At 69.2% G+C, this 47,551-nt stretch carries 50 protein-coding genes and 4 tRNA genes (1 of these 54 only partly in view); 41 read left to right on the top strand and 13 right to left on the bottom strand.

Annotated features, from left to right (window positions below):
* Positions 1-367 carry the final stretch of an alpha/beta hydrolase family protein gene (locus NS283_RS04450; protein ID WP_058595673.1) on the top strand. Its footprint begins 884 nt before the window's first position, so only the last 367 of its 1,251 coding nucleotides appear in the window; its start codon lies beyond the left edge, outside the window; the stop codon is at positions 365-367.
* Positions 368-393: 26 nt separating this feature from the next.
* Here the strand turns inward: NS283_RS04450 and NS283_RS04455 are convergent, their stop codons facing one another.
* Together NS283_RS04455 and NS283_RS04460 are read right to left on the bottom strand one after the other, a co-directional pair.
* Positions 394-846, bottom strand: coding sequence for a SufE family protein (locus tag NS283_RS04455; protein ID WP_193751227.1), 453 nt, complete (start codon positions 844-846; stop codon positions 394-396).
* Between the two features lie 34 nt (positions 847-880).
* The gene (locus tag NS283_RS04460; RefSeq protein ID WP_058595675.1) at positions 881-1,783 is read right to left on the bottom strand and encodes a sulfurtransferase; all 903 of its coding nucleotides are present in this window, start codon (positions 1,781-1,783) and stop codon (positions 881-883) included.
* Positions 1,784-1,903: 120 nt separating this feature from the next.
* On the opposite strand from NS283_RS04460, the gene zapE reads away from it, so the two are divergent.
* The 4 genes from zapE (at position 1,904) to NS283_RS04480 (ending at position 5,556) form a co-directional block, all read left to right on the top strand.
* Positions 1,904-2,941 carry a cell division protein ZapE gene (zapE, locus tag NS283_RS04465; protein WP_058595676.1) on the top strand — a complete coding sequence of 346 codons (1,038 nt, stop codon included), beginning with the start codon at positions 1,904-1,906 and terminating at the stop codon, positions 2,939-2,941.
* Positions 2,942-3,110: 169 nt separating this feature from the next.
* Positions 3,111-4,385, top strand: coding sequence for an ammonium transporter (locus NS283_RS04470; RefSeq protein WP_058595677.1), 1,275 nt, complete (start codon positions 3,111-3,113; stop codon positions 4,383-4,385).
* Positions 4,386-4,508: 123 nt separating this feature from the next.
* Positions 4,509-5,018, top strand: coding sequence for a type II toxin-antitoxin system PemK/MazF family toxin (locus NS283_RS04475; RefSeq protein ID WP_081317254.1), 510 nt, complete (start codon positions 4,509-4,511; stop codon positions 5,016-5,018).
* Between the two features lie 22 nt (positions 5,019-5,040).
* The gene (locus NS283_RS04480; protein WP_058595678.1) at positions 5,041-5,556 is read left to right on the top strand and encodes an ASCH domain-containing protein; all 516 of its coding nucleotides are present in this window, start codon (positions 5,041-5,043) and stop codon (positions 5,554-5,556) included.
* A 50-nt stretch (positions 5,557-5,606) separates the two neighbouring features.
* On the opposite strand, the gene NS283_RS04485 is transcribed toward NS283_RS04480, so the two are convergent.
* Positions 5,607-5,682, bottom strand: a tRNA-Val gene (locus NS283_RS04485).
* A 152-nt stretch (positions 5,683-5,834) separates the two neighbouring features.
* Here NS283_RS04485 and NS283_RS04490 point away from each other — a divergent pair.
* The 3 genes from NS283_RS04490 (at position 5,835) to NS283_RS04500 (ending at position 6,144) form a co-directional block, all read left to right on the top strand.
* Positions 5,835-5,906 (top strand) — tRNA-Gly (locus NS283_RS04490).
* 65 nt (positions 5,907-5,971) lie between these two features.
* Positions 5,972-6,042: transfer RNA gene (locus tag NS283_RS04495), tRNA-Cys, on the top strand.
* 27 nt (positions 6,043-6,069) lie between these two features.
* Positions 6,070-6,144: transfer RNA gene (locus NS283_RS04500), tRNA-Val, on the top strand.
* A 150-nt stretch (positions 6,145-6,294) separates the two neighbouring features.
* On the opposite strand, the gene NS283_RS04505 is transcribed toward NS283_RS04500, so the two are convergent.
* Complete coding sequence (locus NS283_RS04505) at positions 6,295-6,603, bottom strand: hypothetical protein (protein ID WP_058595679.1); 309 nt, start codon at positions 6,601-6,603, stop codon at positions 6,295-6,297.
* A gap of 151 nt (positions 6,604-6,754) precedes the next feature.
* On the opposite strand from NS283_RS04505, the gene NS283_RS04510 reads away from it, so the two are divergent.
* The 5 genes from NS283_RS04510 (at position 6,755) to NS283_RS04530 (ending at position 9,175) form a co-directional block, all read left to right on the top strand.
* Positions 6,755-7,129, top strand: a complete 375-nt coding sequence (locus NS283_RS04510) for a hypothetical protein (protein WP_153001243.1) — start codon at positions 6,755-6,757, stop codon at positions 7,127-7,129.
* 185 nt (positions 7,130-7,314) lie between these two features.
* A complete protein-coding gene (locus tag NS283_RS04515) occupies positions 7,315-7,686 on the top strand; it encodes a hypothetical protein (RefSeq protein ID WP_058595681.1) in 372 nt (123 codons plus the stop codon).
* A gap of 65 nt (positions 7,687-7,751) precedes the next feature.
* Positions 7,752-8,165, top strand: a complete 414-nt coding sequence (locus NS283_RS04520; protein ID WP_058595682.1) for a PPOX class F420-dependent oxidoreductase — start codon at positions 7,752-7,754, stop codon at positions 8,163-8,165.
* A 194-nt stretch (positions 8,166-8,359) separates the two neighbouring features.
* Positions 8,360-8,743 carry a DUF7882 family protein gene (locus NS283_RS04525; protein ID WP_058595683.1) on the top strand — a complete coding sequence of 128 codons (384 nt, stop codon included), beginning with the start codon at positions 8,360-8,362 and terminating at the stop codon, positions 8,741-8,743.
* A 39-nt stretch (positions 8,744-8,782) separates the two neighbouring features.
* Positions 8,783-9,175, top strand: coding sequence for a PPOX class F420-dependent oxidoreductase (locus NS283_RS04530; RefSeq protein ID WP_058595684.1), 393 nt, complete (start codon positions 8,783-8,785; stop codon positions 9,173-9,175).
* 3 nt (positions 9,176-9,178) lie between these two features.
* Here NS283_RS04530 and NS283_RS04535 read toward each other — a convergent pair whose 3' ends face one another.
* On the bottom strand, positions 9,179-10,330 hold the full coding sequence (locus NS283_RS04535; protein WP_081317255.1) for an SLC13 family permease: 1,152 nt from the start codon (positions 10,328-10,330) through the stop codon (positions 9,179-9,181).
* Between the two features lie 82 nt (positions 10,331-10,412).
* Here NS283_RS04535 and thrS point away from each other — a divergent pair, with 82 nt between their 5' ends.
* Together thrS and NS283_RS04545 are read left to right on the top strand one after the other, a co-directional pair.
* The gene (thrS, locus tag NS283_RS04540; RefSeq protein ID WP_058595685.1) at positions 10,413-12,413 is read left to right on the top strand and encodes a threonine--tRNA ligase; all 2,001 of its coding nucleotides are present in this window, start codon (positions 10,413-10,415) and stop codon (positions 12,411-12,413) included.
* Positions 12,410-12,976, top strand: coding sequence for an HIT family protein (locus NS283_RS04545; RefSeq protein ID WP_058595686.1), 567 nt, complete (start codon positions 12,410-12,412; stop codon positions 12,974-12,976). The genes thrS and NS283_RS04545 overlap by 4 nt, the downstream gene beginning before the upstream one ends.
* 206 nt (positions 12,977-13,182) lie before the next feature.
* Here the strand turns inward: NS283_RS04545 and pdxY are convergent, their stop codons facing one another.
* Together pdxY and NS283_RS04555 are read right to left on the bottom strand one after the other, a co-directional pair.
* The gene (gene pdxY, locus NS283_RS04550) at positions 13,183-14,037 is read right to left on the bottom strand and encodes a pyridoxal kinase PdxY (RefSeq protein ID WP_058595687.1); all 855 of its coding nucleotides are present in this window, start codon (positions 14,035-14,037) and stop codon (positions 13,183-13,185) included.
* A complete protein-coding gene (locus NS283_RS04555) occupies positions 14,034-15,374 on the bottom strand; it encodes an aminotransferase class I/II-fold pyridoxal phosphate-dependent enzyme (protein ID WP_058595688.1) in 1,341 nt (446 codons plus the stop codon). Before NS283_RS04555 ends, pdxY begins: the two co-directional genes overlap by 4 nt.
* A gap of 118 nt (positions 15,375-15,492) precedes the next feature.
* On the opposite strand from NS283_RS04555, the gene pdxS reads away from it, so the two are divergent.
* From pdxS to NS283_RS04605, 10 genes are all read left to right on the top strand, one after another.
* Positions 15,493-16,377, top strand: a complete 885-nt coding sequence (gene pdxS / locus NS283_RS04560; protein ID WP_058595689.1) for a pyridoxal 5'-phosphate synthase lyase subunit PdxS — start codon at positions 15,493-15,495, stop codon at positions 16,375-16,377.
* Positions 16,367-16,987 carry a pyridoxal 5'-phosphate synthase glutaminase subunit PdxT gene (pdxT, locus tag NS283_RS04565; RefSeq protein ID WP_058595690.1) on the top strand — a complete coding sequence of 207 codons (621 nt, stop codon included), beginning with the start codon at positions 16,367-16,369 and terminating at the stop codon, positions 16,985-16,987. Before pdxS ends, pdxT begins: the two co-directional genes overlap by 11 nt.
* A 10-nt stretch (positions 16,988-16,997) precedes the next feature.
* Positions 16,998-17,756, top strand: a complete 759-nt coding sequence (locus NS283_RS04570) for a YebC/PmpR family DNA-binding transcriptional regulator (RefSeq protein ID WP_058595691.1) — start codon at positions 16,998-17,000, stop codon at positions 17,754-17,756.
* 48 nt (positions 17,757-17,804) lie between these two features.
* Positions 17,805-18,407 carry a crossover junction endodeoxyribonuclease RuvC gene (ruvC, locus tag NS283_RS04575; RefSeq protein ID WP_058595692.1) on the top strand — a complete coding sequence of 201 codons (603 nt, stop codon included), beginning with the start codon at positions 17,805-17,807 and terminating at the stop codon, positions 18,405-18,407.
* Between the two features lie 9 nt (positions 18,408-18,416).
* Positions 18,417-19,037, top strand: a complete 621-nt coding sequence (gene ruvA, locus NS283_RS04580; protein WP_058595693.1) for a Holliday junction branch migration protein RuvA — start codon at positions 18,417-18,419, stop codon at positions 19,035-19,037.
* Positions 19,030-20,073 (top strand): Holliday junction branch migration DNA helicase RuvB, encoded by a 1,044-nt coding sequence (gene ruvB / locus NS283_RS04585; RefSeq protein ID WP_058595694.1) that lies wholly within the window; start codon positions 19,030-19,032, stop codon positions 20,071-20,073. The genes ruvA and ruvB overlap by 8 nt, the downstream gene beginning before the upstream one ends.
* A gap of 94 nt (positions 20,074-20,167) precedes the next feature.
* Positions 20,168-20,629 (top strand): preprotein translocase subunit YajC, encoded by a 462-nt coding sequence (locus NS283_RS04590; protein ID WP_058595695.1) that lies wholly within the window; start codon positions 20,168-20,170, stop codon positions 20,627-20,629.
* A 48-nt stretch (positions 20,630-20,677) separates the two neighbouring features.
* Positions 20,678-22,384, top strand: a complete 1,707-nt coding sequence (gene secD, locus NS283_RS04595; protein ID WP_058595696.1) for a protein translocase subunit SecD — start codon at positions 20,678-20,680, stop codon at positions 22,382-22,384.
* On the top strand, positions 22,384-23,370 hold the full coding sequence (gene secF, locus NS283_RS04600; RefSeq protein WP_058595697.1) for a protein translocase subunit SecF: 987 nt from the start codon (positions 22,384-22,386) through the stop codon (positions 23,368-23,370). The genes secD and secF overlap by 1 nt, the downstream gene beginning before the upstream one ends.
* 65 nt (positions 23,371-23,435) lie before the next feature.
* Positions 23,436-25,691, top strand: a complete 2,256-nt coding sequence (locus NS283_RS04605; protein WP_058595698.1) for a RelA/SpoT family protein — start codon at positions 23,436-23,438, stop codon at positions 25,689-25,691.
* On the opposite strand, the gene NS283_RS04610 is transcribed toward NS283_RS04605, so the two are convergent.
* From NS283_RS04610 to NS283_RS04620, 3 genes are all read right to left on the bottom strand, one after another.
* A complete protein-coding gene (locus NS283_RS04610) occupies positions 25,670-26,308 on the bottom strand; it encodes a hypothetical protein (RefSeq protein WP_058595699.1) in 639 nt (212 codons plus the stop codon). The two genes, NS283_RS04605 and NS283_RS04610, sit on opposite strands and share 22 nt — an antisense overlap.
* A gap of 63 nt (positions 26,309-26,371) precedes the next feature.
* Positions 26,372-27,913: a DUF349 domain-containing protein gene (locus tag NS283_RS04615; protein ID WP_081317256.1), complete on the bottom strand. Its 1,542-nt coding sequence runs from the start codon at positions 27,911-27,913 to the stop codon at positions 26,372-26,374.
* Positions 27,914-27,998: 85 nt separating this feature from the next.
* A complete protein-coding gene (locus NS283_RS04620) occupies positions 27,999-28,295 on the bottom strand; it encodes a hypothetical protein (protein ID WP_058595700.1) in 297 nt (98 codons plus the stop codon).
* 158 nt (positions 28,296-28,453) lie between these two features.
* Here NS283_RS04620 and NS283_RS04625 point away from each other — a divergent pair, with 158 nt between their 5' ends.
* The 11 genes from NS283_RS04625 (at position 28,454) to aroB (ending at position 40,533) form a co-directional block, all read left to right on the top strand.
* Positions 28,454-29,800 carry a replication-associated recombination protein A gene (locus NS283_RS04625; RefSeq protein WP_058595729.1) on the top strand — a complete coding sequence of 449 codons (1,347 nt, stop codon included), beginning with the start codon at positions 28,454-28,456 and terminating at the stop codon, positions 29,798-29,800.
* A gap of 54 nt (positions 29,801-29,854) precedes the next feature.
* A complete protein-coding gene (locus tag NS283_RS04630; RefSeq protein WP_058595730.1) occupies positions 29,855-30,583 on the top strand; it encodes a DUF1361 domain-containing protein in 729 nt (242 codons plus the stop codon).
* Positions 30,584-30,738: 155 nt separating this feature from the next.
* Positions 30,739-31,368, top strand: coding sequence for a 30S ribosomal protein S4 (rpsD, locus tag NS283_RS04635; protein ID WP_058595701.1), 630 nt, complete (start codon positions 30,739-30,741; stop codon positions 31,366-31,368).
* Between the two features lie 347 nt (positions 31,369-31,715).
* Complete coding sequence (locus NS283_RS04640) at positions 31,716-31,982, top strand: hypothetical protein (RefSeq protein ID WP_058595731.1); 267 nt, start codon at positions 31,716-31,718, stop codon at positions 31,980-31,982.
* 61 nt (positions 31,983-32,043) lie between these two features.
* Positions 32,044-34,713 carry an alanine--tRNA ligase gene (gene alaS / locus NS283_RS04645; RefSeq protein ID WP_058595702.1) on the top strand — a complete coding sequence of 890 codons (2,670 nt, stop codon included), beginning with the start codon at positions 32,044-32,046 and terminating at the stop codon, positions 34,711-34,713.
* Complete coding sequence (ruvX, locus tag NS283_RS04650) at positions 34,710-35,183, top strand: Holliday junction resolvase RuvX (RefSeq protein ID WP_058595703.1); 474 nt, start codon at positions 34,710-34,712, stop codon at positions 35,181-35,183. The genes alaS and ruvX overlap by 4 nt, the downstream gene beginning before the upstream one ends.
* Before the next feature lies 1 nt (position 35,184).
* Positions 35,185-36,846: an endolytic transglycosylase MltG gene (gene mltG, locus NS283_RS04655; protein WP_058595704.1), complete on the top strand. Its 1,662-nt coding sequence runs from the start codon at positions 35,185-35,187 to the stop codon at positions 36,844-36,846.
* Positions 36,840-37,676: a shikimate dehydrogenase family protein gene (locus NS283_RS04660; protein ID WP_058595705.1), complete on the top strand. Its 837-nt coding sequence runs from the start codon at positions 36,840-36,842 to the stop codon at positions 37,674-37,676. Before mltG ends, NS283_RS04660 begins: the two co-directional genes overlap by 7 nt.
* Before the next feature lie 4 nt (positions 37,677-37,680).
* Positions 37,681-38,907, top strand: a complete 1,227-nt coding sequence (gene aroC, locus NS283_RS04665) for a chorismate synthase (protein WP_058595706.1) — start codon at positions 37,681-37,683, stop codon at positions 38,905-38,907.
* A complete protein-coding gene (locus NS283_RS04670) occupies positions 38,894-39,460 on the top strand; it encodes a shikimate kinase (RefSeq protein WP_058595707.1) in 567 nt (188 codons plus the stop codon). The genes aroC and NS283_RS04670 overlap by 14 nt, the downstream gene beginning before the upstream one ends.
* On the top strand, positions 39,457-40,533 hold the full coding sequence (gene aroB / locus NS283_RS04675; RefSeq protein ID WP_058595708.1) for a 3-dehydroquinate synthase: 1,077 nt from the start codon (positions 39,457-39,459) through the stop codon (positions 40,531-40,533). Before NS283_RS04670 ends, aroB begins: the two co-directional genes overlap by 4 nt.
* Before the next feature lie 196 nt (positions 40,534-40,729).
* Here the strand turns inward: aroB and NS283_RS04680 are convergent, their stop codons facing one another.
* The 3 genes from NS283_RS04680 to NS283_RS04690 all read right to left on the bottom strand — a co-directional run bounded on the left by NS283_RS04680 (position 40,730) and on the right by NS283_RS04690 (position 43,857).
* Positions 40,730-42,049: an MFS transporter gene (locus NS283_RS04680; RefSeq protein ID WP_058595709.1), complete on the bottom strand. Its 1,320-nt coding sequence runs from the start codon at positions 42,047-42,049 to the stop codon at positions 40,730-40,732.
* A 12-nt stretch (positions 42,050-42,061) separates the two neighbouring features.
* Complete coding sequence (locus NS283_RS04685; RefSeq protein WP_058595710.1) at positions 42,062-42,955, bottom strand: shikimate dehydrogenase; 894 nt, start codon at positions 42,953-42,955, stop codon at positions 42,062-42,064.
* A gap of 269 nt (positions 42,956-43,224) precedes the next feature.
* Entirely contained in the window at positions 43,225-43,857 is a 633-nt protein-coding gene (locus NS283_RS04690; protein WP_058595711.1) for a TetR/AcrR family transcriptional regulator, read from the bottom strand.
* 50 nt (positions 43,858-43,907) lie between these two features.
* Here NS283_RS04690 and NS283_RS04695 point away from each other — a divergent pair, with 50 nt between their 5' ends.
* The 5 genes from NS283_RS04695 to NS283_RS19065 form a co-directional block, all read left to right on the top strand.
* Positions 43,908-45,719, top strand: a complete 1,812-nt coding sequence (locus NS283_RS04695; protein WP_058595712.1) for a bifunctional sugar phosphate isomerase/epimerase/4-hydroxyphenylpyruvate dioxygenase family protein — start codon at positions 43,908-43,910, stop codon at positions 45,717-45,719.
* A 13-nt stretch (positions 45,720-45,732) separates the two neighbouring features.
* Positions 45,733-46,191 carry a type II 3-dehydroquinate dehydratase gene (gene aroQ / locus NS283_RS04700; protein WP_058595713.1) on the top strand — a complete coding sequence of 153 codons (459 nt, stop codon included), beginning with the start codon at positions 45,733-45,735 and terminating at the stop codon, positions 46,189-46,191.
* 138 nt (positions 46,192-46,329) lie between these two features.
* On the top strand, positions 46,330-46,890 hold the full coding sequence (gene efp / locus NS283_RS04705) for an elongation factor P (RefSeq protein WP_013586614.1): 561 nt from the start codon (positions 46,330-46,332) through the stop codon (positions 46,888-46,890).
* A gap of 2 nt (positions 46,891-46,892) precedes the next feature.
* Positions 46,893-47,303, top strand: coding sequence for a transcription antitermination factor NusB (gene nusB / locus NS283_RS04710; protein ID WP_058595714.1), 411 nt, complete (start codon positions 46,893-46,895; stop codon positions 47,301-47,303).
* A gap of 41 nt (positions 47,304-47,344) precedes the next feature.
* On the top strand, positions 47,345-47,551 hold a 207-nt coding region (locus NS283_RS19065; protein WP_206542538.1), incomplete at its 3' end, for a hypothetical protein.

The raw sequence follows: 47,551 nt of genomic DNA on the forward strand, positions 1-47,551 counted from the left end.
CACGGTCCTGCGCTATCAGAGCCGCCTCCTCAAGCTGCCCCGCCCGGTCCTCGGTCTCACCGAGCGCATCCTCGACTCCGCCTGGGGTGCCCGTCTGGTGCGCGGCGAGGCCATCCCCCTCGACCGCCTCGACCGTGTCGCCCACGCGGACGAGCTGCGGCATCCGGTCCTGATCCTCCACAGCGACGACGACGGTTTCGTGCCCAGCGACGCTTCGCACGCCCTCGCGGAGGCTCGCCCCGACCTCGTCACGATGGAGACGTTCGAGGTGGCCCGCCACACGAAGCTCTGGAACTACGACGAGACACGCTTCACCCGCGTGATCCAGGACTGGGTACGACGACAGGGACTCGCGTCGGCAGAGTGAGGGATGCCGCCGCTGGGGCGTCCTGTTCAGGCGCCTGTTGAAGCGCCGCGCTTGGCGGCGACCTGACGCTTTGCGCGCATGAGCATGCCCGTCATGCCCGCGATCCGCAGCGGGCTGACCGCTCGGGTGAGGCCGATGCTCTGCGGGAAATCGTCGGGAACGGCGAGCACCTCGTCGGCCGACAGTCCGGTCAGACCCTGAGCGAGGATGCTCGCGAAGCCCCGCGTGGTGGGAGCCTCGGCGGGCGCGGTCGCGTGCATCGCGACGCGGTCGGCGTCGTCGACCGTGACGATGATGTACACCGGCGACTGGCACTCGGCCACCCGCTCCTGCAGCTCGGGGTGATCGGCGTACTCGGCCGGCACCGCGGGGAGCTCCTGCGAGAACTCCAGCAGGAGCTGCAACCGGTCGGGCTCGTCGAGCTCGAGGAACTCGTCGCGGATCTCGGCCAGGCGGGCGGGGAGGGTGTTCTCGGACATCTCCGTCATCCTCCCACGCCCGCGAACGCCGGGCTCAGCGCGAGGGCACCTCGCCGGGCTCCGATCCCGAGACGATCGGCACACGCACGGCGCTGCCCCACTCGGTCCACGAGCCGTCGTAGTTGCGGACGTCCTCGAAGCCGAGGAGGTGCTTCAGCACGAACCAGGTGTGGCTCGAGCGCTCGCCGATGCGGCAGTACGCCACGATCTTGTCGCCGTCCTTCAGGCCCGCGCCGTCGCGGTAGATGGCATCCAGCTCTTCGCGCGACTTGAAGCCGCCGTCTTCGGCGACGGCCTTGGCCCACGGCACGCTCTGGGCGCTCGGGATGTGACCCGCGCGGAGAGCCCCCTCTTCGGGGTACGCCGGAGCGGAGGTGCGCTCGCCCGAGTACTCCTCGGGGGAGCGCACATCGATGAGCGGGTTGCCGAGGTGCGCGAGCACGTCGTCCTTGTAGGCGCGGATCAATGCGTCGTCGCGCTCGACGATCGGGTACTCGACCGGCTCGCGGGTGGTCGGCTCGGTCGTGAGAGGGCGACCCTCGGCGATCCACTTGTCGCGGCCGCCGTCGAGGAGACGAACGTCCTCGTGCCCGAAGAGCGAGAACACCCACAGGGCGTACGCGGCCCACCAGTTGTTCTTGTCGCCGTAGATGACGACCGTGTCGTCGCGCGCGATGCCCTTCTTGCTCAGCAGCTTCGCGAAGCCCTCGCCGTCGAGGTAGTCGCGCACGACGGGATCGTTGAGCTCGGTGTGCCAGTCGACCTTGACCGCACCGGGGATGTGCCCGGTCTCGTAGAGGAGCACGTCCTCATCGGACTCGACGACGACCAGACCCGGTTGCCCGAGCCGCTGCTCGAGCCACTCGCCGGTCACGAGACGGCCGGGCTCGGCGTAGTCGGCGAACTTGGGGGAGCTGGTGTCGAACTCGACGGTCACGGGAGATCTCCTCGGTCGGGGCAGGGGGTGCGGCGGCATAGGGTGGACACCGCACCATCGACCCTAGATCCGCGGCATGGGGCACGCACCCATCCCGTAAGACTCGGACACAGGACGGCCATGACCTCCACTCCCGCCACGACCGGCCTCATCCACCTGACGGAGCGCGAGCCCGCCGTCACCGGTGCCGAGATGGTGAACGCCCTCGTCCCGCCGCCGCAGTTCGACGGCGCGACCTTCGAGTCGTATCGGGCCGACGATGCCTACCCCTCGCAGCAGGAAGCCAAAGAACTCCTTCAGGCGTTCGCCGGAAAGCAGTCGAGCCCGGCGAAGAAGGGCGGGTTCTTCCGTCGCGCCGAGAAGGTCGCGCCGGTCAAGCCCGGGGTCTACCTCGACGGCGGCTTCGGCGTCGGCAAGACGCACCTGCTCGCGTCGATCTACCACGCGATGCCGGCCCGCCGGAAGTACTTCGGATCGTTCATCGAATACACCGCGCTCGTCGGCGTGCTCGGCTACGCCAAGGCCGTGGAACTGTTCCGCGGGAGCGATCTGCTCTGCATCGACGAGTTCGAGCTCGACGACCCGGGCGACACGATGGTCATGACGCGGCTGCTCGGGGAGCTCGTGGCATCCGGAACCCGGTTGGCCGCGACGTCGAACACCCCGCCCAACGCTCTCGGCGAGGGACGCTTCGCGGCGCAGGACTTCCTGCGTGAGATCCAGTCGATGGCGGACAGCTTCAGGACCATCCGCATCGACGGGACCGACTTCCGTCAGCGTGCGATCGACGGCGAAGCGAAGGTGCTCGGCGACGATGAATACCGGCAGGCGATGGATGCCGCGGCCTCGACCGGAGTGGTATCCGATGACGCGTTCTCCGACCTCGTCGGACACCTCGCCCGGGTGCACCCGTCGCGTTTCATCCGTCTGATCGACGGCGTCGACACGATCGGGCTGCGCGACGTGCAGGTCCTGCACGACCAGTCCGCCGCCCTGCGCCTGGTCGCGTTCATCGATCGCGCGTACGACGCGCAGATCCCGATCCGCGCGACCGGCGTCCCGCTGAACACGGTCTTCAGCGACGAGATGCTCGCGGGCGGGTATCGCAAGAAGTACTTGCGCGCGACGTCGCGGCTCGTCGCCCTTACACACTCTTGATCCAGCGTCCTCATCTGCGCCTCTCGGCCGCGCGAAACGCGATGTTTACGTGAGGCCGATCTCCGTAACGTCCCCGTAACACCTCTCGAACGGAGATGGAAACCGGGGCTGGGAACACTGGGGGGACCCGACGCTACACCTGCGTCCCTGCAGAGAGGTTTCCTCCGAGATGGATCAAGGCAACACCGCATTCATCCTGCTAGCAGCCGCCCTCGTGCTGCTCATGACGCCAGGACTCGCATTCTTCTACGGCGGTCTCGTCAAGGCGAAGAGCGTCATCAGCATGATGATGATGAGCTTCGGCGCGATGGGCCTGATCGGCGTGCTGTGGGTGCTCTACGGCTACGCGATCGCGTTCCCGGCGACCGACGCCGGCGTCACCCAGCTTCCCTGGATGATCGACTGGAACGAGTTCGGTCTCGCCAGTGTCCTCGAGACGCCTGAGGGCGCCGCGTACCCGCCGCTGGCCTTCGTCGCCTTCCAGGCCACCTTCGCCATCATCACCGTCGCCCTGGTCTCGGGCGCCATCGCCGATCGCGCCAAGTTCGGCGCCTGGATGATCTTCGCCTTCGTGTGGTCGACGGTGGTCTACTTCCCCGTCGCCAGCTGGGTCTTCAACTTCGGTCTCGCCGAGGACGGCTCGTTCTCGTACGGCGGCTGGATCACCCACGGTATGCAGGACGTGTTCGGCGTCGGTGCGATCGACTTCGCCGGTGGTACCGCGGTCCACATCAACGCCGGTGCCGCGGCTCTCGCCCTCGCGCTCGTCCTCGGCAAGCGCGTCGGCTTCCAGAAGGGCGCCCACGTCCCCCACAACCCGCCGTTCGTGCTCCTCGGTGCGGGCCTCCTGTGGTTCGGCTGGTTCGGCTTCAACGCGGGCTCCGAGCTCGCCGCTGACGGCACCGCAGCCCTCGCCTTCGTCAACACGATCGCCGCCCCCGCTGCAGCCCTGCTCAGCTGGCTGATCGTCGAGAAGATCAAGGACGGCAAGCCCACCTCCGTGGGTGCCGCCTCGGGCGCCGTCGCCGGTCTCGTCGCCATCACCCCGGCGTGCGCCGCACTGACGCCGATCTGGGCCATCGTGCTGGGTCTCGTCGCCGGTGCCGTCTGCGCCCTGGCGATCGAGCTGAAGTTCAAGCTCGGCTTCGACGACTCGCTCGACGTGGTCGGCATCCACCTCGTCGGCGGTCTGCTCGGAACGCTGTACCTCGGCATTTTCGCCAACACCACCGGCCTCATCTACAGCGGCTCGCTGAACCAGCTGCTGGTGCAGGCGATCGCCGCCCTCGCAGTCCTGGTGTACTCGTTCGTTCTCGCCTTCGTCATCGGCTTCGCGATCGAGAAGACGATCGGCTTCCGCGTCAAGAACGAGGACGAGATCGCCGGTATCGACACCGTGGTTCACGGTGAAGAGGGCTACGTCCTGACCGACGCTCGCGCCTGAGCCTCCTCACCCCGGACGGGGCGTCACCGATTCGTCGGTGGCGCCCCGTCTCTCGTTTTCGCCCCACGCTGCCGTGCGCTGCGCTCCGTCGGAGTCGAGTGCACGGATGCCTAGGGTGGGGGAATGGGAACCACCTCTCGACTCGTGTCGGCTTTCCTCGGGATGTTCCGCTCGACGGCACCGGCCAGGCCGGCCTCTGCGCCCGCACGAGCCGTCACGGCGCCAGCCGACGCCCAGACGCTCGAAATCGAGCCGCCGCGCCACCTCACGATCTCGTACGCCCCGCAGCGCGACAACGCGCCGGACGGGGGAGAGATCGTCTGGACGTGGGTGCCGTACGAAGAGCGCGACGGGCGTGGCAAGGATCGTCCTGTCCTCGTCATCGGACGGGCGGATGCCACCCGCTCGTACGCCCTACGGCTGACCAGCAAGCCGCACGACGGCGATCGGCAGTACCTGTCCCTCGGCACGGGGGAGTGGGACCCGCAGCGGCGTCCCTCGTGGGTCGACATCGAGCAGCTGTACCTCGTGCACGATGCCGGGATGCGTCGAGAGGCCGCCGCCCTGGATCGGCGGCGCTTCGACACGGTCGCGGCCGCGCTGACGGCCCGCTACGGGTGGAAGCGCGGCTGACGACGGCTGTCAGGATGGGTGAATGAGCACCGTTTCACCCATCGTCGTCGACACCGCCGCCGCGGTCCGGATGTGGCAGGAGTACGCCGACGCCCATCCCGACGCCGTCGCCGCCTGTCCCGAGTACACCGTCGAGCACTTCGGCGACTCCGAGAGGCTGGCCGACGAGTTGCTCGCGCACGTGCTCGAGGGGGAGAAACGCGCCACCTCGTCGCTCGTCGCGGAGTACATCGCCGAAGATCAGCAGCTGCCCCGAATCGGCTCGCACTGGATCGCGTGCGATGGCCGCGGGACGCCCCGCGCGATCCTGCGCACGACCGAGATGCGTCTCGGCGTCTTCGGCAGCGCCGACGCGCGATTCGCCTACGACGAGGGCGAGGACGATCGGTCCCTCGAGAGCTGGCGAGTCGAACACCGTCGGTACTGGACGCGGATCTCGGCGGCCCTGGGGCGCGAGTGGTCCGAGGAGAGCGACGAGATCATCTTCGAACGCTTCTCCGTGGCATGGCCGCCGGAGCACGCGGACGCCGGCCGCTGATCGGCGGCGCACTGGAAACGAAGAAGCCCCCGGGGAACCGGGGGCTTCTGTGGTGGGCGATACCAGACTCGAACTGATGACCTCTTCCGTGTGAAGGAAGCGCGCTACCAACTGCGCCAATCGCCCGCATCCCGAACGGGACTCATCGATCGTACCGGATGCCGCGACGTGCTCCGAACCACGTCGGCGAGACACACCCGGGGCGCGCCTGGTTTTGCACCCGTGCTCAGATCGGGTAATGTCTTACGAGTGCTCGGGGCAAGCCCCGGGAACGAAATGCGGATGTAGCGCAGTGGTAGCGCATCACCTTGCCAAGGTGAGGGTCGCGAGTTCGAATCTCGTCATCCGCTCGAGTGAAGGGATCATCGTCAGGGAAACCGACGACAGATCACGACACGTGGGTCGAACCACACACGGTGGCGTGGCCGAGCGGCTAGGCACCGGCCTGCAAAGCCGTTTACACGGGTTCGAATCCCGTCGCCACCTCGCTTCATAACTGAACAGCCTGTACAGGCGCGATTGGCGCAGCGGTAGCGCGCTTCCCTGACACGGAAGAGGTCACTGGTTCGATCCCAGTATCGCGCACCATCGAACCCCCGGATTTCCGGGGGTTTTTTGTTTGTCTGGACCAGTGCGAGACATTCAGAGCGAGAACTGCGAGTTCTCGGGAGAAGACGCCCGCACTTCAGATGGGGGATGGCGCTCCCGAAGTGACCTCGCCCCGCGGCACCGACAGGCCTAGATGATGTCGAAGGGGATGTCGTCGTCTTCGTAGTCGGAGAACGCGTCGCCCGCGCCCCGGCCAGAGGTCCCATCAGCAGTGTCCGAGTTGAGCGCGACTGTCGAGACGGAGATGGCGATGGCCGTCGCGGCGGTAACGAAGAAGGTGAGTCGTTGCCCGCCGTCGGCGGTGACATTGAGGAAGCCGCCTGCCGCGCGGGCTGCCCGGAGGATCTGCTCGCGGAGATCGTCGAGGGCTTCAAGCGGGCCGAGTGCGTAACTCACTCCGTTCACGGTCAGGCTGATTCGCTCGATGCTGCTCCCCATGCACGGCAAGCTAGATCGACCCGGCGGGCCTCGCGACGGGGTTGTGCTCCTGCGGAGCACGATGCACACTCCGGCCCTCTTCGCCCGTCACCGTGCCCGCCGATGCGCCGCTGAGCGGTGAAAAGCCGTCGCCACCCGAGATAATCGGACGGTGACCGAAATCGAGGATTCCCCGCCCCGCCGCTCGCGCCGACAGCTCGAGGCTTGGGTGAAGGAGTTCGAGGACGGTGGTCACTGCATCCCGGGGAGGATTTCGGTCGCCCCACAAGAAGACGCGGACCGCGAGGATACCGGTCTCGTCATCGTGCATCTGCGCAACGCCCCGTCCTCCATCCACATCAAACCCCGCGGATACGACGACCCCATATGGGAGGCGACGCTCTCGGCACAGACCGACGATCACGTCATGTCCGTGAACGACATCGCCAACCTCGCGGCCGAGGTCGTCATCGCGGGCAACCTGTGCGCGTTCCTGCAATGGAAGTCGCTGGACTGGGACCGCAACAGCGGCCGGCATGCCGACTGAGGCGGCCCGTGGAGAGCCTTCGCTCTCGTGAGGCCTGCACGGTCCGACCGGAACGTGATGAATGGATCGAGCCGCAAGGGCGCGAACACGGCCGTGTGAGATCAGCCGCGTCACGAGCGGCCAGGGGTCGCCCACAAGGCCATCCATCGCAGCGTGGTCATCCGGGTCGTGGCATCCTGTCTCCTATGGATGAGCTTCAGGATTCGCCCCCGCGTCGATCGCGTGAGCAGCTCGAAGAGTGGGTGCAGGAGTTCAAAGATCAGGGCCACATCGTGGCGGGCACTCTCCGAGTGGCCCAGCAAGAAGACGCCGACCGGCAGGACACCGGCCTCGTCATCATGAGCCTCCGTAACGCGAAAGCCTCGATCTACATGCAGCCGCGCGGCTACGACGATCCCGTGTGGGAAGCGACGCTCACGGGGCGCCCCGAAGATCTGACGCTCTCGATCCACGACATCGCGTCTCTCGCGGCCGAGCTCGTCGTCGCCGGCAACCTCTGCTCGTTCCTGCAGTGGAAGTCGCTCGAGTGGGACCGCCAGAGCGGATCGCACGGCTGATCCGTATCGAGCCCGTGCGCCGCAAGTCCCACACGCCGACCCGCGACGGCGGCTAGCGTGTTCGCATGACCGTCCCCGACACGCAGTGGCGTGAGATCGCCGCATCGCCGTTCGTCTCGCTCGGAACCTTCCGGCGCAACGGCGCCGAGGTCGCCGTCCCCGTCTGGATCGCCCGCGACGGTGACGAGCTCGTCGTCACGAGTGAACGCAACACCGGCAAAGTCAAGCGCCTCCGCAACGACCCCCGCGTCACCCTGCGCCCGTGCAGCCGCATGGGTTCGGTGGAACCGGATGCCATCACCGTCACAGCGCACGGACGAGTCGCCGGTCCCGCGACCGACGATCGGCGCGCGGACTCGGCGCTGCGGCGGAAGTACGGTCTGCAGTACCGCGCCATCCTCGGATTCGAGGCGCTGGTGCGCAAGATCCAGCGACGTCCGGGCGACCGGGTGATCCTCCGCATCAGTCGCGGAGACTGACGCTACGTCGCGACGCCGCAGGCCACTCCGCGCCGCAGGATGTACCCGAACCGCAGTCTCGCGCAAGGGGGTTTGCTGTTCTTACCGAGTCGCGAAAGCTTGCGGGAAAGCGGCTGGCACCCCCGGCATCCGCGTCCCCCTTCTTCTCGCCGGAAGATGCGCGGTGCGACGGGGTGCCGGCGACGAGGTTCCGTATGGGCAAGTTCATCTACGACGGCAACACGAAGATGGAATTCGAGGACCGGCTCCTCGCGCACCTGCAGGCGGTCATCATGGCCAAGGTGCGCCGAGGGGAGAGCTTTCCGTTCACCTGGAAGGACGACATCAGCACGGGGGGCGGGCGGACGACCGTCTACATCCACCCGCACGTGTCCCTTGTGTTCAAGTACCACGGGAGTCGCACCCCGCAGTTGAGCGCCCCGTGGCTGCACGCTCTGACGTACAACGCCAACTCGGGTCGCGGTCTCTACGTGATTCCCGAGCCCGAGGAATTCACCCCGCGCGAGAGCATGCAGCGCGAGGAGATGGTCTTCCGCGAGGTGCCGAACGAACCGATGGCCGCTGACTCCCAACGCTGACCGGGAATATCACCGCCACGAGCGCGGGTTGTCGCCTCCATGAGCGACTGGATCGAGACCAAGCCCTTCTTCGAGACCACGGCGGTCGCCCACCTGGCGACGCTCATGCGGGACGGCTCTCCCCAATCGACCCCGATCTGGGTGGACGTGGACGGCGAGCGGCTGGTCTTCTTCACGGAGGTCGACACGCTCAAGGACCGCAACCTCCGCCGGGATCCTCGCGTCGCGATCTCGGTGACCGGGGCCGAAAACCCGTACTCGATGGCGTTCGTCCGAGGAGAGGCCGTCGGTCGGCTGGAGGGTGACGAAGCCCTGCCGTACGTCGACCGCATCTCGCATCTGTACGAGGGACGCCCTTACGGAATGCGGGAGGGACTCGCCGTGTGGTTCATCGAACCGCGCAAGGTGTGGTCGCGCACCTACGAGGACTGAGCCTCACAGCGCGAGGGGGAGCACACCCAGCACGAGGATGAGGGGCGCGATCACCGCACCGAGCACGATGAAGCGTCCCCACTTCACCTCGATACCGGCAGCGACCAGGCGATCGTGCCACAGGAGGGTCGCGAGAGACGCCCACGGCGTCACGATCGGACCCGCGTTCACGCCGATGAGCAGGGCCGCCAGGCGGGCGGGGGAGCCCGCGACCGACTCCAGCGCGAGGTAGGCGGGGAGGTTGTTGATGCCGTTCGCGGCCAGAGCGCCCACTCCGGCGACCTGCCAGAGCGAGACGAGGTCGTCTCCGGTGCCGGCGAGCACCGAGGTGACGCGACCGATGCCCAGGGCTTCTAGCGCACCGACGGCGAGGAACAGTCCGCCGGCGAACACCAGCAGCGACCACGGCACGAGACGGATGCCGAGAGCCGCCGGCGCGCGCCACGCGAACGCCGCCACGAGGACGATCGCGGCACCGAGGGCCGGCATCCACGGTTCGAGACCGACCACCAGGAGCGGGAGCAGCGCGACGGTCACGATGCCGGCGACGCGCAGGAGAAGCGGGTCCGACACGGTGGGGGAGGCGGCATCCGGATACGTCTTCGGCAGACGGCGGAGGAACACGAGCGTCAACACCACGACCGAGACGGCGATCGCGATCAGCGCAGACGGCCCGAGCAGGGCGAGGAAGGCCACCGGGTCGTGTCCGCCGCCCAGAGCCTCGGATGCCAACAGATTGGTGAGATTCGACACCGGCAGCACGAGCGAGGCGGTGTTCGCCAGGACGACGGTCACGAAGGCGAAGGGGAGCGGGTCGAGCTTGCGCGCCACGGCCATCGAGACGACGACCGGCGTCAGCAGCACCGCTGTCGTGTCGAGCGAGAGGAACGCCGTCGCGACCGTCGCGAGCGCCACGACCAGCACCCACAGCCACACCGTGCGCCCGCGCGCGACACGGGCGAGGCGCGCGGCCACGACGTCGAAGAGCCCGGCCTTGGATGCCAGCTCCGCCACGATCGTGACGGCGACGACGAACAGCAGGATGGGCCAGACGCGGTCGGCGACGGCGAGGGCGTCATCCGCGGGGAAGACGCCGGTGAGCAGCGCGATGATCCCGAGGATCCAGAGCACGCCGCCGATGATGGCCAAAGTCACCGCTCCACTATGAGGCACGCCGGGTGCCAACGAGGTCACGCCCGCCCGGTAGCCTGGAACCGACCCTTTCAGGAGATGTGCTGTGACTGATTTTCCCGCCGATGGCTTCGCCCTCTTCCCCGACCGATCGGTTGTCGCCCTGCGCGTCAACGGCGAGCTGAAAGACCTCGCCACGACCGTCACGGCCGACGACGAGGTGGAGCCCGTCACGATCGACAGCGCCGACGGCCTGTCGATCCTGCGGCACTCGACGGCGCACGTGCTCGCGCAGGCCGTGCAGCGCGTCAAGCCGCAGGCGAACCTGGGGATCGGCCCGCCCGTCACCGACGGCTTCTACTACGACTTCCAGGTCGACGAGCCCTTCACCCCGGAAGACCTCAAGGTCATCAAGAAGGAGATGGAGCGGATCGTCCGCGAGAACCAGCGGTTCGTCCGCCGTGTCGTCACCGACGACGAGGCCCGTACGGAGCTCGCCGACGAGCCGTTCAAGCTCGAGCTCATCGGGCTCAAGGGCGGGGCTTCGGCAGGCTCAGCCGGCGACATCGCGGAGGGCGCGAACGTCGAGGTCGGCGCCGGCGAGCTGACGATCTACGACAACGTCACCCGCGACGGCGAGACCGCGTGGAAAGACCTCTGCCGCGGACCCCACGTGCCCGGCACGCGCCTCATCGGCAACGGGTGGGACCTCACCCGCATCGCAGGCGCCTACTGGCGCGGCAGCGAGAAGAACCCGCAGTTGCAGCGCATCTACGGCACCGCGTGGCCCACGAAGGACGAACTGCGCGCGTATCAGCACCGCCTCGAGGAGGCCGCGAAGCGCGACCACCGCAAGCTCGGCAAGGAGCTCGACCTCTTCTCGTTCCCCGACGAGATCGGACCCGGTCTCTCGGTGTTCCATCCCAAGGGCGGCATCATCCGCTACGAGATCGAGCGCTACATGCGCGAGCGCCTGCTCGCCAGCGGGTACGAGGTCGTCAACACCCCGCACATCACCAAGGGCGACCTGTTCATGACGAGCGGGCACCTGCAGTGGTACGCCGACGGCATGTACCCCCCGATGGTGCTCGACGAGGTGGTGGATGCCGACGGGCACGTGTCGCGCGAGGGCCAGGAGTACTACCTGAAGCCCATGAACTGCCCGTTCCACAACCTGATCTTCCGCTCGCGCGGGCGCAGCTACCGCGAGCTGCCCCTGCGCCTGAGCGAGTTCGGGTCGGTGTACCGCTACGAGAAGAGCGGCACGCTGTCGGGCCTCACCCGTGTGCGCGGCATGACCCAGGACGACACGCACATCTATGTCACCGCCGACCAGGTGAAGGGCGAACTGACCCACAGCCTCGACTTCGTGCTGCAGACGCTGCGCGACTACGGCCTCAACGACTTCTACCTCGAACTGTCGACGAAGGAGGAGGGCAACCCGAAGTTCATCGGCGACGACTCCCTCTGGGTCGAGGCCACCGAGACGTTGCGCGAAGTCGCCGAGGCGTCGGGCCTCGAGCTCGTGCCCGATCCGGGTGGGGCGGCGTTCTACGGCCCGAAGATCTCGGTTCAGGCGCGCGACGCCATCGGCCGCACGTGGCAGATGTCGACCATCCAGCTCGACTTTAACCAGCCCGAGCGCTTCGAGCTCGAGTACACCGGACCCGACGGCGAGAAGCACCGGCCCGTCATGATCCACCGCGCCCTCTTCGGCTCGGTCGAGCGCTTCTTCGCGATCCTGCTCGAGCACTACGCCGGCGCGTTCCCCGTGTGGCTCGCGCCCGTGCAGGTCGTTGCCGTGCCGGTCGCCGCCGAGTACGGCGACTACCTGCAGGGCATCGTCGCCGACCTCAAGACCAAGGGCGTCCGCGCCGAGGCCGACCACAGCGACGACCGCATGCAGAAGAAGATCCGCACGCACACCACGCAGAAGGTGCCGCTCATGCTGATCGCCGGCGAGCAGGACCGCTCGAACGGCACGGTCTCGTTCCGGTTCCGTGATGGAACCCAGCTCAACGGCATCCCGGTCGACGAGGCCGTCGCGCGCATCACCGGCGCCATCGCGGCTCGCACGCTCGTGAACACCGCGGAGGATCTCGCGTGACGAGCGATCCGGATGCCGTCGCGGCCGACGAGGCGTCTCTCGTCGACGCCGCGACGCTTCCGGGAGTGCCGGACGAGTTCCAGCGGCTGTGGACCCCGCACCGCATGGCGTACATCTCGGCGGGTCGCGAGCCGATGGAGCAGAACTGCCCGTTCTGCGCGGCGCCCGGCAAGTCCGATGAGGACGGCCTGATCGTCGCGCGCGGGAAGACCGCCTACGTGCTGCTCAACCTCTTCCCGTACAACTCGGGTCATCTGCTGGTGTGCCCGTACCGTCACATCGCCACGTACGACCAGGCGACCGACGAAGAGGTGGCCGAGATCGGCGCGCTGACCCAGCGCGGGATGCGCGTGCTGCGCGCGGTGTCGCGGTGCGACGGCTTCAACCTCGGCATGAACCAGGGCGCGATCGCGGGGGCCGGTGTCGACGCGCACCTGCACCAGCACATCGTGCCGCGGTGGGCCTCGGATGCGAACTTCTTCCCGATCATCGCCAAGACGAAGGCGCTGCCGCAGCTCCTCGGCGACGTCCGCCGGACGGTCGCGGACGCCTGGGCCGACTGACCGCACCCTCACCCTGGCGGGCACGCCCGCCCGAGGGCGGGCACCCGCTGACGTCTTTTGGCGCTGATGCGCGCTTCTCGGCGCTCGCCTGGTCCATCTGAGCCAAACGAAGCGACGCCCGCTCGCCTGTTTGCCTCGGATGGTCACCAGCGTCGCGCAGCACCGACGATCTTCGGCAAACGAATCCCGGCGGCGAACGCGCGACCTCAGCGCACCTGGCGCACCGAGAACTGCAGGCGCGGGTGGGCGTAGGCCTCCTGCGACTCGATGAGACGCAGCTCGCGCGAACCCGACTCGTACGTGTTCGTCAGCAGATCGAAGACGCTGGATGCCGTACGCGCCAGCGCATCGGCCGCGTCGCCGCCGCTGCGACGGTAGTGCGCCGTGAACAGCGCCGCGGTCACGTCGCCGGATCCGTTGGCCTTCATCGGGATGAGCGGGGTCTGCACGATCCAGGCGCCGTTGTCGTCGACGACCATCATCTCGATCGTGTCGGCCTCGCGGTCCGGACGCTCGACGCTCGTCACGAGGATCGTCCGCGGCCCGCGGGCGCGCAGCGCATCGGCGGACTCGAGGGTCGAGTCGATGCTGCCCGGCTCCGTGCCGGTGAGGAAGCCGAGCTCGAACTGGTTCGGGGTGAGGATGTCGGCGACGGGGACGACGCGCTCACGCAGGAGCTCGGGGATCGCGGGGGCCACGAAGCATCCCGACTTGGCGTTGCCCATGACCGGGTCGCAGGCGTAGACGGCATCCGGATTCGCCTTCTTCACCCGCGCGACGGTGTCGATGATGACGTCGGCGATGCCCTCGCCGCCCTGGTAGCCCGAGAGCACGACGTCGATCTCGGGGAAGATCCCGCGCTCTTCGATGCCGGTGATGACCGCGGCGACGTCGTCGGGGGAGATGAGCGGACCGCGCCATGCCCCGTACCCGGTGTGGTTCGAGAAGTTGACCGTGTAGACGGGGAGAACCTCGACGCCGATGCGCTGGAGGGGGAACACCGCGGCGGAGTTGCCGACATGCCCGTACGCGACGGCGGACTGGATCGAGAGAACCTTCATGCGTCGATCCTTCCACCTCGAGCGGCCGGTCGACGCGTTCCCGCGGCGGCGGCGATGTCATCGGCCAGTGTCCGCGCCGCGGTGTCGTCGAGGTCGTGCACGGTCAGCCGGAGGAACGACCCGGACGTACCGGAGGAGAGGAAGAACGGATCCCCCTCTCGAACGAGCCAGCCTCGGCGCATGAGGTCGTTGCGCACCGTCGCCGCGGGAACGGGGAGGGGCACCCAGAGATTGAGGCCGTCGCCCGGGGCGACCGGCAGTCCGCGTTCGCTCAGCGCGCGGGCGAACGCCGCATTGCGGTCGGCGTAGTGGACCGCGGCGCGCTCGATGTCGGCTCGGACGGCGTCGTCGGTGACGAGCGCGTGCGTCATGCGCTGGAGGATGTGGCTCACCCACGTCGTCCCGGGCGTGAGCCGCACGGCGAGTCCGTCGGCGGTGTCGGGATCGGATGCCGTGACGGCGAGGCACGTGTCCGGTCCGAGGAACTTCGACATCGAGCGGATGCGCGCCCACCGGCGCTGCCCTGACCCGATGACGGAGTGGAGCGGCGCGCGGGAGAGCAGCGAGAAATGATCGTCCTCGATGACGAGGACGTACGGATGTGCCGCCAGCACGTCGCGGAGGGCCGCGGCGCGCTCGGCGCTGAGGCTCGCTCCGGTCGGGTTGTGGGCGCGAGGCGTCACGATCACGGCTCTCACGCCGGCGTCGAGCGCCGCACGGAGTCCCTCGACGGTCATCCCGTCGGTATCCACCTCCACCGGGATCGCGCGATACCCTCCCGTCCGCACCGTGTGCAGCGCGGAGAGGAAGCACGGGTCTTCGAGAGCCACCGCATCGTCTCGCTGCAGCGCTTGTGCAAGGAGCCGCTCGATCGCGTCGCTCGCGCCGCTGGTGACCGTGATGCGCAGATCGTCGTGGGCGAGCTGGTCCGCCATCCAGTCGCGCGCCCAGGCCTCGAGCCCCGGGTCGATGACCGGTTCGCCGTACAGCACGGGACGGGTCGAGCGGACGAGGGCGCTCGTGGGGTCGGGGATGAGCGCCGGGTCGGGGTTGCCGGTCCCGACGTCGCGCAGCACCGTGTCCGGCGCGTATCCCTCCTGCGCCACGGTCGTGCGGTCGGCCACGCGTGTGCCCCCGCGCCCGCGCGCCTCGACGAGGCCGGCCTGCGCGAGCTGCCGGTACGCCGCGACGACAGTGTTGCGGTTGACGCCGAGGTCGGCCGCGACGGTCCGGACCGACGGCAGGAGCGTTCCTGGCGCGAGTTCTCCGCGTTCGATGCGCTCACGCAGATCCGTGGCGATCTCGGATGCCGACCGGCCGGTGATGTCGATGGTCATGTGCCCCCTCGGTCGTGAACCACCCTATGGCCTGAGCCATGCTACGTTTTGGCCTAAGCCAAAAGAAGCGCGACCCGACGCGCCGCACATCGCGCCCCGAGCGCGGAACGGAGTGGATATGACCGACACCGGAACCTCGCGCGTCAAGCGCGGTCTCGCCGAGATGCTCAAGGGCGGCGTCATCATGGACGTCGTCACCGCCGAGCAGGCCCGCATCGCAGAAGACGCGGGCGCCGTCGCGGTCATGGCGCTCGAGCGTGTGCCCGCCGACATCCGCGCCCAGGGCGGCGTCGCCCGCATGAGCGACCCCGACCTGATCGACGACATCATCGCGTCGGTGTCGATCCCGGTCATGGCGAAGGCCCGCATCGGCCACTTCGTCGAGGCCCAAATCCTGCAGGAACTCGGCGTCGACTACATCGACGAGTCCGAGGTGCTCTCGCCCGCCGACTACGTGAATCACATCGACAAGTGGAACTTCACCGTGCCGTTCGTCTGCGGGGCGACGGGCCTCGGCGAGGCGCTGCGCCGCATCACCGAGGGCGCCGCAATGATCCGGTCGAAGGGCGAGGCCGGTACCGGCGACGTCTCCGAGGCGACCAAGCACATCCGCACGATCACGGGCGAGATCAACGCGCTCCGCGCCAAGACGAAGGACGAGCTGTACGTCGCAGCCAAGGAGCTGCAGGCCCCGTACGAGCTCGTCGCCGAGATCGCCGAGACCGGGAAGCTCCCCGTCGTGCTGTTCACCGCCGGGGGAGTGGCCACCCCCGCCGACGCGGCCATGATGATGCAGCTCGGCGCCGACGGTGTCTTCGTCGGTTCGGGAATCTTCAAGTCGGGCAATCCCGCCGAGCGCGCCGCCGCGATCGTGAAGGCGACCACCTTCCACGACGACCCGAAGATCGTGGCCGAGGCCTCGCGCGGACTCGGTGAGGCGATGGTCGGCATCAACGTCGCCGACCTCCCCGCTCCGCACCGCCTGGCCGAGCGTGGCTGGTAACAGCCTCCGGGTCGGCGTCCTCGCTCTGCAGGGCGACGTGCGCGAGCACCTCGCCGTGCTGACGGCCCTCGGCGCCGACGCGCGACCCGTGCGTCGGCCCGAGGAGCTCGCCGCCGTGGAGGGCCTCGTGCTCCCCGGCGGCGAGTCGAGCGTCATCGACAAGCTCGCGCGCGCGTTCGGGCTCTTCGACCCGATCCGCGCGGCGATCGCGGACGGGATGCCGATGTACGGCACGTGCGCCGGACTCATCCTGCTCGCCGACCGCATCGACGGCGCGATCACGGGCCAGCAGACGTTCGGCGGCCTCGACGTTCGCGTGCAGCGCAACGCCTTCGGCTCCCAGACGCAGTCGTTCGAGACCGACCTCGCGGTGCCCGCCCTCGGCGACCCGCCGGTCCATGCCGTGTTCATCCGGGCGCCCGCGGTCGTCGAGTGGGGTCCGGATGCCGAGCCCCTGGCATCCCTTCCCGACGGACGGGTCGTGGCGGTCGAGCAGGGGCGACTGCTCGGCACGGCGTTCCATCCCGAATCCACCGGCGAGACGCGCTTCCACGAGCGCTTCCTCGTGCATGTCCGCGAGCGACGCGGGGCGGGCGCACCCGCGTTCTAGACTGGAACCTATGTCCGGACACTCCAAATGGGCCACGACCAAGCACAAGAAGGCGGTCGTCGATGCCCGCCGCGCCAAGTCGTGGGCCAAGCTCATCAAGAACATCGAGGTCGCGGCCAAGCTCGGCGGCGCCGACCTGCAGGGCAACCCGACCCTCTTCGACGCCGTCCTGAAGGCCAAGAAGACCTCGGTCCCCAAAGACAACATCGACCGCGCGATCAAGCGCGGTGCGGGAATCGGCGGCGAGGCTGTCGAGTACACCTCGATCATGTACGAGGGCTACGGCCCCAACGGCGTCGCGTTCCTCATCGAGTGTCTGACCGACAACAAGAACCGCGCGGCGGCCGAGGTGCGCACCGCGCTCAGCCGCAACGGCGGCACGCTGGCCGACCCGGGCAGCGTCGCGTACAACTTCAGCCGCAAGGGCGTCATCGTCGTCCCGTCCGAGGGCACGACCGAAGACGACGTGATGCTCGCGACCCTCGAGGCCGGTGCCGAGGAGATCGAGCCGCACGGTGACGGCTTCGGCATCATCACCGAGGCGAGCGACCTCGTGACGGTGCGTTCCGCTCTGCAGGAGGCCGGCATCGAGTACGACTCGGCCGACGTCGAGTTCGTCCCCTCGTTGAAGATCGAGGTCGACGCCGACACCGCCCGCAAGGTGTTCCGTCTGATCGACGCACTCGAAGACAGCGACGACGTGCAGAACGTCTACACGAACTTCGACCTCACCCCCGAGGTGCAGGCCGAACTCGAGAACGACGAGTAAGGGCGCGCCCTGACCTCGAGCACGGCCCCTGCGCTTAGCGTGGGGGCCGTGTCTCGTTCCCTCCGCGTCCTCGGTATCGATCCCGGCCTGACCCGCTGCGGGATCGGCGTCGTGGACGTGTCGCCGAACCGGACGGCCTCACTCGTGCACGTCGGGGTCGTGAGGTCGTCGACGACCGATCCGATCGAGAAGCGTCTCGCGACGATCGCCGCCGGCATCCGCGAGATCCTCTCCGCGCACGACCCGCACGTGGTCGCCGTCGAGCGCGTCTTCGCGCAGAACAACCGCCACTCGGTGATGGGCACCGCCCAGGCCAGCGGTATCGCCCTCCTTCTGGCGGCGGAGCACGGCATCCCGGCCGCCACCCACACGCCGAGCGAGGTCAAGGCGGCGATCACCGGTTACGGCTCGGCCGACAAGCTGCAGGTGCAGACGATGGTCGCGCGCGTCCTCCGCCTCGACGCGCTGCCGCAGCCCGCGGACGCGGCTGACGCCCTCGCGATCGCTCTCTGCCACGCATGGCGCGGGGGTCCCGCCACCGCGACGGGGGAGACGACGCTCACGCCCGCCCAGCGAGCGTGGCGGGATGCCGAGAAGCGGCGTTCTCCCCAGCCTCGTGTCGCTCGAACACATGTACGAAGCGATGCGTAAGCTGAAGGCATGATCTCTTCGCTCCACGGCACGGCGGCCCACGTCGCCGACGACTCCCTCGTCATCGTGGTGGGCGGCGTGGGCTTCTCGGTGGCCGTCACCTCGCAGTACGCGCGCACCGTGCACGTCGGAGACGACGTCCATGTGCACACGAACCTGATCGTGCGCGAAGACGCCCTCTCGCTGTACGGCTTCGAGAGCCGCGAAGAGCTCACGGTCTTCACGCAGCTGATCAGCGTCACCGGCGTCGGGCCGAAGTCCGCCCTCGGCGTGCTGTCGTCGCTGACGGTTCCGCAGATCGCGCAGGCGGTCGCCGACGACGACGATGCCCCCTTCCGACGCGTCTCGGGCATCGGACCGAAGACCGCGAAGCTGATCGTGGTCCAGCTCGCCGGCAAGCTCGCCGTCGTCCCCGCGGCCGCCCCCGCAGCCGTCGCCGCGCACGGGCACGTGCCCCTGCAGGTCACTCAGGCCCTCGTGGGTCTCGGCTGGACGGAGCGCACAGCCGCCGAAGCCGTGGCATCCGTGGCCGAGGGCGCCTCCGAGAGCGACCGCTCCTCGGTGCAGGCGCTCCTGCGCCTCACGCTCGCGCTCCTCGGTCCCGCGCGCAAGGAGACCGTGGGTGGCTGACGTCCGCGACGCCGGAACCCCCGACGACGAGACCGAGCTCGCGATCGAGGGGGCGCTGCGCCCGACCTCGCTCGCCGAGTTCGTCGGGCAGCAGAAGGTGCGCGGGCAGCTCCAGCTGTTGCTCGACGCGGCGCGCATCCAGCAGCGCTCACCCGACCACATCCTGCTCTCGGGCCCGCCGGGGCTCGGCAAGACCACGCTGGCGATGATCGTCGCGCACGAGAGCGGGCGACCGCTGCGCCTCTCGAGCGGACCGGCGATCCAACACGCGGGGGATCTCGCCGCATTGCTCTCATCGCTCACCCCGGGTGAGGTGCTGTTCATCGACGAGATCCACCGCATGGCGCGGTCGGCCGAAGAGATGCTCTACCTCGCGATGGAGGACTTCCGCATCGACATCATGGTCGGCAAGGGGGCCGGGGCGACGAGCATTCCCCTCGACCTCTCGCCGTTCACCCTCGTCGGGGCGACGACTCGCGCGGGACTCCTGCCCAATCCGCTGCGCGACCGCTTCGGCTTCACGGCGCACCTCGAGTACTACGAGCCCGAAGAGCTGGAGCAGGTCGTCTCGCGATCGGCATCCATGCTCGACGTCGGGCTCCCCGGCACGGCGCGGTCCGAGATCGCCCGACGCTCGCGAGGCACGCCGCGCATCGCGAACCGCCTGCTGCGGCGCGTGCGCGACTATCTCGTCGTCCACGGGCCCTCGGCCGGCACCGACGACGGACACGCCGACGTGCGTACCGTCGGCGCCGCTCTCGACCTCTACGACGTCGACGCCATCGGGCTCGACCGCCTCGACCGCGCCGTTCTCGATGCGCTCGTCCGACGCTTCCGCGGCGGCCCCGTGGGCCTCAGCACCCTCGCCGTCGCGGTCGGCGAAGAACCCGAGACGATCGAATCGGTGGTGGAGCCCTACCTCGTGAGGATCGGCTTCATGGGTCGCACGCCCCGAGGGCGCGTCGCCACCCCCGAGGCGTACGACCACCTCGGCGCTCCCCACCCTGACGGCCTGCTCCGGTTCAGCCAGGGGTGATGACCTATACTCGGCGAGGGATTCCCCGACCCCCGCTTGACTTACGCTAGGCAGTGCCGCACGGCGCGCCTGACTCGAAAGGTGCACCGCCTCCATGGATTTCGCGACCTTCTTCGGCCAGTACGGCCTCATCATTCTGCTGATCGGCCTGCTGATCTTCATGTTCTGGAGCTCGCGCCGCCGCATGCAGAAGCAGAAGCTCGAGCTGGAAGAGAAGGCGCGTCAGACGGTCCCCGGCGCAGAGGTCCTGCTTCAGGGCGGGCTGTACGGCACAATCGTCGAGTACGACGCTGAAGACCTCGACAAGCCGGCTCACGTCGAGATCGCTCCCGGCGTCGTCATCAAGGTGCACAGCCAGGCCGTCCTCCGCATCGTCGACCCGACCTCGGGCACCGTCACCGAAGACGAGTTCATCGAGGCGGAAGAGACCGAGGCCGAGTACATCGCGGGCGTCGCCGACGGCGACATCACCTCGATCAGCGACGACCACCGCGCCGCACGTCAGGCCGCCGAGGCCGACGCCGACCGCACCGACAAGGACCGTCCGCAGGCCTGACGCCTCGACCGTTCGTTCTTCCGTTCCGCCGCATAGAAAGCCGACTCCGTGGCGCCCTCTCCTCCCGTCCGCCATGCCTGGCGTGTTCTGACCGGTCTCCTCGCCATCACGGCGGTGCTGTTCGGTCTCAACGCCCTCGGCGTGTACGCCTTCAAGGCGAGCTCCTGGACCCCTGACCTCGCCCTCGACCTGCAGGGCGGAACGCAGATCATCCTGCAGGCACAGACCACGGACGGCGCCGCCCCGGACTCCGAGCAGCTTCAGCAGGCGGTGTCGATCATCCGCCAGCGTGTCGACGCCTCGGGTGTCGGAGAGACCGACATCGCCACCGAGGGAAGCGACAAGATCGTCGTGCAGATCCCCGGCGAAGCGGACGAGGCGACACGTCAGCGGATCCAGAGCTCCGCGCAGCTGCAGCTGCGCCCCGTGCTGTTCACCGGCTCGCCCGCCACGACGTTCGTCGGCGACGACGGCAACACGACGCCGTATCCGACGCCGGACCCGAATCTGCCCGCGACGCCGACCGCGTCCCCGACGGACGGCAGCGACCCGGCGTACATCACCCCGGCGCTGCAGGCGCAATTTCTCGCGTACGACTGCGCGAACCCGCCGAGCAACCCCGCCGACGCCCCCGCGGATCAGCCGATGATCACGTGCGGCCTGCAGGACGGGACGAAGTACATCCTCGGTCCCGTCGAGATCGACGGAAACGACATCGCGGATGCCACGAACGGCCAGGAGCAGAACACCGGCCGCTGGGCCGTGAACCTCGTCTTCAACGACCAGGGCACCGAGAAGTTCGGCCAGATCAGCCAGCGCCTCTACGGCAAGCAGGCCCCGTTCAACCAGTTCGCGTTCGTCCTCGACGGCTCGGTCCTGTCGGCTCCGTCGATGAACGGCATCATCCTCGACGGCCGCCCCAGCATCACGGGCAGCTTCACGCAGGAGTCCTCGAAGGCGCTGGCCGACCAGCTGAAGTACGGCGCTCTGCCCCTGAGCTTCAATGTCGTCAGCTCCGACACTGTCTCGGCAACCCTGGGCTCCCAGCAGCTGCAGGTCGGCTTCATCGCGGGTCTCATCGGTCTGGCACTCGTCGCGGTCTACTCGCTCGTGGTCTACCGCGCGCTCGGAACGGTGATCATCGCGTCGCTCGGCGTGATGGCCGTGCTCACCTATGTGATGCTCTGCATCCTGGCCTGGCGCATGGGCTTCCGCCTGTCGCTCGCCGGTGTGGCGGGCCTCATCATCACGATCGGCTTCACGGCGGACTCGTTCATCGTCTACTTCGAACGAGTACGAGACGAGCTGCGCGACGGCAAGTCGATCACGGCCGCGGTCGAGGACGGGTGGTCGCGCGCCAAGCGCACGATCTACATCTCGAAGTCGATCAACATCCTCGCCGCCGTCGTGCTCTACATCCTCGCGGATGCCACGGTGAAAGGCTTTGCCTTCACCCTGGGGCTCACGACCGCGATCGACATCGTGATCTTCATCCTGTTCACTCACCCGGTGATGCAGTTGCTCGCCCGCACGCGGTTCTTCGGCTCGGGGCACCCCCTGTCCGGCATGGACCCCGAAGCCCTCGGCGCCGTCTACCGCGGTCGCGCGCAGTTCCGGGCGCCGATCGCCGACAGCGGCCGTACCAAGCGCTCGCGCGGCGAGGCCCAGCGTCGCCAGACGATCGCGGAACGCAAGCAGGCCGAGCTCGCCGCCGCCCGCGGCGATAGCCGCTCGACGAAGGAGGGAGACGACTGATGCGCTCCATGACGCAGCTCGGTAACGACCTCTACTCCGGGAAGACCTCCTTCCCGTTCGTCCAGCGTCGCCGGATCTGGTTCCTCATCGCCGCGCTCCTCGTGATCGGCGCGGCTCTCGTGCCCCTCGCGCGGCCCATCCAGTTCTCGATCGAGTTCACCGGTGGCTCGCAGTTCACGGTGTCGAATCCGTCCACGTTCGACCAGTCGCTCGCGACGCAGGCCGTGACCTCGGTCGTCCCGGGAGCGACGACCCGCGTCACTGTGATCAGCGACTCCGCCGTCCGCGTGCAGACCGACCAGATGAGCAACGACGAGACGCAGGCCGTGTCAGCCGCCCTCGCCGACGCGTACAAGGTGCCCACGTCCGAGGTCACCAACTCCTTCATCGGAGCGACCTGGGGTGCGGACGTCACGCGCCAGTCGTTGTGGGGTCTCGCGATCTTCCTCGCCCTGACCTTCCTCATCCTGGCGCTGTACTTCCGCACGTGGAAGATGTCGGTCGCGGCGATCATCGGCCTCGTCGACGTGCTCGTCATCACGGTCGGGATCTACGCCCTCTTCGGATTCGAAATCTCGCCGGCCGCCGTCATCGGGTTCCTGACGATCCTGTCGTACGCCCTGTATGACACGACGGTCGTGTTCGACAAGGTGCGGGAGAACACGAGGGAAGACGGAGAGATATCCGGGCGCACCTTCGCGGAGTCCGTCAACCTCGCCGCCAACCAGACCCTCATCCGGTCGATCAACACGACGGTCGTCGCCGTCCTGCCGATCGGCGCGATTCTCTTCATCGGTGTGCCTCTGGGGGCGCGCACGTTGAGCGACATCTCGCTGTCGATCTTCGTGGGGACCCTCGTCGCCGCATACTCGACGCTCTTCGTCGCCGTTCCGCTCTACGCCCTGCTGCGTGAGCGCGAGCCGGCGATCGCTCAGCGCGACGCTCGCGTGCGGTCCGCGCGTGAGAAGGCGGGCGTCCCCGCCTGACGGCGGGGGCCCGCTCCGCCGGGCGTAGGATTGATCGACTGACGTCACGACGGGGGAGGGCACCGATGACCGAGACCACGGCCTCCGCTCCGCCGCCGCCGTCGTCGCTTCGACGGCTCGTTCCGCGCATCTTCTCCCGCGCCGCGCGTCGCGACGACGTCGACAAGCTCCTGCGCACGGTCCGCACGCACCACCCCAAGGGCGATCTCGGCATCATCGAACGCGCCTATGCGGTCGCCGACAAGGCGCACGACGGTCAGAAGCGCCAGAGTGGCGAGCCGTACATCACGCACCCCCTGGCCGTGGCGCAGATCCTCGCCGAACTCGGCCTCGGGCCCAAGGCGATCGCAGCCGCACTGCTCCACGACACCGTGGAGGACACCGGCTACCCCCTCGACGAGCTGGCCGCCGACTTCGGCGACGAAGTCGCCATGCTCGTCGACGGCGTCACCAAGCTCGACAAGGTCAAATACGGCGACAGTGCGCAGGCCGAGACGGTCCGGAAGATGATCGTCGCGATGTCGAAAGACATCCGCGTGCTCCTCATCAAGCTGGCCGACCGCCTCCACAACGCTCGTACGTGGGGCTTCGTCCCCCCGCACAAGGCAGCGAAGAAGGCCACCGAGACCCTCGAGATCTACGCGCCGCTCGCGCACCGTCTCGGCATCCAAGCCATCAAGAGCGAACTGGAAGACCTCTCGTTCGCCGTGATGCATCCGAAGCTCTACGCCGAGATCGAGAGCCTGGTCAAGCAGCGCACCCCGCAACGCGAGCAGTACGTGCAGAACGTGATCGACGCCGTCGACGCCGATCTCCGCGAGCTCCGCGTGCGCGGTCGCGTCATGGGCCGGCCGAAGCAGCTGTACTCCGTCTATCAGAAGATGGTCGTGCGAGGTCGCGAGTTCGACGACATCTACGACCTCATCGGCATCCGCATCCTCGTCGGCACGGTGCGCGACTGCTACGCGGTGCTGGGCGCGATCCACGCGCGGTGGACCCCGCTTCCTGGGCGCTTCAAGGACTACATCGCGACACCGAAATTCAACCTCTACCAGTCGTTGCACACGACGGTGATCGGTCCCGGCGGGCGCACGGTCGAGATCCAGATCCGCACGCACGAGATGCATCAGCAGGCCGAGTTCGGCGTGGCGGCGCACTGGAAGTACAAAGAGCGCATGGCGGGCGGAAAGGCGGATGCCAAGGCCGTCGACGCCGACATGGCGTGGATCGCGCACATCTCCGACTGGCAGGCCGAGACCGCCGACCCGGGGGAGTTCCTCGATTCGCTGCGCTTCGAGATCGGCGCGAAAGAGGTCTACGTCTTCACCCCGAAGGGCCGGGTCATCGGGCTGCCCGCGGGAGCCACGCCGGTCGACTTCGCGTACGCAGTGCACACGGAGATCGGGCACCGCACGATGGGTGCGAAGGTCAACGGTCGTCTGGTGCCGCTCGAGACGGCCCTCCAGAGCGGCGATGTCGTCGAGGTCTTCACGTCGAAGAACCCCGACGCGGGTCCGAGTCAGGACTGGCTCGGATTCGTCAAGAGCACCCGCGCGCGCAACAAGATCCGCGGGTGGTTCACGAAGGAGCGCCGCGAAGAGGCGATCGAGCAGGGGAAGGACTCCATCGCCCGCGCGATGCGCCGGCAGAACCTGCCGCTGCAGCGCTTGATGAGCCAGGACTCGTTCACCGAGGTGGCGCGACAGTTCCACTACGAGGACGTCTCAGCGCTCTACGCTGCGGTCGGGGAAGGCCACGTCTCGACGCAGTCGGTGATCGAGAAGGTCACCGCGCTGGTCAGTGAGGAAGACACCTCGACCGGTCCGATCGACCTGCCGCAGGTCGGTCGCCGTCGCACCCCGCGCAACAGCGATTCGGGCGTTCTCGTCCGCGGAGCCCCCGACATCCTCGTCAAGCTCGCGAAGTGCTGCACCCCGGTGCCGGGCGATGACATCGTCGGATTCGTCACGCGCGGCAGCGGCGTCTCCGTGCACCGCGGCGACTGCACGAATGTGAAGTCGCTGAAGGAAGATCCCGACCGGCTCATCGACGTCGAGTGGGCGCCGACCACGAAGAGTCTGTTCCTCGTCCAGATCCAGGTCGAGGCGCTCGATCGCTCCGGACTGCTGAGCGATGTCACGCGCGTCCTCAGCGAGCACCACGTCAACATCCTGTCGGCGACCGTGTCGACCTCGAACGATCGTCTCGCGTTGAGCAAGTTCGTCTTCGAGATGGGCGACACCGTGCACCTCGATCGGGTCCTGAATGCCGTGAGACGCATCGACGCCGTCTACGACGTCTACCGCGTCACCTCGTCGTGACGCTCGCCGCTTCCTAGCCTTCCACGCGTCGTCGGGGGCGGGTCGTCGCCCGAGGCGTCTTCGTGCGCGGCATCCCCAGGCAGCGCGTCGGCGAGCATCATGCCGTCGAGGACATCGAGGGCGCGACGACCGTAGGGGACCCGGGGTCGGTCGAGGATCCACTGTCTCGCCTGCTCCGCGAGAGCGGGGTCGGAGCGGGCCCACTGGGCCGCCGCCTCGTGGTGCCCGAGGCGCGAGAGATCGGCGAGCGTGCGTGTCGGCGTCGCCACGGCCACCCCTCCGATCTCGACGACATCGACGGGATCGAGCAGGACGTCGTGGTACACCACCCGACCGGCTCCCGCCATCCGCGCACGTCGACCGCTCGCACGTTGAAGGTGGTGCGGGTAGGGCTCTGCCAGCGCGCCACCGTGGACCCACGCCGCGCTCAGGCGCACCGCCGCGAGACGCTCGCCCGTGAGGGGGCCCAGGCTGCGTGCTCGCATCCACGTCGTCTCGGCCGCGTCCGCCGGCATGTACCCCTCGCCGATGGCGACCAGGACGCCGTCGAGGCACGCCGCCGTGAGTTCGGCAAGCGAGAGACGCTCGCCCGGGAAGAACAGAAAAGGCGACACCATCACGTCAGTCTGACGCGAGGGTGTCGCCCGTTCCCGCCGAAGCGGGAATCTGTGGAGAAGTGATCAGCCGCCGAGGGCGCGCAGCCAGCCACGGCGCGCTTCGAGCGCCTCGGACGCCTGGGCGGCCGCGCGCTTGTCGCCCCGCGCCTCCGCCCCGGCCAGCTCGGACTCGAGCTTCGCGATGGCATCGGTGATCTGGCGCGTCATGTCGTTCGCGCGCGCCTTCTGCTCGGGATCGTTGCGCTTCCAGTCCGCGTCCTCGCGCGTGCGCACGCTCTGCTCGATCTTGCGGAGCTCGTCGTCGAGACCGCGCTCGACGTCGCGGGGGAACACGCGGCCGATCTCGTCCCACTGTCGCTGGATGGCGGTGAGGCGCTGACGAGCCGTCCCGAGGTTCTTCTCGTCGACGATGGGCGCCGCCTGCTCGAGGAGAGCGCGCTTCTGCTCGATCTTCTCGCGAGAGGCTTCGATGTCGGCGGCCTCGCGTTCCCCGCGGGCGCTGTAGAGCGCGTCGCCCGCGGCCTTGAAGCGTGCCCACAGCGCGTCGTCGACCTTACGACCAGCGCGCCCGGAGGCCTTCCACTGGTCGAGAAGGTCGCGGTACGCGCCGATGCCGTCCTCGCCACGCGGGGCGAGGGCCTCGGCGCGCTCCACGAGACGCGTCTTCGCATCGCGCGCGGCCTTGTGGGTTTCATCGAGTGCCGAGAAGAACTCGCGACGGTGACGGTCAAAACTCGCGCGCGCGTCACGGAACCGGCGCCAGAGCTGCTGTGCGGTGGATTTCGGCAGACGGGGACCGTTCTGCTGGTGCGCCTGCCACCGGTCGAAGAGCGCCGACATCTCGGCGGTGCTCTGCTTCCACTGCACGGTCTGCGGGTCGCGGGCGGCGAGGGCCTCGGCCTCCTCGACGATGACCGTGCGCTCACGCACCGCCTCCGCCACGGCCTCCTTGGCCGCTACGGCCTCGGTCTCGCTCGCCTCCGCGAGCTCGGCGGTCAGGACGTCGATGCGCGAGACGAGGGCCGCGAGGTCGCCGACGGCAGCAGCGCCGTCGAGCTTCGCCCGGACGCTCAATGCGGTGGTGCGCAGGTCGGACGCCGAGGCGCCGCCACGACGGTGACGGACCTCGAGCAGGGTCACCTCGCTCGCGAGGTCGGCGAACTTGCGCTCGAAGTAGGCGAGCGCTTCGGCCGGGGTGCCGTCGGGGTATTGACCCACGACACGCCATCCCTCGGCCTCGCGCACCGAGACCGTGCCTTCGTCGTCGACGCGGCCCCACGGCTCGCTCGGCGCCGCAACGCGAGCTCCCGGACGCGGGCCGGGGCGCGGCGACGGCGCCGGAGTCGGCGAGGGGACGGCCGGAGCAGCGACAGGAGCTTCAGCGGCATCCGCGTCGGTCGTCTCGGCGACGTCGTCGGGACCTTCCGCGGGCGCCGCGGTCTCGGTGGCGGACGCACCGGTCTCCTCGGCGGGAACGTCGGCGGGATCAGTGGCCGCCGCGGATTCGTCGGGCGAGACGGTCGTCTCGTCTGCGGGCACCAGTTCGTCGGCTGCGTCGCTCGAGTCGTGCGAGCCGGCGGTGTCGGGGGAGGAAGCGGAAGTCATGGGAAGAGCACCTCATCGCGGCGAAGCCGCCTGGGGGAGAAGGACGATCCCGAGCCTAGTACGCCCGACCGGGACATGAAGGGGGTCAGGGTGTCGGTGACGCCGTCGGCTCCAGCTCGGGCAGAGGAGTATCGGACGGTGTCGACGTCGACGGGGTGTCGGTCACGCTCGGGGCAGGCGCCGGCGCTCCCGGGCCCGCGACGAAGTACACGGTCTGGACGGCGACGGCGCCCGCGATCACGAGGAGTCCGACGACGATCGCGACGATGTTGTCCCGTCGGCGGCGCTGCCCCTGACGCCGATGCAGTTCCTGCCGCGCCTGGTACACGCGAGCCCGCTCGCGCTGCTCGCGGCTCTGCCGGTCTTTCCCGCCCGTCGCCACATCGACCTCCTCCGGCCGCCGAGCGACCGCCCCCGATCCTACGCAGCGCCGGCGGAGGCCCACAAAAGAGCGACGCCGGTGTCGGTGGCCCCGGCTAGCCTGGATCGGTGCCCGCTTCCTCCGCCCTCTTCCAGGGCCAGACCCCGCTCGCTGTCCGCATGCGGCCGACGAGTCTCGACGAGGTCGCGGGCCAGAGTCATCTCCTCCGTCCGGGGTCGCCGCTCGTCACCCTCGCCACCACCGACTCCTCGGCATCCGGGTCCGCCGTCTCGGTGATCCTGTGGGGCCCTCCCGGAACGGGGAAGACGACGCTCGCCCAAGCCATCGCGCGGTCCTCGGGACGACGCTTCGTCGAGCTGTCGGCGATCACCGCCGGCGTGAAAGACGTCCGCGAGGTGATGCAAGAGGCCCTCACCCAGCGCGACCTGTACGGGCAGTCGACGATCCTCTTCCTCGACGAGATCCACCGCTTCACGAAGGCCCAGCAGGACGCGCTCCTGCCCGGGGTCGAGAACGGTTGGGTCGTCCTGATCGCCGCGACCACCGAGAACCCCTCGTTCTCGGTGATCTCGCCCCTGCTGTCGCGGTCGCTGCTCCTGACCCTCCGACCCCTCGGTGACGATGACCTCGGGGCGCTCGTCGATCGCGCGGTGACCGATCCGCGCGGGCTCGCCGGCCGAGTCGTGCTCGACGACGAGGCGCGCGCGGCACTCGTGCGGCTCGCCTCAGGAGACGCGCGGCGCGCCCTCACGGCTCTCGAGGCGGCGGCTTCCGTGGCGGGCGACGATGCGGGGCTCGCCGAGACAGCAGAGGACGACGACGATCCGGATGCCGATGCAGCCGCCGCGGCGTCCGAGGTCGCCGACCCGCCCGTCATCACCGCAGATCACATCGCGCAGGCCGTCGACCGGGCCCTGTTGCGCTACGACCGTCAAGGCGACGAGCACTACGACGTCATCAGCGCGTTCATCAAGTCGGTACGCGGATCGGACCCGGACGCGGCGATCCACTACCTCGCACGGATGATCGAGGCCGGAGAGGACCCCCGCTTCATCGCTCGACGTCTCGTGATCTCGGCTGCCGAAGACATCGGCATGGCCGACCCGCAGGCGCTGCAGATCGCCGTCGCGGCCGCCGACGCCGTCGCGTTCATCGGCATGCCCGAGGGCCGGATCCCGCTCGCGGAGGCGACGGTGTACCTCGCGACCACCGCGAAGTCGAACGCCGCGTACAACGCGATCAACGCCGCGATCGCCGACGTCCGCGCGGGCGGCTTCGGGCGCGTCCCGATGCACCTGCGCGACGCTCACTACCCCGGGGCGAAGCGACTCGGTCACGGCAAGGGCTACAAGTACGCGCACGACAGCGAGATCGGCATCGTGACGCAGCAATACCTGCCCGACGAACTACGTGGTCGGCGCTACTACGAGCCCACCAACCACGGGGCCGAGCGCGACGTGTCGGCGCGGCTCGAGAAGATCCGCCGCATTCTCGACGGCGGGTGAATTCCGAGGCGTTCCGGCGGGTTCGGGCTCCTGCCCGTGCCACAGTGTGTGCCCGTGATCGTCCTCCTTGCCGCTGCCGCCGTCTTTGCGCTCGACGTGTATGCCGTCGTGCTCGTCCTGCTTCGGGCCGCCGTCTATCGAGTGCACCTGTACCGTCCGATGCTGGTGAACCTCGGCCTGTCTTTCGTGCCGGTTCCGCTGTCGCTGGTCGCGGGCTTCGGGTTCCTGCTGTTCGTCCACTACCGCAGCCATCCGCTCGAATCCGCCTCCGTGCTCGAGGGGGTGCTCGCGGTGATGGCGCTCGCTCTGCCGACGTGCGCCTGGCTGCTCATGTTCCCCAACTCGGTGTACCTCATCACGGAGCTGAACTTCAGCCATCGGGTCGAGAACACCCCGGTTCCGCTCTGGTACGACATCGTCCAGACGCTGGCGCTGACGTTGTCGGGTATCGCGAACGCGATCCTCAGCCTGGCCCCCCTTCAGATGTTCGTCATCATCGGCCAGCAGAACGGCAACCAGGTCACCGTCGAGAGCTGGGTCTTCTCCGGCGTCGTCATCCTGCTCGGAGCGGTGGGTGTGTACCTCGGTCGGTACCTGCGGTTCAACAGCTGGGACGTGCGGCATCCGGTGTCGATGGCCCGAAAGCTCTCGTCGCACCTGCGGGAGCGCGGCAAAGGGCTGGAGGCCCTCGGCTTCGTCATCACGCACGCGACACTCGTCGCGCTGCTCTACGTCCCGCTGTTCCTCTTCGCATGGGGCTCGTTGGTCGCCGCCGGCCTCTGATAGCATTAATCGGTTCGAAACAGAGTTTTCGGGCATCCCCTCTCTTCTTCACCGACCTTCCGGCGTGCCCCGGCGTGCAGTCCGGATAGGGCGAAGAGAGGCGATACGTCCGTGAGCCGCGAAAGGCGCGGCCACGTCATCGGAAGGAGAACTTCGTGACCACGAAGTCTCAGGACCGCCGCAAGGTGCGTCTGTCGCGCGCCCTCGGCGTCGCACTCACCCCCAAGGCCGCCCGCTACCTCGAGAAGCGTCCCTACGCTCCGGGTGAGCACGGTCGCACCAAGCGCAAGGCTGACAGCGACTACGCCGTCCGTCTGCGCGAGAAGCAGCGTCTGCGCGAGCAGTACGGCATCCGCGAGAAGCAGCTGCGCATCGCGTTCAACGAGGCCCGCCGCACCGACGGCCTGACCGGTGAGAACCTGGTCGAGCTGCTCGAGATGCGTCTGGACGCCCTCGTCGTGCGTTCGGGCTTCGCCCGCACCACCGCGCAGGCTCGCCAGCTCGTCGTGCACCGCCACATCCTGGTCGACGGCCAGCTCGTGGACCGCCCGTCGTTCCGCGTGAAGCCGGGTCAGCAGATCCACGTCAAGCCGAAGAGCGAGGGCCTCGAGCCCTTCCAGGTCGCCGCCGCCGGTGGGCACGCCGAAGTGCTGCCCCCCGTTCCCGGTTACCTCGAGGTCGACCTGTCGACGCTCCAGGCGAAGCTCCTGCGTCGCCCCAAGCGCGCCGAGGTGCCCGTCACGTGTGACGTGCAGCTCGTCGTCGAGTACTACGCCGCCCGCTGAACCCAGCGAGCACACGAGGGGCGTCGGGTTCTCCCGGCGCCCTTCGTCGTTGCAGGTATCGTCCCGCCGCCTTTGGTGGTCGGCTCGTCGCGTGGGTGCGCAGTGTTCATTTGCCCGAGTTGGCCGGCCTTGACTGGCGCCGGCGACCGTTTGCGGCAATCGAACGACGAGAGCATCGGTTCGTTTGCCCGAGATTGTCAGTGCGCCGTCGAGCCGCCGACCATCTTCGGCAAACGAACGCGCAGGCATCGGCCCGGACGGATCTCTCTGGAGCGGCGCACGACGGCCGTCGCCTACGATGAAGGATGCCGCGACCGCGGCGCTGTATCGAGGAAGAAGTGGTGATCGTGAGAAGCCTCGTCTGGTTCGCCTTCGGCATCGTCGGCGGTTTCGTCGCCGCTCACCTGGTGAACAAGGACCCCCGCGGTCAGGAGCTGTTCGCTCAGCTCGATTCCCGCATCAGCGAGTTCACCGATCGCATGAGCGACGCCTACCACGAGCAGGAGACCCGCCTGTCGGAGATCGTCGACGACGTCAAGGGCGTCGCCGCCTCCGCGAGCACGTCCCTCGGTACCGCCGCCGACGCGGCGCGCTCGGCTTCCTCGTCCGACTGACCTTCCGGCATCCCGCCCCCGCCGCAGGGGGAGGGTCCGCACGCCCATCGAAAGATTCGCCATGAAAACCGCCGAGATCGCCCAGCGCTTCCTCGACTTCTTCGAGAAGAAGAACCACACGATCGTCCCGTCGGCCTCGCTCGTCACCGACGACCCGGCCCTGCTGTTCACCGTGGCGGGCATGGTGCCCTTCATCCCGTACCTCAGCGGCGTGGTTCCGCCGCCGTACCCGCGCGCGGCCGACGTGCAGAAGTGCATTCGCACCAACGACATCGAAGAGGTCGGCAAGACGCCCCGCCACGGCACCTTCTTCCAGATGCTCGGCAACTGGTCGTTCGGCGACTACTTCAAGGAAGACGCGATCCGCTTCGCGTGGGAGCTGCTGACCGCGCCGGAGTCCGAGGGCGGCCTCGCCTTCGACCCCAAGGACCTCTGGGTCACCGTCTACGAAGAGGACGACGAAGCTCATGACCTCTGGCTGAAGCTCAGCACCCTGCCCGAAGACCGCATCCAGCGCCTCGGCAAGGACACCAACTACTGGTCCACGGGCCTTCCCGGTCCCGCCGGCCCCTGCTCGGAGATCTTCTTCGACCGCGGCCCCGACTACGGCATCGACGGTGGTCCGGCGACCGACGACGATCGCTACGTCGAGATCTGGAACCTCGTGTTCATGCAGTACGAGATCACGAACGTGCGGTCGAAGTACGACTTCGACATCGTCGGCGAACTGCCCGCGAAGAACATCGACACGGGCATGGGCCTCGAGCGCATCGCGTTCATCAAGCAGGGCGTCGACAACATGTACGAGACCGACCAGGTGCGCCCGGTCCTGGATCTCGCCGCAAAGCTTGCGGGCAAGTCGTACGGTGCCGAGTCGCATGAGGACGACGTCCGCCTGCGCATCGTCGCCGACCACGTCCGTTCCTCGCTCATGCTGCTCGCCGACGGCGTGACCCCCTCGAACGAAGGACGCGGGTACATCCTGCGGCGCATCATGCGTCGCGCCATCCGTTCGATGCGCCTGCTGGGCGTCGAGGGTCCGACCTTCCCGGAGCTGTTCGCCGCGTCGCGCGACGCGATGAAGGAGTCGTACCCGGAGGTCGAGGCCGACTACGCCCGCCTGTCGGCCTACGCGATCGCCGAGGAGCAGACGTTCCTCCGCACCCTCGCCGCCGGATCCGCGATCCTCGACCAGTCGGTGGCCGAGGCGAAGAACGGCGGCGGCACGACGCTCTCGGGCTCCGAGGCGTTCCTGCTGCACGACACGTACGGCTTCCCGATCGACCTCACGCTCGAGATCGCCGAAGAGGCGGGCCTGAGCGTCGACCGCGGCGCCTTCGACCAGCTCATGCAGGAGCAGCGCACCCGCGCGAAGGCCGACGCCCGCGCGCGCAAGGGCGCCATCGCCGATCAGAGCGCCTACCGCGAGTTCCGCGCGCTGGGCGAGACGGTCTTCACCGGGTACACCGAGCTGCAGACGGACTCGAAGGTCCTCGGCATCCTGGTCGACGGTCAGGGCACGGATCGCGCCTCCGCCGGACAGATCGCCGAGGTCATCACGGCCGAGACCGCGTTGTACGCGGAATCGGGCGGCCAGGTTGCCGACAAGGGCACGATCGTGGGACCGGGGTACGAGCTCGAGGTGCTCGATGTACAGCGCCCCGTGCCGGGGCTCATCAGCCACACCGTCGAGGTCACCACCGGTGAGGTGTCGGTCGGTTCGCCCGCCACCACCGTGGTCGACGCCCTCAACCGGCACTCGGCGCAGCAGGCGCACTCCGCGACGCACCTCGTGCACGCGGCGATCCGCGACACCCTCGGCAAGACGGCGACGCAGACCGGCTCGCTCAACCGCGCCGGATACATGCGCTTCGACTTCAGCTGGGGCTCGGCGCTCTCTCCCGAGACACGCACCGAGATCGAGGACATCGCCAACAACGCCGTCCGCGACAACCTCGAGGTCACCACGCGCGTGATGTCGCTCGACGAGGCGAAGGCCGCGGGCGCCATGGCGCTGTTCGGCGAGAAGTACGGCGACACGGTGCGCATGGTCGACATCGGCGGGCCGTGGTCGCGCGAGCTGTGCGGTGGGACGCACGTCTCCCGCAGCTCCGAGATCGGCCTGGTCAACCTCGTCGGCGAGCAGTCGGTCGGCGCCTCGAACCGTCGCGTGGAGGCGCTCGTGGGTCTCGATGCCTTCCGCGACCTCGCGGCGGAGCGCGCGATCGTGTCGCAGCTGTCGACGTCGCTCAAGACACCGCGCGAGCAGCTCACGACCCGCATCGCGGAGCTGGCGGCGAGCCTCAAAGCGGCCGAGAAGAAGATCGCCGCGTTTGAGGCGCAGGCCCTGACCGGTCGTCTGCCCCAGTTGGTCGAGGCGGCCGTCGCCGTCGGCACCGTGCGCGTCGTCGCGCAGAGTCTGGGGGAGGGCGCGTCGGCCGACGACGTGCGCTCGCTCGCCCTGCAGGTGCGAGACCGTCTCGGCAGCGACCCCGCGGTCGTCGCGCTCGCGAGCGTCGCGGGCGGGCGCGCCACGGTCGTCGTCGTGACGAACGAAGCCGCCCGCGAACGGGGCCTGGCCGCCGGTTCTCTCGCGAAGGCCGCCGCCGGGGTGCTCGGCGGAGGCGGAGGCGGTCGTCCCGACGTCGCGCAGGGCGGCGGAACGGATGCCACAGCTCTGCCGCAGGCGCTCGAGGGCATCGTCGCGGACGTGCGGGCGACCACCGCGTGACGGCGTTCCGGCGCGGCATCCGTCTCGGGATCGATGTCGGGCGCGCCCGTGTCGGTGTCGCCCGCTCCGACCCGGACGGAGTGCTCGCCGTGCCGGTCGAGACGGTTCCGCGCAAGGGCGAGCCCGTCCGCCGCATCGCCGCCCTCGCCGCGGAGTACGAGGCGTTCGAGGTCCTCGTCGGCCTGCCGCTGAATCTCCGCGGCGAGGACACGCCCTCGACGACCGACGCCCGCCGGTTCGCGCAGGCTCTCGCCGCCGCGTTGCCCATGCCGGTCCGGCTGGTCGATGAGCGCCTCAGCACCGTGTCGGCGCACGGCGTGCTGAGAGAGGCAGGACGTTCCCAGCGGGATTCTCGTAGCATTGTGGACCAAGTCGCCGCTGTGGTGCTGCTGCAGCAGGCCCTCGACGTGGAGCGACAGTCCGGTGACCCGGCCGGACCCGCCGTCACACCGGGACAGGAGCCCGCCTGACATGCCCGAAAACGACCCCAACGCCAACGACCCCCTCGCCGATCTGTACGGACGCCTGCCCGACCCGCGCGAAGCCGCGTCGGACGGCGCGCGGCGACGGTCGCCGTCGACGGACGAGTCGCCCGCCGCCCCCGGGCCGGACGCACCCGTGTCGCGCCGCGCCGCCCGAGCTGCGCGCGCGCAGACAGGACCCACCGCGGCACAGACCGGTGCGCCCGCTCCGGCGCAGAGCACGGACTCCGTCGCCTCGACGCCCGCCACCCGGACCCCGGCGCCGACGCCGGCGCCGCGCGCTGATGCCGCGACTCCGTCGACGCCCCCCGCCGCGGCACAGCCCGGCCCCACTCGAACCCCCGCAGAGACGGCCCGCCGCGCGGCCGCCGCGGAACAGCCCACCCAGCAGATCCCGACCACGCCCGCCGAGCGCGAGCCCGCTCTCGTCGGCGCAGCGGCTGCCGGGGCGTCGGCCGGACGGACGGCGAGCGACGGCACCGTGCCGAGCGGCTCGCTCGAGGACCTCTTCACCGGTCGCGCCCACACCGATCAAATCGGTGCGGCGACCCCCCGGAAGCCCAAGAAGCGTCGCCGTGCCGGCGGGTGGATCGCCCTCGGCATCGTCCTCGTGCTCATCGGCGGCCTCGTGGGCGGCGGCTTCGCCCTGTGGAACACCTACGGCGACCGGGTTCAGGCGTTCCTCGGCACCGGCGAGCCCCTCGACTACGAGGCGGGCATCGCCAACGGCGAGGCCCGCGTGACGATCGTGGCGGGGGACACCGGCGAGTCCGTCTCTCCCAAGATGTTCGACGCGGGCGTGACCAAGGCCTCCAACTCGCTCTACAAGTACATGGTCGACAATTCGGTCGGCTTCACCTTCCAGCCGGGCGTCTACAAGCTGCAGAAGCAGATGACGTCCGAGGCCGTCATCGCCGCACTCCGCGACCCGGCGAACCGCCTCGACAACTCCGTGCAGCTGCGCGAGGGCCTCACGCTCACCCAGTCGCTCGACGTGATCTCGGAGCAGACGGGCATCGCGCGCGCCGACCTCGACGCGGCCGTCGCCGATCCGTCGCAGTACGGGGTCTCCGCCTCGTCGCTCGAGGGATGGATCTTCCCCGCCACCTACGACTTCGACGAGGGCGTCGCCGCGAAGGACGTGATCGCGCGCATGGTCCAGCGCACGGTGCAGTCGCTGGACCAGGCCGGGGTGCCCGAGAGCGACCGCGAGCGGATTCTGATCATCGCGTCGATCATCGAACGCGAGGCGCGCAACCCCGACGACTTCTACAAGGTCTCGCGCGTGATCGAGAACCGCCTGCAACCCGACAACGACGAGACGCACGGTCTGCTGCAGATGGACTCGACCGCGCAATACGGCGTCGGTGAGATCGGCGCGGGCAGCTCGTCGTCGTCCGAGAACGCGCTCACCAGCGACAACCCGTGGAACACCTACATCCACCCGGGTCTGCCCGTGGGTCCGATCGCCAACGCGGGCGACCTCGCGATCGACGCGGCCATGCACCCGGTCGACGGACCGTGGTACTACTTCACGACCGTCAACCTCTCGACGGGAGAGACGGTCTTCTCGGCGACGTACGCCGATCAGCTCAAGGCCGTCGACCAGTTCCAGCAGTGGTGCCGCGACAACCCCGACGGCGGATGCTGAGCGCCGACCGGCTCGCCGTCTGGGGAGACCCGATCGATCACTCGCGGTCGCCGTCGCTCCACGCGGCGGCGTACCGCGAGCTGCGGCTGTCCTGGACGTACGGGCGACAGCGAGTGACCGAGGCGGAGTTCCCCGCCCGCCTGAGCGAGTTGGACGGCACCTGGCGAGGGCTCTCGCTCACGATGCCGTTGAAGAACGTCGCCTGCAGCGCGGCTGTCGAGCTCGACGACGCCGCGCTGCGTACGGGCGCCGTGAACACCTACCTCCTCACCGCGGAGGGTCCTCGCGGGTTCAACACCGACGTCGGCGGGCTCGCACGTGCTCTGCACGAGGCGGGTGTCGGCGAACCGCGAGCCGCTCGGATCCTCGGAGCCGGTGCCACGGCGACCTCCGCGGTCCTCTCCCTGGCCCAGCTCGGCACTCGGCGCGTGGAGGTGGTGGCCCGACGTCCCGAAGCCGTCATCCCGCTGCGCGCCCTCGGGGAGTCGGTCGGCGTCGAGATCTCGCGGGCGTCGTTCGACGATCCCCGGATGCCATCACCCGTCGATGTGACCATCGCGGCTCTCCCGGGAAAGGTCGACGTGGGTCCCGGCATCCGTCCCTTCGCCGAGAACGGCGGGCTCCTCGTCGACGTCGTCTACGGCAACTGGCCGACCGCCCTCGCCGAGCAATGGCGCGTCGCGGGGAACGAGGCGATCAACGGGCTGCCGATGCTGCTGCACCAGGCGCTGCTGCAGGTGCGCATCTTCGTCGGCGGCGATCCGGCCGTTCCCCTCGAACGCGAGAACGCCGTGCTGGCCGCGATGCGCATCGCGCTCGTGGGAGACTAGACGAATGCTTCGCGTTCTCACGGCCGGCGAGTCCCACGGCCCCGAACTGATCGCCCTCATGGAGGGGATGCCGGCGGGCGTTCCCATCTCGTCCGCGCAGATCCGCGCGGAACTCGCGCGTCGTCGCCTGGGCTACGGCCGTGGCTCGCGCATGAAGTTCGAAGAAGACGAGCTGACGCTCTCGACGGGCATCGTGCACGGCTACACGATCGGCAGCCCCATCGCCCTGCGCATCGGCAACACCGAGTGGCCGAAGTGGACCGAGGTCATGAGCCCCGAGCCCGTCGAGCTCTCCGACAAGTCGCGCGGCCGCGGCGCGGCGCTGACGCGTCCGCGTCCGGGTCATGCCGACCTCGTCGGCATGCAGAAATACGGCTTCGACGAGGCCCGGCCGATCCTCGAGCGCGCTTCCGCTCGCGAGACCGCCGCGCGCGTGGCCCTCGGCGCCATCGCCCGCTCGTTCCTCGGCGAGCTCGGCATCCGGCTCGTCAGCCACACGCTCTCTATCGGACCCGTTCGCGTCCCCGATGACGCCGCGATCCCCACGCCCGACGACGTCGATCTCCTCGATGCCGATCCGCTGCGGTGCTTCCACCCCGCGACGAGCGACGCGATGGTCGCCGAGGTCGACGACGCCAAGAAGGCGGGCGACACCCTCGGCGGTGTCGTCGAGGTGCTCGCCTACGGCCTGCCCCCGGGGCTCGGCTCGCACGTGCAGTGGGACCGTCGACTGGATGCCAAGCTCGCCCAGGCGCTCATGAGCATCCAGGCGATCAAGGGCGTCGAGGTCGGCGACGGCTTCCTCACCACCACGCGCCGTGGGTCGCAGGCGCACGACGAGCTCTTCGCCACCGAGGAGGGCATCACGCGTTCGTCCGACCGCGCCGGCGGTACCGAGGGCGGAATGTCGACCGGCACGGTGCTGCGCGTGCGCGCCGGCATGAAGCCGATCGCCACGATCCCGAAGGCGCTGCGCACCGTCGACGTCGCGACCGGCGACACCGCGGCGGCGCACCACCAGCGCTCCGACGTCTGCGCGGTCCCCGCGTCGGGTGTCGTCGCCGAAGCGATGGTGGCCATCACGCTCGCCGACGGCGTGCTCGAGAAGTTCGGTGGCGACAACATCGTCGAGACGCGTCGCAACCTCGAGTCGTACCTCGCGAACCTCCCCGAGACGCTGCGCACGAGCGACGCGTCCGACGCCGCGCTGCTCGCGCATGACCCCGCCTGAGCCGGTGGAGCACGCGACGACGACCCCGGATGCCGGGACCTCGGCCGTCGTCCTCATCGGACCGATGGGCGCGGGCAAGACGAGCGTCGGGCGCCGCGTCGCGCGCGCCCTCGGCACGCCGTTCACCGACACCGACAAGCTCGTCGTCCGCGACCACGGCCCGATCCCGGCGTTGTTCCGAGCCCACGGCGAGCCCCACTTCCGCGCCCTCGAGCGCGAGGCCGTCGCCGAGGCGCTGAGCCGCGGCGGCGTGGTCGCGCTGGGCGGGGGAGCGGTCCTCGACGCCGTGACGCGCGAGCGGTTGCGAGAGCACCGGGTGGTGCTGCTGACCGTGGCGCCGCACGTCGTGGCATCCCGGATCCACGGAGACGATCGACCGCTCCTCGGCGGGGAGGACCCCGTCGCGCGATGGCTGCGGATCTTCGAGGAACGGCGACCGGTCTACGAGCAGACGGCCGACATCGCATTCGACACCTCGTCGGGCCCGCTCGCGCGGGTCGTCGACGACATCGTGGCCTGGGCACGCCGTGTGCCGGCCGGAGAGACGGCATGACCGACACCACCACCATCAGCGTCGCCGGCGACTCCGGCTACGACATCACGATCGGCCGCGGCCTTCTGGCCTCGCTCGGAGACGTGCTGCCCGCGGGCGCGCAGAAGGTGCTCGTGGTGCACCCGCCGACCCTGGCGAAGCAGGCCGAGGAATTGCGCGCACAGTTGATGGGCGACCGTCAGGTGCTGCTCGCCGAGATCCCGGATGCCGAGGCCGGCAAGCGCGTGGAAGTGGCGGCGTTCTGCTGGCAGGTCATGGGGCAGGCCGACTTCACGCGGACCGACGCCGTCATCGGCTTCGGCGGGGGAGCGGTCACCGACCTCGCCGGCTTCGTCGCGGCGACCTGGCTGCGCGGCGTCGCGCTCGTGCAGGTCCCGACCACCGTTCTCGGCATGGTCGACGCCGCCGTCGGCGGCAAGACGGGCATCAACACCGCGGAGGGGAAGAACCTCGTCGGGGCGTTCTGGCCGCCGGTCGCCGTCGTGTGCGATCTCGACCTGCTCGACACGCTGTCGAAGAACGAAGCGACGGCCGGGTTCGCCGAGGTGGTCAAGGCCGGTTTCATCTGGCATCCGGAGATCCTCGACCTCATCGAGGCTGATCCGTCGGGGATCGTCGACCCGCGCGGTGACGCGTTCCGCCGCTGCATCGAGCTGGCGATCGACATGAAGGCGCGGGTCGTCGGCGAGGACCTGCGCGAGGCAGGGCTGCGCGAGGTGCTCAACTACGGGCACACGCTCGGGCACGCCATCGAGCACGCCGAGCGCTACCGCTGGCGTCACGGCGCCGCGATCTCGGTCGGCATGGTGTTCGCCGCCGAACTGTCACGCCTGGCCGGACGCCTGTCCGACGACGTCGCGCAGCGCCACCGCACGGTGCTCGAGTCGCTCGGCCTGCCGACGACCTATCGCGCGGGCGCGTTCCAGACGCTCAAGGCCACGATGCAGCGCGACAAGAAGAGCCGCGGCAGCATGCTGCGCTTCATCGTGCTCGACGACCTCGCGCGGCCGACGGTGCTGCAGGCTCCGGACGAGTCGCTGCTGTTCGCGGCGTATCAGGAGGTCGGCGCGTAGGTTCCGAGCAGGGCCCGGATGCCATGGCATCCGGGCCCGCTCCCGTACGTCGCACGTACGCCCGGATCCGGAAATGGTCGCCGGATCCGGACGCATCGCGCCGCGGCGTCCGGATCTGCGGAGTGTTTCCGGATCCGCGACACCAGAGGAACGGCCCCGCCTCCCGGAGGAGACGGGGCCGCAGTCGGGCGCGCGGTCAGACCCCCGCGGGGACTCGCTCGTCGTCGCGGAGTCCGAGACGCGCCGTGGGCACGTTCTTCGTCTCGCGGGCGGTGAGGGCGCTGACCGAGGCAATGATCGCGATGACGGCGGTGAAGAGGCTGATGACGACCCATCCACCCGCTCCGCCGCCACCGAGGGCGGCGACGATGCTCGGCGCGAATCCGGCCATGAGGAACCCGAGCTGCGTGCCGATCGCCATGCCCGAGAAGCGCACGCGCGTGCTGAACATCTCGCCGTAGAACGACGGCCACACGGCGTTGGCGGCGGCGTACCCGCACGAGAACGTGAGGACCGCGAGGCCGAAGGTGAGGAGGTCGTTCCCGGCCCCCATCGACAGCATGTAGAACGGCATGAACGCGGCGGACGACAGGGCGCCGTAGATGAAGACGGGCTTGCGGCCGATGCGGTCGGCGAGCTTGCCGAACAGCGGCTGCGTGAAGAGAGCGACGACGTTGGCGACGACGACGAGCCACAGCGTCACGCTCGCGGCGAGCCCGACCTCTTTGCCGTAGGCGATCGCGAGGGTGCCGAAGACCGTGGACACCGCGGCGATGAACGCGCAGAAGATCACGCGGAGCACGTCGCGCCAGTGGTTCTTCAGCAAGGGGACCAGCGGCATCCGGGCGATCTGTCCGGTCTCCTTGGCCTGTTCGAACTCGGGGGTCTCGTGGAGGCTCCGTCGGATGAAGAACGCCACGATCACGACGACGGCGCTCAACCAGAACGGCACGCGCCATCCCCACGAGAACTTGATGTCGTCGGGAAGCGCGACGACGGGGATGAAGACGAGGGCGGCGAGGATCTGACCCCCCTGCGTTCCCGTGAGGGTCCACGAGGTGAAGAAGGAACGACGTCCGTCGGGGGCGTGCTCGAGGGTGAGCGACGACGCGCCCGCCTGCTCGCCCGCCGCCGAGAGCCCCTGGGCTAGGCGGCACAGCACGAGCAGGATCGGCGCGAACCAGCCGATCTGCGCGAAGCCGGGCAGGCAGCCGATCACGAACGTCGACAGGCCCATGAGGAGCAGCGTGAACATCAGCACCTTCTGGCGCCCGATGCGGTCGCCGAAGTGGCCGAGGATGACGGCGCCGACCGGGCGGGCGACGTAGGCGAACCCGAAGGTCGCGAACGACATCACCAGTGCCGCCTGGTCACCCGACGGGAAGAACACCGTGGGGAAGATGAGCGCGGCGGCGGAGCCGAACAGGAAGAAGTCGTAGTACTCCACGGCGCTTCCCATGAAGCTGGCGGCGGCCGCCTTCACGGGAGTCTTCCGCGTCGTTGCGGTGGTGGTCATGGGGCGTGCTCCTTAGCGAGGAATGGCAGGGCTGGCGGGCGCGTCAGCGGCCACCAGGTCGAGGAAGTGGGCGGTCATGCGGTCGGGGTCGGGTCGCGTCCCCGTGATGAGGGCGAACGCGTCAACGGCCTGGTGGACCGCCATACGTCCGCCGCTGAGCGTGCGGCAGCCGCGCTCGCGCGCGATGACGAGGAGTTCGGTGTCGAGCGGGCGGTAGACGATGTCGGCGACCCAGAGGTCGGGGCGCAGCAGCGCGGCGTCGAGGGGGAGTCCCGGGTGCTCGGCCATCCCGACCGGGGTGCAGTGCACGAGGCCGTCGGCGCCGTCGAGCACCTCGCCGAGACGGGTCGGCGTCGCGGTGTCGACGGCGGAGAGCGGATGCCGCGAGCCGAGGTCGTCGGCGAGCGCGGCCGAGCGCGCGGGATCGAGGTCGACGATCGTCAGTCGAGCGGTCCCGAGGCGCAGCAACGCGTCGGCGACAGCGGACCCTGCCCCACCCGCGCCGAGTTGGACGACGTGCCGGGTGGCGGCATCCGGGAGCCCGTCGGTGAACGCGGCGGCGAAGCCGGTCGTGTCGGTGTTGTAGCCGACCCGACCCGCGGGAGTGAAGAGCACCGTGTTCACGGCACCCAGAGCGGCGGCGACGGGGTCGATGCGATCGAGGTGGGCGAGGACGCTCTGCTTGCAAGGGTGCGTGACGTTGACGGCGTCGTATCCGAGGCGTTCGGCCCAGGCCAGCACGTCGCCGATGCGCTCGGGGTCGATGCCGAGCGCGGTGAGGTCGAGCGGGCGGTAGACGTAGGTCAGTCCCAGGGCGCGCGCCTCGGCCATGTGCATCGGCGGGGTGAGCGAGGGGAGGACCCCCGTGCCGATGAGGCCGACGAGGTAGGGGTGCGCGTCGATCACGGTACTCCTTCGTGTCCGTGGGGCGGTTATGTACTAACCGGTACGTTCAGAGGAAACCACGACATGATCGAGCTGTCAACGGCGGAGTTCCGGATGGCGCTGTGGCCCGCTTGCCCGACGTCGGCGGCTTCGGTGTCCAAAACACCCGAAGCAATCCCCGAAGCGTCCGGGTGTTTTGGACACGGAACACTGGCAACCGCGACGCGCGGGCGCGGGGCAACCCGCCGGCGTCGGTCAGCGCGCGGGCGCCGTGCAGGCGCCGGCGTGGATCAGCGCGCGGGCGCCGTGAGCCAGCCGACCACCACGTCGCCGAGAGCGGCGCGGAGGTGCGCACGGCGCTCGGGGGAGGCGAGGTCGACATCGAAGAGGTGCCCGAACGTGTACTGGTTGGCGACCTGGAACACGCAGTACGAGCTGATGACGAGGTGCACGTCGATCGCGTCGACGTCGGAACGGAAGACGCCGGCGGCCCGCCCGCGCTCGAGGATCTCGTCGAGGAGCCCCTTCGCGGGCTGCGACAGCGTCCGCAGGCCCTCGATCTGCCGGATGAACTCGCCGCGGTGGATGTTCTCGATCGCGACGAGACGGATGAACGCCTCGTGCCCGACGTGGTGGTCGAAGGTCAGCTCGGCCAGCGCGCGGATGGCGTCGACGGGATCGGCGTGATCGACGTCGATCGCTCGTTCCGCCTCGCGGATACCGCGGTAGGCCTCTTCGAGGACGGCGCGATAGAGCCCTTCCTTGCCGCCGAAGTAGTAATAGATCATCCGCTTCGTCGTGCGCGTGCGCGCGGCGATGTCGTCGACCCGGGCGCCGGAGAACCCCTCTTCGGCGAAGACCTCGGTCGCGACGGCGAGCAGCTCGGAGCGGGTGCGCTCGGCGTCCCTGCGTGCCTCGGCCATTCGGTCAGACTAGTGGACCCCGTTTGTACCAGATGGTACATTCGGCCGCCATGAGGACCTCGATCGCGACCGTCTGCATCAGCGGGACGCTCGCCGACAAACTCCACGCCTGCGCCGACGCCGGCTTCGACGGCGTGGAGATTTTCGAGCCTGACCTGCTCGCGGCCCCCGAGAGCCCCGAAGAGATCGCGGCCCTGGCCGGACGTCTGGGGCTGAGCCTCGATCTCTATCAGCCGATGCGCGACGTCGAGGGCGTCGACGAAGAGGCGTTCGCCGCGGTGCTGCGGCGGGCGGACGCGAAGTTCCGTCTCATGCAACGGCTCGGCATGGATCTCGTGCTCTGCTGCAGCAATGTCGCCACCGCAACGGTGGACGACGACGACGTCTCCGCCGACCAGCTGCGACGCCTCGGCGACCTGGCGGCGGGGTATGGCATCCGGATCGCTTTCGAAGCCCTCGCCTGGGGGCGTTTCGTCGACGACTACCGCCGCGCCTGGCGCATCGTCGAGCGCGCCGACCATCCCGCGGTGGGCGTGTGTCTGGACTCGTTCCACATCCTCTCGCGCGGGCACGACCTCGCGGAGATCGCCGACATCCCGAGCGAGAAGATCTTCTTCGTGCAGCTCGCCGATGCTCCGCGCCTCAGCATGGACGTGCTCTCGTGGAGCCGGCACCACCGCCTGTTCCCGGGCGAGGGAGACTTCGACCTCGCCGACTTCACGGCCCGCATCGTCCGGGCCGGATACACCGGACCCTGGTCGCTCGAGGTCTTCAACGACACCTTCCGGCAGACCGATGCCCGCCGGACCGCCCGGCACGCACGCCGCTCGCTGCGCTGGCTCGAAGACGCGGTGTCGCGGACCCTGCCGGACGCGCCGCCCGACCTGGAAATGCTCCCGGATTCGGCGGCTCCGTCCGGAATCGACTTCATCGAGGTCAAGGCCGAAGACACCTCGGCGATCGAGGAGTTGCTCGCGCAGCTCGGCTTCACCTCGCGCGGACGCCACCGCACGAAGCCGGTGACCCTGTGGACGGCGGGGGAAGCCCGCGTGATCCTCAACGAGCAGCACGCTCGGGGGTGGGACCCGCGTCTCGCCGCGATCGGGCTCGAGGTCGACGACGCCGAAGCGGTCGATCTCCGCATGAGCGAGCTCGGAGTGCCGCGCGCCTACCGACGCACGTACGCGACCGAGGAGCGTCTCGACGGGGCCGTCGCGCCCGACGGCACCGAGGTCTACTGGGCGCAGGCCGCCGACGAGGGAGAGCCCGCCTGGGTCGCGGAGTTCGAGCACGGCGAACCACGACGCGACACCGCGATCGCGGGCGTCGACCACGTGAGCCTGAGCCAACCGTGGGATGCCATCGAAGAGGCGACGCTGTTCTACACCGCGGGCTTCGCCCTCCGCGTCGACAGCGCGACCGAGGTGCCGGGTCCACGGGGCCTCGTCGCCAGTCGCGTCCTCGTCGCGCCGGGCGGGGGAGTGCGCCTTCCCCTCAACGTCGCCCCGCCGATCCTCGCCGCCGAGCGGGCCGGCGCCGCGCTCCCTCAGCACGTCGCCTTCGTCTGCGACGACGTCCGCGCCGTCGCCCGTGCCGCGAGCACGCGGGGCTTCTCTCCCCTCGAGATGCCCGCCAACTACTACGACGACATCGCCGCACGCTTCGATCTGAGCGCGGCCGACGTCGACGAGTTGCGCGAACTCCACCTGGGCTACGACCAGGATGCCGCGGGCGAATACCTGCACTTCTACACGCGCACGATCGGCGAGGTGTTCTTCGAGTTCGTCGAGCGCGTCGACGCCTACGCGGGCTACGGGGCCGGTACCGCCCCCGTGCGCCTCACCGCGCAGGGACGGCGCTGATAACGTGCCCGACATGACCACGCCCCGCCGCCTGCTGCTCGTCAACGGTCCGAACCTCAACCTCCTCGGCACGCGCCAGCCCGAGATCTACGGCTCCGACACGCTCGCCGACGTCGAGCGGGTGACGACGGAGGCGGCAGCGGAGCACGGCCTCGAGGTGCGCGCGATCCAGAGCAACCACGAGGGCGTGCTGATCGACGCGATCCACGCCGCCCGTCTCGACTGCGCGGGCATCGTGATCAACGCCGGAGGGCTCACGCACACCTCCGTCGCGCTGCGCGACGCCCTGGCATCCGTCGCTCTCCCCGTCGCCGAGGTGCACATCTCGAACATCAAGGAGCGGGAGAGCTTCCGTCACTTCTCGTACATCGAAGACGTCGCCGCCGTGCACGTGATCGGTGAGGGCGTCCCGGGGTACGCGCGCGCCGTGCACCTGCTCGTCGACGTCATCAGCGGCCGCGCGGACGGCTGAGCGCGCTGCTGCCGACCCGCGCGCAGACGACTGGTCGCGCGCGGTCGCCCGCGCCCGAGCAAGGCATCGCGTAGACTCGACCGCTGGGTGTGCGCCAGAGCGCCGCCTCCCCTCACACGAAACGGAACACCGGCACTCATGGCATCCACCGCAGACATCAAGAACGGCGTCGTCCTCAGCATCGACGGTCAGCTCTGGAACGTCGTGGAGTTCCAGCACGTCAAGCCGGGCAAGGGCGGCGCGTTCGTGCGCACCAAGCTCAAGAACGTCATGAGCGGCAAGACCGTCGACCGCACGTTCAACGCCGGCGCTAAGGTCGACATCGAGAACGTCGACCGCCGCGACTTCACGTACCTGTACAACGACGGTGAGGGCTTCGTCTTCATGGACGTCGCCGATTACGACCAGATCACCGTGGGCGCTGCCACCGTCGGCGACGCCGCCAACTTCCTGCTCGAGAACCAGCAGGTGCAGATCGCGCTGAACAACGGCAACCCGCTCTACATCGAGCTCCCGCCGTCCGTCGTGCTCGAGGTCACCTACACCGAGCCGGGTCTTCAGGGCGACCGCTCGTCGGCCGGCACCAAGCCCGCCACCGTCGAGACCGGCTACGAGATGCAGGTTCCGCTGTTCCTCGAGACCGGCACGAAGATCAAGGTCGACACTCGCACGGGCGAGTACCTCGGCCGCATCAGCTGACCTTGTCCGCCCGCACAAAGGCGCGCAAGCGCGCCCTCGACATCCTCTTCCAGGCCGACGTGCGCGGCGAGGAACTGCCGATCATGCTGGCCGCCGAGGCGAAGCGCGCCTCTTCCGAGCCCGACCGTCAGGCGTCCTGGCTGTACGCCCGCGACATCGTCGACGGCGTGATCGACAACCGCGACGCGATCGACGAGCAGATCACCACCTTCGCGAAGGACTGGTCGCTGCAGCGCATGCCCGCCGTCGACCGGGCCCTGCTGCGGATCGGCACGTGGGAGATCCTCTACAACGACGAGGTCCCCACGGCCGTCGCGATCGACGAGGCCGTGGAGCTGGCGAAGGAGTTCTCGACCGACGACTCCGGCTCGTTCGTGCACGGCGTGCTGGCACGGATCGCGCGCTCGTCCTGAGCCCTCTCGACGTGTTCCGACGCGGCCCCGACGTTTCGTCGGTGGCCGCGTCGCGGCGTTTCGGGGTGCGCGGGACGGCGGTGTGTGCGCGCGGTGGCGAGTCGGCGGTGTGCGGGCGCGAGTCGATGGCGTGCGGGCGCGAGTCGATGGCGTGCGGGCGCGAGTCGGCGGCGTGGGCGCGCGACCGCAACTCGCGCATAAACGCGATCCGCGCACAGAAACGCGAGCACAGCGTGTTTCTGTGCGCG

This window comes from Microbacterium testaceum, assembly GCF_001476285.1.
Lineage (GTDB): Bacteria > Actinomycetota > Actinomycetes > Actinomycetales > Microbacteriaceae > Microbacterium > Microbacterium testaceum_B.

Bases quoted from the DNA above. Each gene is read 5' to 3' on its own strand.
- NS283_RS04670 (WP_058595707.1), top strand. From the start codon at position 38,894: ATGACCCCGCCTGAGCCGGTGGAGCACGCGACGACGACCCCGGATGCC.
- NS283_RS04690 (WP_058595711.1), bottom strand. From the start codon at position 43,857: ATGGCCGAGGCACGCAGGGACGCCGAGCGCACCCGCTCCGAGCTGCTC.
- NS283_RS04695 (WP_058595712.1), top strand. From the start codon at position 43,908: ATGAGGACCTCGATCGCGACCGTCTGCATCAGCGGGACGCTCGCCGAC.
- NS283_RS04615 (WP_081317256.1), bottom strand. From the start codon at position 27,913: ATGACTTCCGCTTCCTCCCCCGACACCGCCGGCTCGCACGACTCGAGC.
- NS283_RS04480 (WP_058595678.1), top strand. From the start codon at position 5,041: ATGAGCACCGTTTCACCCATCGTCGTCGACACCGCCGCCGCGGTCCGG.
- pdxY (WP_058595687.1), bottom strand. From the start codon at position 14,037: ATGAAGGTTCTCTCGATCCAGTCCGCCGTCGCGTACGGGCATGTCGGC.
- NS283_RS04625 (WP_058595729.1), top strand. From the start codon at position 28,454: ATGCGGCCGACGAGTCTCGACGAGGTCGCGGGCCAGAGTCATCTCCTC.
- NS283_RS04555 (WP_058595688.1), bottom strand. From the start codon at position 15,374: ATGACCATCGACATCACCGGCCGGTCGGCATCCGAGATCGCCACGGAT.
- aroB (WP_058595708.1), top strand. From the start codon at position 39,457: ATGACCGACACCACCACCATCAGCGTCGCCGGCGACTCCGGCTACGAC.
- NS283_RS04610 (WP_058595699.1), bottom strand. From the start codon at position 26,308: ATGGTGTCGCCTTTTCTGTTCTTCCCGGGCGAGCGTCTCTCGCTTGCC.
- pdxS (WP_058595689.1), top strand. From the start codon at position 15,493: ATGACCGACACCGGAACCTCGCGCGTCAAGCGCGGTCTCGCCGAGATG.
- NS283_RS04590 (WP_058595695.1), top strand. From the start codon at position 20,168: ATGGATTTCGCGACCTTCTTCGGCCAGTACGGCCTCATCATTCTGCTG.
- NS283_RS04520 (WP_058595682.1), top strand. From the start codon at position 7,752: ATGACCGTCCCCGACACGCAGTGGCGTGAGATCGCCGCATCGCCGTTC.
- alaS (WP_058595702.1), top strand. From the start codon at position 32,044: ATGAAAACCGCCGAGATCGCCCAGCGCTTCCTCGACTTCTTCGAGAAG.
- ruvA (WP_058595693.1), top strand. From the start codon at position 18,417: ATGATCTCTTCGCTCCACGGCACGGCGGCCCACGTCGCCGACGACTCC.
- aroC (WP_058595706.1), top strand. From the start codon at position 37,681: ATGCTTCGCGTTCTCACGGCCGGCGAGTCCCACGGCCCCGAACTGATC.
- mltG (WP_058595704.1), top strand. From the start codon at position 35,185: ATGCCCGAAAACGACCCCAACGCCAACGACCCCCTCGCCGATCTGTAC.
- NS283_RS04470 (WP_058595677.1), top strand. From the start codon at position 3,111: ATGGATCAAGGCAACACCGCATTCATCCTGCTAGCAGCCGCCCTCGTG.
- NS283_RS04660 (WP_058595705.1), top strand. From the start codon at position 36,840: ATGCTGAGCGCCGACCGGCTCGCCGTCTGGGGAGACCCGATCGATCAC.
- NS283_RS04570 (WP_058595691.1), top strand. From the start codon at position 16,998: ATGTCCGGACACTCCAAATGGGCCACGACCAAGCACAAGAAGGCGGTC.
- efp (WP_013586614.1), top strand. From the start codon at position 46,330: ATGGCATCCACCGCAGACATCAAGAACGGCGTCGTCCTCAGCATCGAC.
- NS283_RS04605 (WP_058595698.1), top strand. From the start codon at position 23,436: ATGACCGAGACCACGGCCTCCGCTCCGCCGCCGCCGTCGTCGCTTCGA.
- NS283_RS04525 (WP_058595683.1), top strand. From the start codon at position 8,360: ATGGGCAAGTTCATCTACGACGGCAACACGAAGATGGAATTCGAGGAC.
- NS283_RS04455 (WP_193751227.1), bottom strand. From the start codon at position 846: ATGTCCGAGAACACCCTCCCCGCCCGCCTGGCCGAGATCCGCGACGAG.
- aroQ (WP_058595713.1), top strand. From the start codon at position 45,733: ATGACCACGCCCCGCCGCCTGCTGCTCGTCAACGGTCCGAACCTCAAC.
- NS283_RS04680 (WP_058595709.1), bottom strand. From the start codon at position 42,049: ATGACCACCACCGCAACGACGCGGAAGACTCCCGTGAAGGCGGCCGCC.
- zapE (WP_058595676.1), top strand. From the start codon at position 1,904: ATGACCTCCACTCCCGCCACGACCGGCCTCATCCACCTGACGGAGCGC.
- NS283_RS04515 (WP_058595681.1), top strand. From the start codon at position 7,315: ATGGATGAGCTTCAGGATTCGCCCCCGCGTCGATCGCGTGAGCAGCTC.
- secF (WP_058595697.1), top strand. From the start codon at position 22,384: ATGCGCTCCATGACGCAGCTCGGTAACGACCTCTACTCCGGGAAGACC.
- NS283_RS04475 (WP_081317254.1), top strand. From the start codon at position 4,509: ATGGGAACCACCTCTCGACTCGTGTCGGCTTTCCTCGGGATGTTCCGC.
- NS283_RS04530 (WP_058595684.1), top strand. From the start codon at position 8,783: ATGAGCGACTGGATCGAGACCAAGCCCTTCTTCGAGACCACGGCGGTC.
- NS283_RS04505 (WP_058595679.1), bottom strand. From the start codon at position 6,603: ATGGGGAGCAGCATCGAGCGAATCAGCCTGACCGTGAACGGAGTGAGT.